Source organism: Fluviirhizobium alvei (assembly GCF_030551875.1).
In the GTDB taxonomy this organism is placed as follows: Bacteria; Pseudomonadota; Alphaproteobacteria; order Rhizobiales; family Rhizobiaceae; genus Rhizobium_E; species Rhizobium_E alvei.
In genome coordinates this window covers 1-56,352 of the sequence record NZ_JAUOZU010000016.1, presented here as the reverse complement: position 1 = coordinate 56,352, position 56,352 = coordinate 1, and the positions used below count along the sequence as shown (strand labels likewise).

The following is a 56,352-nucleotide window of genomic DNA, read 5'->3' as shown; positions in this document are numbered from 1 at the left end:
CGACTCGGTCGAGGACATGAAGATCCTGTTCGATGGCATACCGCTTGAAAATATCTCGGTCTCGATGACCATGAATGGAGCGGTCATCCCCATCCTCGCCAATTTCATCGTTACCGGCGAGGAACAGGGCGTGTCGCGCGACAAGCTTTCCGGCACCATCCAGAACGACATCCTCAAGGAGTTCATGGTCCGCAACACCTATATCTATCCGCCGGAACCCTCGATGCGGATCATTGCGGATATCATCGAATATACCGCCAAGGAGATGCCGAAGTTCAACTCCATCTCGATCTCTGGCTACCACATGCAGGAAGCCGGCGCGACGCTGGTGCAGGAACTCGCCTTCACGCTGGCCGATGGCCGTGAATATGTTCGCGCTGCCCTGAAGAAGGGCCTCAATGTCGATGAGTTCGCCGGCCGTCTGTCCTTCTTCTTCGCCATCGGCATGAACTTCTTCATGGAAGCCGCCAAGCTGCGCGCTGCGCGCCTGCTCTGGACCCGCATCATGAAGGAGTTCGAGCCCAAGAAGGCCTCGTCGCTGATGCTGCGCACCCATTGCCAGACGTCGGGCGTGTCGCTGCAGGAGCAGGATCCCTATAACAACGTCATCCGCACCGCCTATGAAGCACTGTCGGCCGCACTCGGCGGCACGCAATCGCTCCACACCAATGCGCTCGATGAAGCGATCGCGCTACCGACCGAATTCTCGGCCCGTGTTGCCCGCAACACCCAGTTGATCCTGCAGAACGAAACCGGCGTTACCAAGGTCGTCGATCCGCTCGCCGGCTCGTACTATGTCGAAAGCCTCACCAACGAGCTGGCCGAGAAGGCCTGGGCGCTGATCGAAGAGGTCGAGGCGATGGGCGGCATGACCAAGGCGGTCGATGCCGGCCTGCCCAAGCAATTGATCGAGGAAGCCGCGACCCGCCGTCAGGCGGCAGTCGACAAGGGCGAGGAGGTCATCGTCGGCGTCAACAAGTTCCGCCTCGAAAACGAAGAGCCGATCGACATTCTCGAGATCGACAATTCCGCCGTTCGTGCCTCCCAGATCAAGCGGATTGCCGAGACCCGCCGTGCCCGTGATCCCAAGGCTGTCGAAAAGGCGCTCGCACGCCTGACAGAAGTGGCGCGCACCGGCGAAGGCAACATTCTTGAAGCCGCCGTCGATTGTGCACGCGAGCGGGCCACGGTCGGCGAAATCTCGGATGCGATGCGGTCGGTGTTCGGCGATCATGCCGCCGTCCCCAAGGTGGTCAAGAACATCTACGGCAAGGCCTATGAGGGTGATCCGGAACTGGGCATCCTCGCCGACCGTCTGAAGTCCTACAAGGAAGCCAAGGGTGCTGCGCCGCGCATCCTCGTCGCCAAGCTTGGACAGGATGGCCATGATCGCGGCGCCAAGGTCATCGCGTCGGCTTTCGGCGATATCGGCTTCGAGGTGGTCGCCGGACCGCTGTTCCAGACGCCTGAGGAAGCAGCCGATCTTGCGGTTGCAGAAAAGGTTCAGGTCGTCGGCATGTCATCGCTGGCGGCCGGCCACAAGACGCTGGCGCCGCAACTGGTCGCGGCACTCAAGGCGCGCGGAGCGGATCATATCATCGTCGTGGTTGGCGGCGTCATCCCGCGCCAGGATTACGATTATCTGCTCGAACATGGCGTGTCGGCTGTCTTCGGGCCGGGAACCAATGTCATGGAGGCGGCACGTGCCGTTCTCGATCTCGCCGAAGGAAGGCTGCGCAATGACTGAGAAGAAGATGCTCGGCCGCGTCAATCACATCGCGCTTGCGGTTCCGAATCTCGCCGAAGCCTCGGAGCGTTATCGTGTCAGCCTCGGTGCTGATGTCTCCGCCCCGCAGGCACTGCCGGAACATGGCGTGACGGTGGTGTTCGTGCAGTTCGACAATACCAAGATCGAACTGCTCGAGCCGCTGGGGGAGAAATCCACCATAGCCGGCTTCCTCGCCAAGAATCCGGATGGCGGCATGCACCATGTCTGTTACGAAGTGACCGACATTCTTGCCGCCCGCGATCATCTCAAGGCTGCCGGCGCCCGCGTTCTGGGTGATGGCAACCCGAAGATCGGCGCCCATGGCAACCCGGTGCTGTTCCTGCATCCGAAGGATTTCTACGGCACCCTGATCGAGCTCGAAGAGGTCAAGTGATCAGCGGCGAGCGCGACGAAAGCCGGTATAGCTGCCACGTTAATCTCGGAAGCGGAATCGCCATCTCAGATTGCCGATAATCCCTTTTTGCTTGCACACGTACGGGGTTATGCATAGCTTGCATGCGTCAAGTGAGGAGGCATAAGCAAAATGGGTGCATGGGGAATTCGGGCATTCGACAATGACGATGCGGAGGATTGGCTCCAGGACCTTCTGGAAAGCCCGGATGTTGGCAGCATAGAAGCGGCTTTTGCGGATGTCATAGACGCAGAAGACTATCTGGAAGCACCCCAAGGCGAGGTTGCGATTGCCGCAGCGGAGGTTGTCGCCGCATTGCAGGGAAGACCGGACGCGAACAGCGCTCGGGAGGAAATCGCTGACCTCGCGTTTCGGCCGCAGCCGTCTCTCATCACAATGGCGCAAGAAGCGCTCGACAGGGTTCTTTCGGAGCCATCGGAACTGCTGGAGCTTTGGCAGGACAGTGACGATTACGACGCCTGGCGTCAATCCGTTCTTGAACTCAAGGCCCGCGTTTCAGGGTAATCCATGACCCTGAAACACCGGCAGCCGACGTTGGCTCGCCTCAGGCTAACGATGAGGACCGTGAAGGGAACTGATAGCGGCCTTTACGCCTCGTAGCTCGGCGTGGCACTGCCTCTTGAATTATCGGCAGTCGTAAATCCTCAGCGGCGGGCGCCGAGGATCCATTTCCAGAGCGTGCCGCCGAACAGCCGGTTGCCGATCACGAAATAGGCGATGATCAGGGCGAAGACCACCAGGGCAGGCCATCCATTCAACTGAAAGCCATCCTCCGTCAGCCCACCGGTCATGGCACCGACGAGATAGCCGAACGCGAAAAAGGCGGTCAGGAAATCGAGAATCGCCGCGAGCACGATGCGCCAGGTCGCGGGTGTTTTTGGCGCGTTGCCAGGATCGTTGTTTGCCATGGACCTAACCTCATTGAAGTTTTGCTTCTAACGTGATGGGTCCATGACAGGCAAGACCCGAGAGCGAATACAGGCGCTCAGGCAAAAAACTGGCTGACCGCCTCTATCTCCTCGGGCAGGATTTCATGGCCGCCCTTGTGCCATTTGGTCGTCACTACAGCTCCCTGCGCGTCGAAATAGCCATCGAGCGCGCAGGTGAAGCCCGGCGGGCAAATGGGGTCGTGCTCGCCCGCCGTCATCAGGATCCGTTTGCCGGCGAGGGCCGGATTGTCGTTCGGCTGGAACGGGATCAGCGGATGCAGGAGGGCGGCGCGATCGAAGAGCGCTCCATGGGCAAACATCACGCTTGCAAGAATGTTAGCCCCATTGGAATAGCCGAGGCCCCAGACCTCCGTGGCCCCATGCTCTGCCTTCTTGGCCTTCACGAAAGCGGCCATCTTTTCGGTCGCACGTGCAAGGTCTGCCATGTCATAGACGCCTTCACCGGTGCGGCGGAAGAAGCGGGCGGCGCCACGTTCGGAGACGTCGCCGCGTGGTGCCACGATCGTCGCTTCCGGCAGGAGCGAAGCTGCAAATCCGAGGAACTGGTTTTCGTCGCCACCGGTTCCGTGAAAGACGAAGACCAGCGGCTGGCCGGGTTTCCCCGGCCTTTCCTTGGTGATGTAGTCGCCCATGATCAATCCTCCAGCTTCGGCAGATGTTCCGCCAGGATCGGACGTAGATGCTTGTGCTGTTGCGGCAGCATCAGGCTTTCACCGAGATGGGCCCGTTCCTCGTCGCGGTCAAAGCCCGGTTCGTTGGTGGCGATCTCGAACAGCACACCGCCCGGCGTCCGGAAATAGATCGCCCAGAAATAATCGCGGTCGATCACGGGTGTGACCTGATAGCCGGTATCCATCAGCGCCTTGCGGACTTCGAGCTGCTTTTCGCGGTTTTCGACGGCAAAGGCGACATGGTGAACCGAGCCGGCGCCCTGCAGGCCACGGGCGATGTTGGGCATCGTTTCGAGATCGATGACGCTGGCATCATTGCCACCCGGCACGGCAAGCCGTGTAACCCCGTCGCTCTTGTCGACCGTCTCATACCCCATGAACTTCAGGAGCTCCGATGTCGCACCTTCATCGCGCAGACGAAGTGCCACCGAGTGGAAACCGCGAATGGCGTGGTCGCCATCCACTCCGTTGGACGTCCAGGGGGTGCGGCTGTCGTTTGCCACCTCGACCAGCGAAAAACCATCGCCGTCTGGACCTGCGAAATGCAGGCGCTTCTGTCCGAAGCTTTCATCCCGCTGCAATCCATCGACGCTGTTTTTCGTCAGCCGGTCGGCCCAATAGCCGAGAGAGCCCTGCGGCACGGAAAAGACGGTGGTTCCGACTTCGCCCGTTCCAGCCCGACCGGGGCCGATATTGGGGAAGGGGAAGTAGGTCATCACGGTGCCGGGAGTGCCGGCCTCGTCGCCGTAATAGAGGTGATAGACATCCGGCGCATCAAAATTGACCGTCTGCTTGACGCGGCGCAGTCCGAGCACCTTGGTGAAGAAGGCATTGTTCTGGCGCGCATTCGCAGCCATCGATGTTACGTGATGCAGGCCCTTGATCTGGTTCAGCATGGCAATTCCTTTCTCCTCACTAGGGGAGGTTTCTTGCCAGCTAATATGCGCTCAGATGCCGGAGAATTCAGCCCCCGGCCATCGCAACGGATTGTTTCGGATAATTGAACGAAGTCTGGCCTGTTGTTTATTACTTCACTATTTCGATGCCGGTCTGCGGAACAGGGTCGGTCGTCCATAGAGCGGTGTGATGCGGTTGAGCGCGTCGCGGTAGAGTTCGCGCGAAACTGTCATCGTGTAACCGTTGGCATGCAGCATCATCTCTTCATTTTCCATGATGGCGACATGGCCTTTCCAGAAAACGAGATCGCCACGGCCAAGGTCTCGTTCCTCGATCTCGCTGCCGATCGAGGCGGCCTGCATGTCGGAATCCCTGAGGACCGAGATGCCCGACATCATCATCGCCAATTGCACGAGGCCGGAACAATCGATGCCGAAACCGCTGCGCCCGCCCCAGAGATAGGGTGTTTCGATGAATCGGGTGGCGATTTCGACATAATCACCCGCCAAAGGCGCGCCGATAGCACCGGCATGCCTGGCGATGATGAAACCGCCGTCAGCGAGCTTGAGATAGCGGGTTCCGCGTGTTTCGGCCTCGCCGGTCACGACGAGGCGGCTCCCCATGGACAGGGACCGAATTGGTGGTTTGCGCAATTCGGCCTCCGGATAGACGAAGGTTCGAACCGCCGTGACCCAATGGGTTGCCGGCGTCAATCCGTGGAAAACAGCATCGTCGGGGAGATAGCCGACATAGGTGTCGATGGTTGACTGGACCCATGCCCAGCCGTTTGCGCGTTCGAAAACCTTGACGGGTTCGCCAAACAGTAACTCCGTATCGATGCCGGACGATGCGTCCGGTCTAGGACGCAAAGGTACCGTGGGAAGGGCGATAACGGCATCTGTTCCGTCGCAATAGGCACCCGCTTCGACCTTGTCCTGCAGGCTGCGGTCGGCGAGGTCGGGGCGAAAAGCGTTCAGTCTACGATCAAGCATGGTGAGTTAGAGCGGCAGGCCGCGTCCCCTTTCGATGATGAGGTCGCCGAACTTCTGCAGATAGAGCGCTCCGGCGACGGTGCGCTTGATGATGACATTGCGGCGATCGAGATCATCGCGAACCCGATCGACGAGCCCCAGTTCGCCCATCGTATCGAGCGCGCGGGTGATCACCGGCTTGGTTACGTTCAGCGTCGCAGCAAGGCCGCGCACCGTGTGTGGCGGCGGCATCAGATAGATATGCAGGAGTATGGCAATTTGACGGATCGTGAGATCGGAATCGCCCGATTTCACCTGGTCGAGGCAGACGCCGTGCCATAGGCCGAGTGCCTGGGATGCATTCAGCTCTACGCCCATCACCAGCCTCCAGCCTATTGTTACGCAACCGTTCCATTCTCACCGATCGTCGAAACGGTTGCAAGAGCCATTGCGGATGCCTACCGCACCGATTTCCGCTCGAGCATGTCGAACAGGGCACGGATGGCCTGGGCTTCGCCGCCGACAGTCGCATGCGGCTTTTCGCTCGAGGACCAGCCATAGATGTCGAAATGGGCCCAGGATCGCGTCTTGCGCACGAAGCGCTTGAGAAACAGCGCTGCTGTGATGGCACCGGCCATGCCGCCCGACGGCGCATTGGTCAGATCGGCGATCTTGGCGTTGATGTCCTTCTCGTAACCCTTGTAGAGCGGCATCCTCCAGAGCGGATCATCCACCTCGAGGCTCGCATCCATCAGCGCATGGGCAAGATCCTCATCGTCGGTGAAGAATGGAGGCAGATCGGGCCCGAGCGCGACGCGGGCCGCGCCGGTGAGCGTTGCCATGTCGATCAGAAGGTCGGGCTCCTCCTCGTCGGCCAGCGACAGTGCATCGGCAAGGATCAGGCGACCCTCGGCATCGGTATTGTCGATCTGGACCGTCAGCCCGGCCCGGCTCCTGTAGATGTCACCGGGGCGGAAGGCGTTGCCGGAAATGGCATTTTCCACCACCGGCACCAGAACCGTCAGATCGATCTTAAGCTTTGCATCCATGATCATCAGGGCCAGGCCCATGACGTTGGCCGCACCGCCCATATCCTTCTTCATCAGTAGCATGGACGAGGAGGGCTTGATATCGAGCCCGCCGGTGTCGAAGCAGACGCCCTTACCCACCAGCGTTACCTTGCGATGGCCCTTCTTGCCCCAGCGCATCTTGAGAAGGCGTGGCGCCTGTTCGGCCGCGCGGCCGACAGCATGAATGAGCGGGAAGTTCTGCTGCAACAGATCATCGCCGCGAACTACGGAAACCTCGGCCTTGTAATGGGCGGCAAGTTCACGGAAGGCCCCTTCCAGGGCGTCCGGTCCCATATCGTTGGCCGGCGTATTGATAAGGTCCCGTGCCAGGAAAACGCCGGCGAGCTGACGCTTGATCCGCGCCGCATCGGCATCTGCCGGAATCATCAATGTCGCGGGCGCCGAAGAGGGCGATTTGTATTTCTCGAACCGATAGCTTCCAAGGCCGTAGCCGAGAAGGAGACGATTTGCCGTCAGGGGAGCGGTTTCGATGTGCCATTCGCCGGCTGGAAGCAGGCGCGCAAGCTTGCCTGTCAGATAGGGCGTATCGGACGGATTCTTGCCAAGCCCGAACAGCGCACCAGCAAGGTGGCCATCATTTGACGGGATCAGCAAAAGTGAACCGGCATCCGCCCGGTAGCCCGCCTTTTGCGCCCAATCATGGGCAACCGGATCGACCATGCCCGTTTCGATATGCGCCGGCGTCACGGCGAAAATCGGCAATGTCTTGCCACCCCGGCTGTTGAATGGCGATGGTCTTTCGATGAACTGGTAGGGTACCATGCTATTTCCTGAGCGAACGGACCGGCTGCTGGTCGAAATTAACAATCTGTTAGGGTTAACAGACTATTGCTGGAGCGAGGGTTGCGGCGACGACAAATCCTCCATTTTCCGCCGCAGAGGTCTAGCAGGAGATCGCACAATGGTTCGGTTCGGGAGCAGTCCGGTTGTCTCCACCATCGGCAAGGCAAGTGTGATTCTTGTCCTCGCACTCGCTCTCGGCGCCTGTTCCTCTGTCAGCCGCGAAAAGACGGCATCGATCCCCCGTCTCGGCAAACCCGTCGAAATGATGAATGCCGGTGAGCTTTCCGCCGCCGCCCGCCGAATTGGCGAGGATTACGCCCGTAATCCCAAGGATCGCCAGGCTGGTCTCAACTATGCGACCCTGTTGCGCATGACCGGCAAGAACGAGCAGGCACTCGCCGTCATGCGCCAGATGGCAATCCTTTATCCGCAGGACCGCGAAGTGCTCGCGTCCTACGGCAAATCGCTGGCGGGTGCCGGCGAACTGGAGCAGGCGCTCGCCACCATCGCCCGTGCCCAGACGCCCGACCGTCCGGACTGGAAGCTGAAATCGGCCGAAGGTGCCATCCTTGACCAGCTCGGTCGCCCCGAAGAAGCGCGTGCCGCCTATCGCGATGCGCTCGATGCCAATCCGAACGAACCTTCGGTTCTGTCCAATCTCGGCATGTCCTATCTTCTGACGCGAGATCTCAAATCGGCGGAAACCTATCTTCGTACCGCGATCAGCCAGCCTGGAGCAGACAGCCGTATTCGCCAGAACCTGGCCCTCGTCGTCGGTCTTCAGGGGCGCTTCCAGGAAGCAGAAAACATCGCGCGCCAGGAACTGACCGCCCAGCAGGCGGAAGCCAACATTGCCTATCTCAAAGGCATGCTGGCGCAGGAAAACTCCTGGAAGAAGCTCGCGAACGAAGACAACAACACCAATTGAAGCAATTCAAGCTTCCGTCGTTTTCCTGAAGGCCAGCCAGGTCCAAGTCACGCCGGCGCGCCGGTTGGCCTCCTGCAGAGACTGGGCCTCAACCCTCGTCGCAAGCGCAAGTCCTGCCTGATCGGCCTGCCCGATCGTTTCCTCAACATCGATTGCGATTACCGGACGCGACAGGGCGCCGGGACCATGCCGGAGCGGCAGGATCAAGGTTCCTTGCTGTCCGAGAAGCGTCGAAAGCCGTGCCATGGCGAGCGGACGGCTTTTGAGGTCCAGATGTTGCCAGACGCCGATCAATAGCATGCAATCAAATGATCTTTGGGGCGACAGCTGGCTGAGTTCGGGCAGGCGATCGTCGATCCATTCGATCGACAGAGCCGAATGGATTGCGATCCCGGCGTTTCGAAGTCGCGCGACCGGCTCCACGGCTGTAACCTGATGACCCTTGCGAGCGAGCCAGGCGGCGTCCCGACCGGTTCCGGCACCGATATCGGCAATCAGGGAAGGGCGATCCGGCAGAAACGCCAGCACTGGCGCGAAGAGTTCTGCGCAATCGATCTGTTCGGACTGTTCGATCCAGTCGGCGCCAACCTCTTCGTAGCCCGCCAGAACGCGAGCCGAAAAATCCTGGTCCGTTCGATCGTCCATAGGCTCTCGCTGTTCGTCAGAACTTGTCGGACACCTGGATGCCGGCCGGTCCGAGAATGACCGCAATGAGAACCGGAAGAAAGAACAGAATCATCGGGACGGTCAGTTTGGGCGGAAGCGCTGCGGCCTTCTTTTCCGCCTCGTTCATGCGCTGGTCACGGCTTTCCTGCGCCAGAACGCGCAGCGCCTGGGCGATCGGCGTGCCGTACCGCTCGGCCTGGATCAGGGCCTGGGTCACCGCCTGTACGGAATCGATCTGCGTTCGCTTGGCGAGATTTTCAAATGCGGCTCTGCGTTCCTGCAGGAAGGATAGTTCGGCATTTGTCAGCACCAGTTCTTCCGCGAGCTCCGCCGAATTCTGCGTCATTTCGTCGGCGACCCGCTTGATCGCGGCTTCGATCGAGACACCGGACTCGACGCAGATCAGCATCAGGTCGAGCGCATCGGGCCAAGCTCGCCGGATCGAATGCTGTCGCTTGGACATGCGGTTCGAAATGAAGATGTTCGGGGCATAGAAACCGATATAGGCGATGGCGAGAACCGCAAACAGGCGCACCATCAGCGTCTGGTCGGCAAGATAGCCAAGGAAGAAGATGTAAAAGGCTGCAACGGCCATAAAGAGAAATGGCAGGAAGAAGCGCGCGAAAAGAAATGTGTTCAGCGCATTCTGCGAGCGATAACCGGCGGCCCTGAGCTTGTCGACGGTTCCGGCATCCACAAGTGCTTCGCGGAGGTTCAGCCGCTCGACGATCTGGCGGATATTCGTGTTGTTCTGCTGGCGCAGCGATGCGCGCTGAAGCGAGGTTTCCGAGTTCAGGCGGGCGCGTTCGCGACCACGGATCTGTTCGCGCTCGGTGGTGACGTTGCGCATGCGCTTGTCCAGGCCGCCCTTTTCGAAATAGGGCAGGACGAGCACATAGATCGTGGCGAAGACGGAAATGGCGACAAGGGCGGCCAGGACGACCTTTGGATCTGTGAGCGTCGTGACAAGATCGCCGTTCATCGTTTCAGCCTCTCAGATGTCGAAGTTGATCATGTTGCGCATCACGAGAATGCCGATCGACATCCAGATGGCCGACGCACCCATGATGAGATGGCCGCGCGGATCGGTGAACAGGATCAGCATATAGGCCGGCGATGTTAGATAGACGAGGAAGGCGACGATAAAGGGCAGGGCGCCGATAATGACGGCGGAAGCCTTCGCTTCCATCGAGAGGGCGTTCACCTTGGCCTTCATCTTGCGGCGGTCGCGAAGAACGCGCGAAAGGTTGTTAAGCGCTTCGGAGAGGTTACCGCCCGCCTGCGCCTGGATGGCGATGACGATGGCGAAGAAGTTCACTTCCGGCAGGGGGATGTTGAGGTAGATGCGGGCGATCGCCTCGGGCACGGAAAGGCCCATCTGCTGTGCTTCCACCACCCGCCGGAACTCCGTCCGGACGGGATCCTTGGCTTCCGAGGCAATCAGCCGGATCGCGTCGTTGAGCGGCAGACCGGATTTGATCGAGCGAACCATGACGTCGAGCGCATTCGGCAGTTCCTCGATGAATTTCTTCTGGCGGCGCTTCACCATGAAATTCACGAAGAAGCGCGGCAGTCCCGCCCCGACGACAAAGGAAACGCCTAGCAGCAACAAAAGTGGTGCACCGGAGATCAGAAGGACGACCGCAGTGGCCAGACCGAGACCGGCACTGACCATGTAGAATTGCGATAGGGTGAAGCCCAGGCCGGTCTGGTCGATCCGGGCCTGCAATGTCATGGACTTCTTCTTGTTGTCTTCCTTCTGTTTCCGCTCGAGTTCTTTAAGCGAATCCTGGACGCTCTTGCGCCGCTTGGTCATTTCGGCCAGCCGGTCGCGCGAAGCCTTGATCTTCTGTCGGTCCGTCTCAGCCGTCTTGACCTTGTTGACGCGGCTTTCCGCTTTCTTGTCGGCCTCGATCCGCGAAAAGAGGATGCCATAGGTCACTGCACCTGCCGAGATGGCGGCGAGTGCGATGATGGCGATCACATTCAGGTCAAGTCCGAACATTCAGGTTCCGTCGCCGGCCGAAGCCGACCCTTTCGTCAACGGGATTTGTTTTCCATCTCGTCGAGGGCCGCGGCCAGCCGCTTGTCCTCGCCGAAATAGCGTGCCTTGTCCCAGAAATGTGGCTTTCCGATCCCCGTCGATTTGTGGCGGCCGATCAGCTTTCCATTCACATCTTCACCTTCGATCTCGTAGCGAATGAGATCCTGGGTGATGATCACATCGCCTTCCATGCCCACAACCTCGGTGATGTGGGTGATGCGGCGTGAACCGTCGCGCAGGCGGGCTGCCTGGATGATGATATCGACCGAACCGGCGATGATCTCGCGCACGGTCTTTGCCGGAAGCGTAAAGCCACCCATCGCGATCATCGATTCGATACGGTTCAGGCATTCGCGCGGGCTGTTGGAGTGGATGGTGCCCATCGAGCCATCGTGACCGGTGTTCATAGCCTGCAGAAGGTCGAACACTTCCGGTCCGCGCACTTCGCCGACGATGATGCGTTCCGGTCGCATGCGGAGGCAGTTCTTGACCAGTTCACGCATGGTGATCTCGCCTTCGCCCTCGATGTTCGGCGGGCGGGTTTCGAGACGCACGACATGCGGCTGCTGCAGCTGCAGTTCGGCGGAGTCTTCGCAGGTGATGACGCGTTCGGTACCGTCGATATAGGCTGTGAGGCAGTTCAGCAGCGTCGTCTTACCCGAGCCGGTACCGCCTGAGATGATCACGTTGCAGCGGACGCGCCCGATCACCTGCAGGATTGTGGCCCCTTCCGGCGTGATGGCGCCGAAACGGACGAGCTGATCGAGCGTCAGCTTGTCTTTCTTGAACTTGCGGATGGTGAGTGCGGCGCCATCGATCGCCAGCGGCGGTGCGATGACGTTGACGCGGCTACCGTCGGGCAGGCGCGCATCGCAGATGGGAGAGGATTCATCGACGCGGCGGCCGACCTGGGAAACGATGCGCTGGCAGATCGAGAGCAATTGCGCATTGTCGCGAAACCGGATCTCGCTTTCTTCGATCTTGCCATTCACTTCGATGAAGGTCTGGCCGGCGCCGTTGACCATGATATCGGCAATGTCGTCGCGTGCCAGAAGCGGCTCCAGCGGACCATAGCCAAGCACGTCGTTGCAGATGTCGTCGAGCAGTTCTTCCTGCTCGGAAATCGACATCGCATAATTCTTGATCGAAATGATGTCGTTGACGATGTCGCGAATTTCCTCGCGCGCACTTTCGATCTCGAGCTTGGCGAGCTGCGAAAGATCGATCGTGTCGATCAGGGCCGAGAAGACCTGGCTTTTCGTCGTGTAGTAGTCGTCAGAGCGGGCGGCGCGTCGGCGCGCAGCCGGTTGCTGCAGCGGAGTTCGACTGGGCTGATTGTCTCGTATCGGCTCCTGTAGAACCGGAACGGGACTGGGCGACGGGATCGGTTGCTGCACAGGCGCCGTCGGTGGCGGCGCCACGTCCACGACGGAACCGCCTCCCTTGCCAAAGCCTTCATTACCGCGTCTGCCAAACATGTTGTTCTGACCTGTTTACTGTTACTTCTTCTTCGAAAGCTTGCCGAGGATTGCCGACAGCCCACCGGATTTTGCTTTTTTCACCGCCACGCGGCCCGTCACGATATGGGCGATCTGGCTCATCACTTCTGCCGCTGCGGACTTGCCATCCATTTCGCCGATCATGCGGCCCGAATTGGCCGCGGAGCCGAACAGCTGGCTGTCGAACGGGATGATGGCGATTGGCTCGGCGTCGAGAGGTTCGCAGAAATCCGCCGGAAGGATCTCCGGCCGTTTCGGCATTCCCACCTGGTTGAGCACGAGATGGGGCATCTTGTCGTTCGGCCGCAATTTGCGCAGCTGGTCGAACAGGTTCTTGGTGTTGCGAAGATTGGCCAGATCGGGTGCTGCCGTGATCACCACTTCATCGACGCTTGCCAGCACCGAGCGGGTCCAGTCGTTCCAGACATGCGGAACATCGAGAACGCTGATCGGCGATGTCCGATGCAGGGTATCGAGCAGAAGCTGGAAGGCCTGGCCATCGAAATCGTAGGTTCTGTCGAGAAGGGAGGGCGCTGCAAGAAGGCTCAGATGGGCCGAGCATTTGGTCAGCAGGCGATCGAGAAAGACTTCGTCCAGCCGGTCTGGCGAATAGACGGCTTCGGCAATGCCCTGCGCGGGGTCCTGATCGAAATCGATATTGGCCGTTCCGAACGGCAGATCGAGATCCGCCAGCACGGTTTCCGAAGAGAACAGGTTCGAAATGCCCCAGGCGATATTGTGGGCGATCGTCGACGATCCGACGCCGCCCTTGGCGCCGATGAAGGCGATGGACCGCCCGAGCGGTTCCGCTTCCGGGTCGACAAAGATCGACGCGATGGCCGTAATGATATCCCCAAGCGATACCGGCGCCACCAGATATTCCGAAACGCCATTGCGGATCAGATCGCGGTAGAGCTGGATGTCGTTCTTGCGGCCGATGATGACCACCTTTGTGGACGGATCACAGACTTCGGCCAGCGGCGCCAGCTCGTCCATCAAGGAGCGGGTATCGGGAGCCGATTCGAGCAGGATGAGATTGGGCGTCGGCGCCGAGGCGAACATGGTGACCGCGGCCGGAATCCCGCCCTGGTTGACCCGGAAGGAGACCTTGCCCATGCGGCGGTCCTGCGCCAGCTTTTCCATGAGCGAGTACATGTTCTCGGTCGCGCAGAAGGCGTGAACGGAAATTCGAGGCAACGGGCGCAGATGATCGAGTTCGCCCGGCCGCCCCGGAGCTTCGGCGATCGGCTGGTCTTCTCCGGTATTGATGCGGTATTCGACAGCGCTCATGGTCGTCTTTCCAATTAACTCTGCATGCGTTTGGTCGGTTCTCTAAACCGATCAGGCGCCGCCATCCTCACGATAGACGCTGATGACGGTGGCCCGGCGTTGTGCGTCGATCGGCGTCATCCCGCGCGGGCCGACCAGGTCGGCCGGATTGGCGATCTGAGCCGCAAGGTTTTGCTGGGTCGCGCAACCGAAGTTTTCCCAGTTCTTGTTCTCAACGGCAGTTGGACCCACGAGGTCGGAGGGCCATTGTCCGCAATCGTCGGTCACGGCCGTTACCGCGACAAACCGCAACTGAATGGGCGAGGATGCTTCGCTGTTGCGCGGCGCATAACTGCTTTGAACGATCCGGCTCGCCTGGATGCCCGCCTTCTGCAGGATGCCTTGAATGTCCTTGCGGACCCGATAGGTGGCGCCGGAGTTGGCGGCATTCTGCGGCACCAGCACCTGGATGGTGCCGGAAGACAGCGAACTGTAGTCCTGGGCGAAACCGCGGATCAGATCGCGGGTTGCCGGTGTCAGGCTCATGTCGCCGGCGGCGATCGGCACATCGAGATTATGTTCCACCTCGGCCAGCGTGATCGGGTGACGGGTGCGATAGTCATCCGGGATCGATGCTGTCGTCTGCCGATCAGGGCGGACGGTGCCGCAGGATGCAAGCGTGAGCGCCGCCATGGACATCACGGCAATGGCAGCAATGGATGCAAAGCGGCTGTTACGGCTGCGGCAAAGGGGCGAGATGTTCATCCGGTTGGTATCCATTGTCTGTCCCTTTACTTGTAGATGAAGCCAACGGCGCCATTGTATTGACCCGGGTTCTTCGCATTTTCACGCCGGCCGTAGATCTTGTTGACGCGGTTGAGGAAGAAGGTCGCGACATCGCTTTCGGGATTGAAATTGTCGTCAGGGCGGGCGAGCTTTGACCGCTCGACCGGACGGACCAGGTAGGGGGTCGCAATGATCACCAGTTCGGTTTCGTTGCGCTGGAAATCCTTCGAGCGGAAGAGTGAGCCGAGGATCGGCACCCGCGCAAGCGCGGGAATGCCGGAGCTCGCTTGCCGGACCTCATCGCGTACCAGACCTGCGATCACGATCGAGCCGCCGGAAGGCAATTCGACAGTGGTGCTGGCCTCGCGCTTGCGAATGCCGAGATAGGTTATGGCCGGCGTCGACTTGGTACCGCCCGAAACGTAGGAGCCTTCGAAGGTCGGTTCCGAAACATTGGTCTCGATGTTCAGCGAAATGCGTCCCGGCGAAAGCACGATCGGCTTGAAGTTCAGCTCGATCCCATATTCGACGCTTTCGGACTCGCGGGTGATGCCGTCCTCGGAGATTTCCTGGTTCGACACGAGACGGAATTCGCCCCCCACCTTGAACTTTGCCTGTTCGCCGGAAATGGCGGTCAGGCTCGGTTCGGCGAGTGTCCGCATGACGCCGGCCTGCTCCATGGCGTTGACATAGGTCGAGATATCGAATTTGCCGAGCGTGCCGGAGAGAGCGTTGCCGGTGACCCAGTTGTTTGATCCGCCAAGATTGGTCGGGTTGGTGAAGGAGATCGCGCCGCTGGCGCCCTTGATCGAGCCGCTGAAGCCCAGCTGCTTCAACACCTGCCGGCTGACTTCGGCAACCGTTACCTTCAACGTCACCTGGTCTTCTGCCTCGATCGTCAGCATGTTGACGATCTGCGATGTTTGGCGATCTTCGTTGAAGAGGGCGACCGATGCATCCCCGGTTGCTGTCGTCGAAGTCGCGGACACATTCCGGGTGGTCGCTTCACCGCCCTTGACGAAAATCTCGGCGAGTTTTTCTGCCTGCGAGGCATCCTGCGGCGTCCTGACCGAACCCGACAGGACGATATTGTCCGAGATGATTTCCACCTTGATGTCGGATTCGGGAATGAACCGCTTCAACTGTGCTTCGAGATTGGAGATATCACGTTCGATCTCGAGATCGATGCTGACCAGTTCCTCGCCGCCCGGGCCGAATATGAAGACGTTGGTCTGTCCGACGGCCTTGCCGAACAGGTAAAGCCGTCGCGACGTGCGCGTCACGGCATCGGCAATTTCCGGATTGGCAACGAGAATATCGTGGGCGTCCTCCGGAAGATCGAGAACGATCGCTTTGCTCAGGCCGAGCTTGAGCTTCTTGGAAACACCCGGGCCGACCTGCGAGATCTTGATGATCGAAGCATTGGCTGCCTCGGCCGCCGGTACTGACCAGCCATATTCACCGGTTCCCGGTACGCCGGCAAGTGCAAGCGCGGAACCAAGGATCAGCCGGGCAGGGACAAGAAAGGAACTTTTCGAAATCATCGGACTTGTCCTCGGTCAATGTTGGTCTTGTGTGGCGGCGCCGGGATCATTCAGCTTCTGGATGACGCCGGATTTGATCACCTGGATCGATGTTCCGCTGTCGCCCGACAGGAGATGGTCGGCGACGAGGGAATCGGATTCCTGCGCATCGGCGACCGAGCGCAGAGCCAGCGTCAGCCGGTCCGCCATCTGCTGGGCAACGGCGATGACCTTGGCCTGATCCGGGTTGAGTTCGAGGGTTGCGGTCGTTCCGACAACCGTCTTGGCGCCTTCTTCCCGCTCCTGGATCTCCTGATCGATCGCAAGCACACGAATGTTGCTGAGAATGGTTTCCGTCACATAGGTGCCGTCTTCATCCTTCTTCACCATGATCACGTCGACGCGATCGTTCGGCAGGATGAAGCCGCCGGCGCTGGTGGAGACCGAAATTTCGGTGGCCACGGCGCGCTTTCCAGCCGGCAACAGGGATGACAGCACCGCGTTGTTGCCATCGGCGATCTTTTCAGGGCGAATGGGTTCGCCTTCGAAGATCGGCAGGCGCACGATCGCATCCTTGAGTTCGGTGAGGGCCTCGGGACGTGTCGACTTTGTGATGAAACCTTCGGAAATGCTGCCTTCAGGCCAGCTCTTCCAGATCATGGCCTCGTCGGTGAGTTTCGAACCGACCGGCAGGTTCGCGCTTGCGACCAGCACATCGACAACCGGTTCTTTCTGGACAACGGTCTCGGCCTGCAACTGGACGACCCGTTCCTCGCCGGTCAGGTTCATCGCCATGAAGGCGGCCCCTGCTGCCGCAACCAGTGCGACTGTGAGAATGATAAGGCGGGCGGGTTTCATGGGTCATCCTGCGCTGAAAGGAATTTCACGCTGCAGAATGGTCAGGAATTGGTGTAATTATGGTTAACGCAGTGCTTACGTTTATAGTTAATTCAACATAAACATACCCGGGTCAGCCCAGACATCGGGTCACTTGCGGCTTCAGTGCCCGAGTACGAAAGCCATCAACGGCGATTCCGGAAAGGCCATGAAAGCAGCAGCACCGATAGCGATTCCGTAGGGGATCTTCTTGGCATGCATCATGGTTGCAGGAATGCGAAGTCCGGACGCCAGGATCATGTTGTTGTTGGCACGAAGCGCGAGCACAACCAGGCTTAAAAGACCGCCGAACACCGAAACGTAAACGATATAGTGCATCAGCGAAGCGTTCATGCCGAACCAGACAGCGCTTGCAGTCAGGATCTTGGCATCGCCTCCGCCCATGATGTGAAGGGCAAAAAGAGCAAAGCAGACAGCAAAGACCGCGAGCCCAGCTCCGAGATGCAAGAGGATGTCATAGGGAGCAACGCCAGCAAACGGGGCAATGCACAGAAAAGAACCGATCAGGATGATCGACAGCCTGTTGGGGATCGTCATGGTCAACAGGTCGCTGAAGGCAGCCATGGCCATGCACAGGGGAAACACAACGAGGATTGCCGCTTCGATCATGATTTTAATCCAAACGCTCTGATCATGCTTGTCCACCGCATGGGTGTCCGACCGGGCAACAGGGTGGAGGCGGTCCGCCGGTCGTTGGTTCAGTTCAGATTCAACTGTCCAGCCAGGCCGTTGAACTGATTATCAAGCGCGTTACCGAGAGTGCCAGCGCCCGTCAGCATCGCAACCGCGATGAGTGCGGTGATGAGACCATATTCGACGGCTGTAGCACCGGACTTGTCTTTGAGAAGGCGGGCGACAACTGAAGCCATGCAAGTCTCCATCGGTTTGAGGCGCGTTCAATCGACCTCGGGGGATGTGTCGCTTTTAACAAAGCTCCGTTGAATGTTGTTTAACGTGGCTGGTTAATTGCGCATGAACCTTGTTGTCCGAACCGGCCGGGATTGTCCTGTAGAGATCCATCAGGCGCATGAGCGGACGATCAAACGCATAATGGCCCGCCGGATGGCGGGCCACTATGGCGAAGTGCATAACTCAGGATCAGCCGGTGTAGTTCAGCTTGCCAGAGAGAGCGTTGAACTGGTTGTCCAGAGCGTTGCCGAGGGCGCCGGCACCGGTGATCAATGCAACAGAGATAAGAGCGGCGATGAGGCCATATTCGATAGCCGTGGCGCCAGACTCATCCTTCATGAAACGTGCGAAAATTGCGGACATCGTTGTCTCCTTGTAAAACTGGTTCAGCACTTCCGCCAACTGTTTCCCGTTGATCGGATGAGCACAGATTACATGGGGGTACTTGCGACCTCCTTAAGGATTTCGGTTACTAAAACATGAATCGCTCGGAAGTTCTGGCTTGGTGAAAGATCTGTTTATCGGAAACATCAAAATAGAAATGTCATTTGATAAATATATGAAAGTAAAGAGTGAAGCGGAGGCGAAAGCCGGTCCGGGTAGGGTTTTTATGATCGCGATGACCCTGTTTGCCTAGTCAAAACGCGCGCCCATCGGGCCAGATGGTCGTTTCTGCCGCCCCTATTTGTAAGGGGTGTTTAATAAGGGGATCTCGGTTTTGGACATGAATGCAGAAAATTTGGCGGGCTTAAAGCTTCCTTCACCAATCCCGTCCATCCTTTGTTGAGGTAAACGATCCGGAAACTTGGCATGCGTTGTCTATCGTCATCGAGAACGGCTGTGCGAAAGCTCAAACTGGCCACATTGGCGATCATGGTCGCTGCGTCCATGAGTTCCGTCACGCGTGCTGAAGACGGCATGCTGCGCGTCTATATCAATCACGCCAAGATCCTGAAACTGGATCGGCCGGTATCCAAGGTGATCGTCGGCAATGCAAAGGTTGCCGATGCGACGGTCGCTGATGCGAAAACCATCGTTCTGACCGGCAAAGCCTTTGGAACCACCAATCTCGTGCTGCTCGATGTCGAAGGAAATGCGCTTCTCGACGAGCGTATCCTGGTCTCCATCGATGAAGGCAACACCGTGCGTATGTATAAGCAGACATCGCGTACGGTTCTTTCCTGCACGCCTTCCTGTGAAGAGCACCAGGCGCTCGAAAGCTCTACAGAGTAATCCCGCGCGCGAAACGCTTTTCGATGACCGTAGGGAAGGCATGCCTTTCCTGAAGATGAACCGATTGGTTCAAATTCGCTCGTTTTCAGGAACCTCGATTTAACAGCCAGCCATTAGATTTCTCTGACATACCATCTGGTAGGACTGAGAGATGAATTGGCGGCGACGACAATCGACCCATGCGTTCAGCGGCCTGATCAAAGGCTTTCGGAGGAATCGTGAGGGGGCTGCGGCCCTCGAATTTGCGATTCTTGCTGTTCCGTTCCTCATGCTCACCTTTGCCACCTTCGAAACCTTTTTCGCATTCGCCGGCGAACAGGTGCTGGCAAATGCGGTGGAAACCATGTCGCGCAAGATCCGGACCGGAGAAATCACATTCGCGCAGGGCAAGGCGACCGATATGACCGAGGTGGAGTTCCGCGAAGCTTTTTGCGAGGAAATCGCCGTCTTCAACATGTGCTCCGACAGTGAAGCCGCATCGCCGGACAAACTGCATATCGATGTCCGTCAGTTCTCCTCATTTGGCGATATGCCGCGGCAGATCCCGAAGGTCTCGACGGCCGATTATGCGGATCTTGATACGACGGGCTTCGGCTTTTCCCCGGGTGGACCGAACTCGATCAACATGGTTCGGGCCTTTTATCGCTGGCAGATCATCACGGATATCATTCGCCCCTATGTGACCACCATTCGTCCGGAGGGGGATCCTCTGCCAACTGATTATCTGATGGTGTCAACAGCAGCGATCCAGAACGAGGAATATGAATGAGTATCCGTCGCCTCTCGTCTGTGACTCATGCTCTGGGATGGTTCAAGGCTCGCAATCGGGCCGCTCGAAAGGTGTCAGCCCGCCTCAAGGGCGACAGGACAGGCGCTGCGGCCATAGAATTTGCCATCATCGCGCCCATCCTCATCGGCATCTATATCAGCGCCTATGAGGTCACGGCAGGCTACTCGACGGCCCGCAACGTTCTGAAAGCGGCCGGCACGGTTGCCGATGTCGTCACACGACAGCCAACCGTCAGCAAGACATTCCTTTCGCAGATGTTCGATGCGGCCGAAGCGACGATTGCGCCGCACAGTGCGACCGGCATGACGATGAAGGTGAGCGGCATCACAATCGACAGCGCCGGCAATGCCCGGGTCCTCTGGTCGTGGAACCAGGATGGTGGCGTGCCCTATTCCGCAGGGTCGACGGCACCGGTTCCCGATGACATGCAGTCACCATCATCGTTTTTGGTGCGGGCGGAGATCAGTCTTCCGCACACGATGCTCCTGTTTCTCGGATCGGAATCCGAAACCCGATCCGTCACGATCCGACGGGAATTCTATTACCGGCAACGTCTCGGAGCCGAGATTCTCTGCTCCGACTGTTCCTGACGCCAGCCGATCTCCCAATCCGATTGCAAAAATCCTGACATCGTTTTAGTCAGGATCAGCACAAATCGTCGGGGCCCTGGCCAATCTGCCGCCCGACCGGGGAGGTTGGTATGGCGCGCGCAATGTTGTTTGTTCTCGACAGTTTCGGTATCGGCAACGCGCCGGATGCCGAGCGTTACGGGGATCTAGGGTCGGATACGCTCGGCCATATTGCCGAGTTCTGCGCGAGTGGCGCCGGCGACCGCGAGGGATTGCGCCAAGGACCGCTCCATCTGCCTAACCTGACGTCGCTCGGTCTGGTCGATGCGCATCTGCTGGCATCCGGCTATGTGCCGGCCGGCATGCAGAAACCCGACAAGACGGTTGGCGCATACGCTGCTGCCTGCGAAACTTCGCGTGGCAAGGATACGCCATCCGGCCATTGGGAAATCGCCGGTACCCCTGTCATGTTCGACTGGGGATATTTCCCCGAGGGTGAAACCGCCTTTGCGTCCGATCTTGTGGCTACAATCGTTGCGGAATGCCAGCTGCCCGGCATTCTCGGCAATTGTCATGCGTCCGGAACCGAAATCATCGCGCGTTTCGGCGAGGAGCATATGCGGACCGGCAAGCCGATCTGCTACACTTCTTCGGACTCGGTCTTTCAGATCGCGGCCCATGAGAGGACGTTCGGCCTCGAGCGGTTGATTGCCATGTGCGAGACGGTGCGCAAGATCCTCGATCCGCTCAACATCGGTCGCGTCATTGCCAGACCCTTCATCGGCGAAAGCCGTGATACGTTCGAACGGACCGGAAATCGCCGCGATTTTTCGGTCCTGCCGCCCGAACCCACATTGCTCGACCGGCTGGTGGCGGCCGGGCGCAAGGTCCATGCCGTTGGCAAGATCGGTGATATCTTCGCCCATCAGGGCATTTCGACACTGACCAAGGCCAACGGCAATATGGCGCTTTTCGATGCCACGCTCGCCACCATGGACAAGGCGGAAGAGGGCGATCTCGTTTTCACGAATTTCGTCGATTTCGACATGCTCTATGGCCATCGCCGTGATGTCCCGGGTTACGCTGCCGCACTTGAAGCTTTTGACCGGCGTCTGCCGGAAATCGCCCGGCGCATGCGACCGCACGATCTAGTGATCCTGACAGCCGATCATGGCTGCGATCCCACCTGGCGCGGGACCGATCACACACGCGAAAAGGTTCCCGTTCTCGCTTTCGGCCCGACGACGCCGGCCGGCTCGCACGGCATTCTGGAGAGCTTCTCCGATATCGGCGAAACCATTGCCAAACATCTCGGGATCGAGCCGGGCAAGTATGGAAAGTCGTTCCTATGACGCAGCATCTGAAGAAGGCCGAACTGCATTGTCATATCGAGGGCGCGGCAGCGCCGCAGCTGGTGCTGGCGCAGGCGCGCAAGTACAACGAACCGACGGAAAGCTTCATCCGGGATGGGTCCTACATCTGGAACGACTTCACGACCTTTCTCCACGCCTATGATTCCGCCTCCAAACTCTTCCGTACCGAGGAGGATTTCGCGCTGCTGGCGGAAACGTACCTGACGGAGCTTGCCGAAGCAGGAACCATATTCTCGGAACTGTTCGTGTCGCCCGATCATGGTGAAGCATCAGGCCTTGGTGCCGAAGCCTATATCCGAGGACTTGGTGCCGGCATGGAGCGCGCCCGCCAACGGTTCGGCATCGAAAGCCGGATGACAGTCATCGGCGTTCGCCATCTTGGGGCCGAGCGTGTCATCGCTGCCGCCGAGTTTGCCGCACGGCGGCCCCATCCGCTGATCAGCGGTTTCAACATGGCGGGCGACGAACGCATGTTCCATGTGCGGGATTTCGTCCCCGCCTTCGATATCGCGCGCGATGCCGGTCTCGGGATTACCATTCATGCCGGCGAGCTTTGCGGCGCCTATTCGGTGCGCGATGCGCTGGATTATGTGAAGCCAAGCCGGATCGGGCATGGGGTTCGCGCCGTCGAGGATATGGCACTGGTGGAGCGGATCCGCGATGAGGGGGTGGTTCTGGAAGTCTGTCCGGGATCGAACATCGCGCTTTCTGTCTTTCCGAGCTTCAAGGCGCATCCGCTGCGGCTGTTCGTCGACATGGGTCTGAAGGTGACGCTGAATTCCGATGATCCACCATTCTTTCATTCCTCGCTGGCCCGCGAATATGAAATCGCATCGACCGAGATGGGATTTTCCGATCAGGAGATCAACCAGATGACGCGGACCGCCATCGAGGCGGCCTTTGTGGACGAAGAAACCCGAAATCGGCTTCTTCAGCGGCTTTGAGCGCGAAAACTGGGGCAAAAACCGTTCGGCTCTTGCGGCTGGGATTGCGGCGTGAAAAGAAGAATTTCGGCAAACTTTCGGGAAGGCACCTCCATGGACGGCGTAACGGTCATCAATCATCCGCTCGTGCAGCACAAGCTGACCATCATGCGCAAGAAGGAGACCTCTACGGCTGGCTTTCGTCGCCTGCTGCGCGAGATCTCGACGCTTCTGTGTTACGAGGTGACCCGCGATCTCGAGCTCACATTCGAAGAGATCGAGACCCCGCTCGAGACGATGAACGCCCCTATTCTCGAAGGCAAGAAGCTCGTTTTTGCCTCGATCTTGCGCGCCGGAAACGGTTTGCTGGAAGGCATGCTCGATCTCGTGCCCTCGGCACGCGTCTCCCATATCGGTGTCTATCGCGATCATGAGACGCTGAAGCCGGTCGAATATTATTTCAAGGCGCCCGAGGATATCAACGAGCGTCTGGTGATCGTGGTCGATCCGATGCTGGCAACGGGCAATTCGTCGATCGCGGCCATCGACAAGCTCAAGGAGCGTGGTGCGACCAACATCCGTTTCCTCTGCCTTTTGGCCGCACCCGAGGGTATCCGCAATTTCCACGCGTCGCACCCGGACATTCCCGTCTATACCGCTTCGATCGACAGCCATCTCAACGAGAAAGGCTATATCGTGCCGGGTCTCGGCGATGCCGGTGACCGCATGTACGGCACAAAATAAACGATCATAAACCGTTAACCGAATGTCCAGATAAACGGCGACGACCCTGGTCTGTCGCCGTTTCGTTTACCATTGCATCAGCGCCTTCGAATAGAATGGCGAGATGTTATCGAATGGGAACGAAGAACCATGATTGGACGCGCGCTGCTCATCTGGTCGTCAGCAATTGTGATTGCCGTCAATGTGCCGACCATCATCGGGCTGCCCAAAAAGCAGGAACCGACTGCGGCCATGCAGGCACATGTGACCGATGCGTCGGCACCGGTCGAGCGTTCCTATGTCGTCAAGGCCAACGCGGAAGGACATTTCGAGGGTCGGTTCCGGCTCAATGGCAAGCCGATCGCCGCCATCGTCGATACCGGTGCCACCTTCGTAACCCTGAATGAAACGGCGGCGCGCAACCTCGGTTACGGTGGAAATGAACTGCGTTTCCGCTACGATGTCACGACAGCCAATGGCAAGGTCAAGGCCGCGCGTATCACGCTGAAATCGGTCGAGATCGGCACCGTACAGGTACGCAATGTCGATGCTCTCGTCATTCGCGACAAGTCGCTCAAGGCCACGCTGATAGGCATGAGCTTCATGAAGAAACTGGGTTCCTACCGAGCCGACAATGATGAGCTGAAGCTCATCAACTGATCCGCTCGAGCACCACAGGGCGCCGCTTCTGCGGCCCATCGGCAAGCGTTGCCGCAGAAATAAAATCCGCAATGGCCCGCTCGGCCGCCGCGTCGTCGGCGGCATGAACCATCGCGAGCGGCTCGCCCTTTTCCACTCTCGAAGAGATCGGATGGATGGCGCTGAAGCCGGTCCGGTGATCGATATGGTCATCGGGGCGTAATCTCCCGCCACCCAGACCGATCACCGCCAGCCCGATCGCGCGCGTCGCATAGGCTGAAACGAAACCGGCCTTCGGCGCCGGAACCGGACGGATGACCGGCGCCTTCGGCAGATAGTCACGCCATTGATCGAGGAAATCCTCTGGCCCGCCAAGCGCCGTCACCATGCGGCCGAAAAGCGCCCGCGCTTCGCCTGAATCGAGTGCGGCGTTGGCTTTGGCCAGAGCGCTTTCTGTATCGGCAGCAAGCCCGGCATTCACGAGCATATCGGCTGCAAGCGCCATGACCGCCTCATGGGCCCGCGTTCCATTCATCTCGCCTTCCAGAAACGCCATCGCATGCGCGATTTCCAGCGCATTGCCGGCGCAATCGGCCAAGGGCTCGTTCATGTCGGTAATCAGGGCGGAGGTTTTTACACCGGCACCGTTGGCGACATCCACGATCGAGCGTGCAAGCGTGCGGGCTTCCTCCATGCTCTGCATGAAGGCGCCATTGCCAACCTTGATGTCCATCGTCAGCGACTGAAGCCCGCCGGCCAGCTTTTTCGACAGGATCGAGCCGGTGATCAGCGGCACGGATTCGACAGTCGCCGTCACGTCGCGGATCGCATAGAGACGCTTGTCGGCAGGCGCGATCTCGCCGGTCTGGCCGATGATGGCGCAGCCGATTGTCTTGACCGTGTCGTGAAAGAGCTGAGGCGAAGGGTAGGGGTTGTAGCCGGGAATGGATTCGAGCTTGTCCAGCGTGCCGCCGGTATGGCCGAGGCCACGGCCGGAAATCATCGGCACGGCCAATCCGCAGGCGGCAACAATGGGCGCCAGCATCAATGAGACATTGTCGCCGACGCCACCGGTCGAATGCTTGTCGCCCACCGGGCGCGCAACATCTGACCAGCTCATCACGGTGCCGGAATCGCGCATGGCGAGGGTCAGCGCCACGGTTTCCTCCCGGCTCATGCCGCGAAAATAGACAGCCATCGCAAAGGCCGCGACCTGGCCCTCGGTGATGCGGTTGTCCGAAAGGCCTTTGACGAAATCCGCGATATCGGAAGCCGAAAGCGTTTCCCCGTTCCGCTTGGCGCGGATGATTTCCTGCGGGATCATATGTCCTCCAGACGGATCAAAGCCCGTCGGCAATCATGGCAGTCAGAATCTCGGCCAGACGTCGGCCGCCGATCGGCGCCATTTCCTTGGTTTCCTCATGGCTCAGTTCACCGCCTGTCATGCCGGCGCCGTAGTTGGTGACGACCGAAGCGGCGGCCACACGCATGTCGAGGAACCGCGCCAGAATGACTTCCGGCACTGTGGACATGCCGACGGCATCGGCACCCAGAATGCGGGCCATGCGGATTTCGGCAGGTGTCTCGAAGCTGGGGCCTGAGAACCACATGTAAACGCCCGATGCGAGCGGGATACCGAGCTTGTCTGCAGCCTTTTGCATGCGGTCGGCCAGATCGACATCATAGGCCTGCGTCATGCCAACGAAACGGCGGTCGCTCTCTTCGCCGATCAGCGGGTTGTAGCCGGAATAGTTGATATGGTCGGAAATGCGCATCACCGAGCCCGGCGGCAGGTCTTCGCGCAGCGAGCCGGCCGAGTTGGTGAGGATCAGGTTTTCGATGCCGAGCGCTTTCAGCGTCTCGATCGGGCCGCGCATCACGGCTGCATCGCCCTTCTCGTAATAATGGACGCGGCCCGACAGCATGATGACCGGTCGGCCGGATAGAAGCCCGGTTACGACCTCGCCGGCATGGCCCGACACCGAGCCGACCGGAAACCCCGGCAGGTCTGCAAAGGCGATCCGTTTGGCATTCTCGATCCCGGCGACAAGGGTTCCGAGGCCAGAACCGAGAATGATAGCGGTCTTCGGCTGTAGATCGCCGAGATTGGCGCGAATGATGTCGACGGCACTCATCCCAGCACCTCGGTTTCAAACGAGAAGGGAAGCAGTTCGTCCATGGTCATCGTCTTCTTCACGCCGACTTCATCGCAGAGATGGATCAGCGTCGTCTTGTCCGCGAACTCGGAAATCTTCTGCCGGCAGCCACCGCACGGCGGGCAGAGTGCAAGCTTTTCGGCAATCACGGCCATCTCCACGATCTTGCGACCGCCGCCCATGATCATCGCACCGATCGCGGTCGGCTCGGCGCACCAGCCCTGCGGGAAGGAGAGGTTCTCGATGTTGGCGCCGAGATAGACCTTGCCGTCATCGGCGAGGATGGCGGCGCCGACCGGAAACTTGGAATAGGGCGAGTAGCTCTTTTCCATTGCGGTGCGTGCCGCATCGAACAGCATGTCGGTGACAGCCATCTTACCGCTCCTTCACGTAAGGATTGCCCGAAGCCCGTGGCGGGGTGGCCTTGCCGATGAAGCCGGCGAGCAGCACCACGGTCAGGATGTAGGGCAGGGCCTGCCACAGCTGAACCGGGATCGATCCGACCAGCGGAACCGTCTTGCCCTGCATGGCAATCGAAAGCGAATCGAGAAGCCCGAACAGCAGGCAGGTGAAGAGAATGTTCTTCGGTCGCCAGTTGGCGAAGACGAGTGCCGCCAGCGCAATGAAGCCCTTGCCTGCCGACATGCCCTTGGTGAATCCGGCGCTGACAGCCATCGAGAGGAAGGCACCCGCCAGACCGGCCATGACGCCGCCGAGCAGAACCGCCATATAGCGCATCCGGACCACCGAAATACCGGCTGTATCGACGGCGCCGGGATTTTCGCCGACCGCGCGCAGTCGGAGACCGAACCTTGTGCGGTAGAGGATCCACCAGCTGATCGGAATCATCGCATAGGCGAAATAGGTCAGAAGAAAATGGCCGGAGAGCAGCTGCGAATAGATCTGGCCGATCACCGGTACGTCACGAAGCGCGTCGGCAAAGGGCAGGGTGATCGGGTTGAGCTTGGCATCGGCAGGAAGGGAAGGCGTGCGCCCGGCCATATTGAACCAGGCATTGCCGATGATCACCGTCGCGCCGGCTGCGATGAAATTGATCGCGGTGCCCGAGACGATCTGGTTGCCACGCTGCGAGATCGAGGCATAGCCATGCACGCCGGAGAACAGGAGCGACGCCACGATGGCAGCCACGACGCCCAGTGTGGCATTGCCGGTAACGGCAGCCCCGGACGCGCCGGCAAAGGCCGCAGCAAGCAGCTTGCCTTCAAGCCCGATATCCACGACGCCCGATCGTTCGGCAAAGAGACCGGCGAGTGCTGTGAGGATCAGCGGCACCGACATGCGGATGGTCGATTGCAGGATGGAAATGATCCAGTCGATGTTTTCCATGGCTCAGGCTCCTGCGGCTTCGGTTTCTGTCGCTTCGGCCCTTGCCCGCGCGAACAAGGCCGTGATGGCGGGCCGGAACATGTGCTCAAGAGCGCCTGCAAACAGGATGACCAGACCCTGGATCACCACGATCATGTCACGCGAGATATTGGGCATGTCGAAAGCGATCTCGGCGCCGCCCTGATAGAGCATGCCGAACAGGATCGAGGCGAGCACGATGCCGATCGGATGCGAGCGGCCCATCAGCGCCACGGCAATGCCGACGAAACCGGCACCGGCAACAAAATCTTGCTGGATACGGAACTGGTCACCCATGATCGAGTTGATGGCCAGCATGCCGGAGAGCCCACCGGAGATCAGCATCGAAACGATGATGATCTTCTTCTCGGAAATGCCGGCAAAGCGCGCAGCGCCGGCCGAATTGCCGAGTGTGCGCATTTCATAGCCGAGCCGTGTCCGCCAGATCAGAACCCAGACGAGGAACGATACGGCAAGCGCCAACAGGAAGGACATGTTGAACGGTGCGGCACGGATGTTGAGGCCGAACATTGCCAGCAACCAGTCGAGCTTCGGCAATTGCCCGCCTTCGGCAAACGTGCGCGATTGCAGGGCCATCGAGCCGACCGGTTTGTAGACATTGAGAAGAAGCCACAGCATCAACTGGTTGGCGAGATAGTTGAACATGATCGTCGTGATGACGATGTGGCTGCCGCGATAGGCTTGCAGCCAGGCGGGAACAAGCGCCCAGAGCGCGCCGGTAATCGCGCTGCCGGCAATGGCAAGCGGAAAGACGATGTACCAGGGCAGGCTGTTGTCGAAAGCCAGGCAGGCCGCCGCAACGCCGATGCCGCCAATATAGGCCTGGCCTTCGACGCCGATGTTGAACAGGCCAGCGTGAAAGGCGACGGCCACGGCAAGGCCGGCAAAAATGAAATTGGTGGCATAAAACAGCGTATAGCCGATGCCTTCACCCGAACCGAATGCGCCCGACACCATGAGATAGGCAGCCCGCAACGGGTTTTCCCCGGCGAACACGACCACCAGCCCTGCCACGAGAAAGGCAATCACGAGGTTGACCAGCGGCACCAGGCCATATTCCGCCCAGGCGGGCAGTTTTACGAATGGCGCGCTCATTCGGCTGCCTCCTTCTTGTCTTCGACACCGGCCATGAGCAGGCCCAGTTCCCCTTCCGGCGTATCAGGCGAACGTTCGCCGACGATGCGTCCGGCAAACATCACCAGAACACGGTCCGATAGCGAACGGATTTCATCGAGCTCGACAGAGACGAGCAGGATCGCCTTGCCCTGGTCGCGCATCTGGATGATGCGCTTGTGAATGAATTCGATGGCACCGACATCGACGCCGCGGGTCGGCTGACCGATGATGAGAACGGAGGGATCCTGTTCCATCTCGCGCGCCAGCACGATTTTCTGTTGGTTGCCCCCGGAAAAATTCGCCGTTTTCAGCCGCGGATTGGGCGGGCGGATGTCATATTGCTCGATCTTCTTCTGCGCATCGGCGCGGATGGCGTTGATGTCGAGCAGCCAGCCCTTGGTATATTCGGGATCGTTGTGATAGCCGAGAATGGCATTCTCGCTTTCCTCGAACTTCAGCACGAGGCCGGTATGGTGGCGGTCTTCCGGCACATGGGCGAGGCCGCGCTTGCGCAGTTTGGCCGGGCTCGCCTTGCCGGTCACATCGACAGGCTCGCCGTTCAAGGTCACCGTTCCACCGGCGGCGCGACGCATGCCGGCTATGGCTTCCAGAAGCTCCGACTGGCCGTTGCCTGCGACGCCTGCGACGCCAACGATCTCGCCGGCGCGCACGTCGAACGAGACATTGTCGACCATCGTCACGCCACGGCCATCCTTGACCGTGAGGTTGCGAACCGAAAGCTTGACGTCGCCCGGATGGGACTCGCCTTTCGGCACATGCAGCAGCACGTGACGGCCCACCATCAGCTCGGCCAGCTCTTCGACATTGGTCTTTGAAGTCGTGCGGGTGGCGACGATCTCGCCGCGTCGCATCACCGACACTTCGTCGGTGACGGCCATGATCTCGCGCAGCTTGTGGGTGATGAGCAGGATCGTCTTTCCCTGGTTCTTCAACTGACCGAGAATGCGGAACAGATGATCCGCTTCCGCCGGGGTCAGAACGCCCGTCGGCTCGTCAAGAATGAGGATCTCGGCACCGCGATAGAGCGCCTTCAGAATCTCGACGCGCTGCTGGATGCCGACGGGAAGCTCCTCGATCACCGCATCGGGATCGACTTCCATCTCATATTCGTCTTCGAGGCGCTTGAGGGCCTGGCGGGCGGTGACGATGCCCTTGTTGAGGATTTCGCTTTCCTCGGCGCCCAGCATCACATTCTCGAGAACCGTGAAATTTTCGACCAGCATGAAATGCTGGTGCACCATGCCGATGCCCGAGGCGATGGCGGTCGAGGGCGACTTGATGTCGATCTTCTTTCCATCGATCAGGATTTCGCCCTTGTCGGCCTGGTAGAAACCGTAAAGGATCGACATGAGCGTGGATTTGCCAGCGCCGTTTTCACCAATGATCCCGTGGATTGTTCCCTTGCGGATCTTGATGTCGATGTTCTTGTTGGCATGCACCGGACCGAATTTCTTGTCGATGCCTTTGAGTTCGATTGCGAATTCGCTCATGACCACCCATATCGTAGCCCGCCGGCGACACTGCCGGTCGATCGGAAAAACCAGTCTTCAAGGTTCCGGACAGCTTGTCCAGCGCCTTTTGACCTAACAGGAGGGAAAGGCATGCGTCCCGAAGGCGATCCCTTGAGCGAGCGAATCACAAGTCTAGAAGAGGCCGCCGCACATCAGGCGCGAACCATCGAGGATCTGTCCTCGCAGCTTGCCGATCAGTGGAAGATCATCGATCAGCTGCAGTTGCGATTGACCCAGCTCACCGAACGATTCCAGTCGCTCGAAGATGTCGCTTTCGAAGCGGCTCCAGTGACACGTCCCCCGCATTACTGACACCGTCATTCCCGTCCCGGTAAAAAAAGACCCGTCCGCGAACTGCGGACGGGTCTTTTCATGCGCGATGGCTCAATAGGGGCACTTCTCGTCCGACATATAGTCGTGAACGGTCACGGCGCCGGAAATGATGTCGGCCTTCGCCTTTTCGACAGCTGCCAGCATGTCGGCAGACACGAGCGGTTTGTTGTTGTCGTCCATGGCGACGCCAACGCCTTCTTCCTTCAGGCCGAGCACCTGGATGTCAGCAACGAACTTGTCGTTCTTGACGTCGTTGAAAGCATTGTAGACGGCCACATCGACGCGCTTGAGCATCGAGGTGAGAACCTTGCCCGGCTGCAGGCCGTTCTGGTTGGAATCGACGCCGATGCCGAGCTTGCCGGCTTCTGCGGCTGCCTGGAGCACACCCACGCCCGTACCGCCGGCCGCATGATAGACAACGTCCGCGCCCTGGCTGATCTGCGACTTGGCGATTTCACCACCCTTGACCGGGTCGTTCCAGGCCGACGGATCCGAGCCGGTATAGGCTTCAAGAACCTTGGCATCCGGCTTCACCGACTTCACGCCGCCGAAATAGCCGCATGCGAACTTGTGGATGAGCGGGATATCCATGCCGCCAACGAAGCCGACGGTGTTGGACTTGGCGGCGATCGCGGCCATGACGCCGGCGAGGTAGGAGCCTTCCTGTTCCTTGAAGACGATCGACTTCACGTTCGGCTTGCCAGCGACGACCATGTCGATGATGGCAAACTTGGTGTCCGGATATTCGGCGGCTACCTTCTCGACGGCAGCAGCCCAGGAGAAGCCTGCCACGACGATCGGGTTGTTGCCGTCACCGGCGAACTTGCGCAGCGCCTGCTCGCGCTGGGCGTCATTGGCGATTTCGAATTCGCGGAAGGCGATGCCGGTGTCGGTGGTGAACTTCGTCGCGCCGTTGAAGGCAGCTTCATTGAACGACTTGTCGAACTTGCCGCCAAGGTCATAGATGATCGCTGGCTTGACATCAGCAGCCAGAGCGGAAACCGCCATGGAAGCCGTTGCCATGAGTGTCAGAAGAATCTTTTTCATTTTTATAGCCCTGTTTTGCGAACAAAATTGATCAGCCGATACCCGCGCCTATCCGCGAACCTCAACCCTCAGACGGTCTCATGCCTCCCGAGACCAGCCGAAGGCATCCTTGCATGGCTTCAGCAAAAATTCACCAAAAATTTTTCGCTTGGTAAAAAAAACTCATTGCACGGAAATTTTCTATCCCGTGCAATGAGTTATCAAAAGTTAAAATGTTAACATCTGTCGCTTCAGATGGCGCAGGAAACCCCGGTTCCGCGCAACCCGCAATAACCGCCCGGATTTTTGGCGAGATATTGCTGATGGGCCTCGTCGGCGAAATAGAAGGGTCCGGCCATCGCAATTTCGGTGGTGATCCGGGCATTCTTGCCGGCAGCCTTGAGGCTTTCCTGGTAATGATCCCGCATCGCGGTTGCTTCCTTGAGTTGCTCCTCATCATAGGCATAGATCGCCGAACGGTAGGTGGTGCCGATATCGTTGCCCTGGCGCATGCCTTGCGTCGGGTCATGCTCCTCGAAGAAATTCTTGAGCAGCGCCTTCAGGCTGATCACCTTCGGATCATAGACCACGAGTACCACCTCGGCATGGCCGGTTAGGCCGGTGGTCGTCTCCTGGTAGGTCGGGTTGGGCGTGTGGCCGCCGGCATAGCCGACGGCAGTCACCCAGACGCCATCGAGCTTCCAGAACATTCGTTCGGCACCCCAGAAGCAGCCCATGCCGAGCAGAATGCTCTGCATGCCCTCGGGATAGGGTCCTTTCAACGGGTGGCCATTGACGAAATGATGGCGCGATGTCGGTATTTCGCTCTCCCGTCCGGGCAAGGCATGTTCCGGAGCCGGGATCGTCATCTTGTTGTTGAACATGTCGATCAGGAACATTGTTTATCCTTTCAAGGTTGCGGGTGTCAGGCGGCGAAGCGACCGGCTACGGGCTCGCGCTTATAGGCGAGAATCCACAGGAGCAGCGACACCAGCAGAAACACTATCACACCGGGCTGCAAAAACAGCCAGTTGGTGAGGAACGCCCAGCTGCCGTTCGGGAGGTTCTGCTCCGTATAGTGCTGAAGCGACGGCAGGATGCCGGGATTGATGGCAAACAGCGTCGAACTGAGCGTCGTCAGCTGCAGATTTTCGCCTGCCACCGACTGAATCGAGTCAATAACGCCGACCATCACCGCCGCGGCAAGAAATAAAAGACTCATAAGCCGCAATAGAAAACGCATCGAACTCCTCCGTCGGCGTCTATCTCGCTTCGGTCCGGCCATGCGAGAAAGAAAAATCCGTTCCAGCATTCCTTCTATGCTTTCGACCGCTGTTCGATTTCCAGTTTTTTCCCGAATTCGGACAGATGCCGAGACAGATAGCGCCCGAATGTGGCGGTTTCAATGCCTCGTTGAAGATGCCTGTAAAAAAGGACATCAAATTTCTGTCATGTGAGGGTTGATCCTGCGGCAAACCTCGGTATATATCGCGCCCGGAAGCAGCCTTCGAATGTTCGCGCATTTCTGACAGGCAACACTTTCAAAGGACAGGTGGCCGAGTGGTTGAAGGCGCACGCCTGGAACGCGTGTGTACGTGAAAGCGTACCGAGGGTTCGAATCCCTCTCTGTCCGCCATTTTCTTTCCGACCGGATTGATGTTTCATATTAATCGCCTTCCGTACGTCCAGCTTTTCTCGATGCTTGGACGATTTCTGTTCGTTTTTCATCACGAATAGAGTTCATCACAAAGTCCAGTGTCATGCACGCTGCCGCGCGGGACCGGTCTGGCCCAATTTTGGCAAATCACCTTTAATGGTTAGCGAGTTGGCAAAGGAACTGTTGCGGCTGTTCGCTTGTCGTGATAGTTAGCAATATGACTAAGCATCAAGCTGATCTATCACTGCTGTTCCACGCGCTTTCCGACCCCACGCGCCGGTCGATCCTGACGCGGCTGGCGGAAGGGCCGGCGCGCGTCACCGATCTTTCGGAGCCGACCGGTTACAGTCTGCCAACGGTCATGCGCCATCTGGCGGTGCTCGAGGAGGCCGGCCTGATTGCAAGTGCCAAGGATGGGCGGGTGCGAACCTGTGCCATCGTTCCCGAAGCCTTCAAGCCTGTCCGGACCTGGCTCGATGAGCAACGCCTGATCTGGGAGCGGAGACTGGACCGGTTCGAAGCGATGGCGCTGAAGGCCATGAAGGAGAAAGACGAATGACGAGGCAAGATAAAGCAGAAACACCCATCAGCCGCTTCGCTACGCTCACTTTTGAGCGGGCACTTCCCGTGTCGCGTGGCGTTGCCTGGCAGACATGGACCGCGCCGGCCGCGCGTGCGATCTGGGCTGCTCCTACGCCTTCGGTAGTCGTCGAGTTTCTCGAGGCCGACACGCGCGTTGGCGGGCGTGAGATCTCCCTCTGCAAAGTGGATGGTCAGGATGACATCCGCTGCGAATGCGGCTGGCTGGAGATCGATCCGGAAGTGCGGAGCGTCAACTACGAGGGTCTTTCGTCCAAGGGCGAGCAGATGTCGACCGCACTGGTCACGGCGGATTTTGCCGGCGATGCCGATAGCAGCCACCTGGCGGTGACGGTGCAACTCTCGGCGCGTTCGGATGACCTGGAGGCAGGCTACCGGCAGGGGTTCGAGGCCGGGCTCGCCCATCTTGCCGCTGTTGCCGCGCGCACCATGGTTCTGCAACGGATCATCAAGGTGCCGCGGTCCATTGTCTGGAAGACCTGGATCGATCCGGAGATCCTGCCGCAATGGTGGGGTCCGAACGGCTTTTCCTGCCGCACCAAGCGGATCGACCTTCGGTCCGGCGGCGAATGGGTGTTCGACATGATCGCGCCCGATGGCACCGTATTTCCGAACCATCACCAATATTCCGAAATCCGTCCCGAAGACCGCATCGCCTATGCTTTGCTCTGGGGAGAAAACGGCCCGAAACATGCAGATGCCTGGGCCTCTTTCGAGGATTGCGACGGCGGCACGAAGGTGACGCTCGGCATGGTTTTCAGTTCCGAGGCCGAGTTCCGCGAGGCAAAGGGATTCGGCGCTGTCGAACTGGGCATGCAGACGCTCGGCAAGCTGGAGCGAATGGCGCAGTCCCGCTAACTCGAGAGCGAAGAACCGGTCTCAGGCGCTTGCCTGCATCGTCATGATGCCGGCGTCATTGGTCAGCCAGAGTTCGAGCCCATCTTCCTGGCCACGCACATGGCAATGGACCCTGCCACCGGCAAAGAGCGGATGAACCGAGCGGAAAGCGAAGCGTGCGGGCAGGGCGCCGTTCCGCCGGTCAGCGGCGAGTTTCAGCAGCAGCGTTGCCTGTAGTGGGCCATGAAAGATCAGGCCGGGATAATGCTCGACGCCGGTTGTGTATGGGTAATCATAGTGGATCCGGTGACCGTTGAAGGTAATGGCCGAATAGCGGAACAGCAGCACCGGATCCGCAACGATGATGCGCTTGTCTTCGCCCTCGTCCTGCCGCGCCGCCGGCAAGGGTGCCGAACCGGAAGCCTCCGCCTTGCGATAGACGATATCCTGGCGCTCCGAGAGCGCGACCCCGCGCTCAGTCTCGTAGCGATGGCGGACGGTGACGAAGATCATCGCTCCGCTGCGACCGGATTTCAGCACCACATCCTCGATGGTGGAATGCCGGGCCACCTTGTCGCCAACATGGAAATCGCCGCTGAAAGCAAGTTCTCCACCCGCCCACATGCGGCGGGGAAAGGGAACCGGTGGCAGGAAGCCGCCACGGGCGGGATGTCCGTCAGGCCCGATGCCGCGCATCGGGACGATATCGGGCGCCAGGCACCAGTGGATGCCGACCGGCGCAAGTTCACCCTCCGTGCGTTCATTCTCCTCGTCCAGCACAGCATCGAGGCTTTGAGCCAGTCTGGGCGTGATCAGATCCTCGACCGTGCGCTGACGTCCGATCCAGGTCTTAAGATGCTCGAGATCGACATCGTCCATGCCCGCCTCCATCAACTGGTCTCCCTCAATAGGAGCGCGGCATGCCCAGCACATGCTCGGCAATGAAGCTCAGGATCAGATTGGTGGAAATCGGGGCCACCTGGTAGAGCCGTGTCTCGCGGAACTTGCGCTCGACATCATATTCCTCGGCAAATCCGAAGCCGCCATGGGTCTGGACACAGGCCTCTGCCGCAGCCCAGGAGGCTTCGGCCGCGAGCATCTTGGCAATATTGGCCTCTTCGCCGCAGTTTTCACCCTCTTCATAAAGCCGGGCGGCTTCCTTCACCATCAGGTCGGCTGCCCGCATCTGGGCATGCGCCCTGGCGATCGGAAACTGCACGCCCTGGTTCTGGCCGATCGGGCGGCCGAAGATGACCCGGTCGCGCGAATAGTCAGCCGCCTTCTTGATGAACCATTTCGCATCACCGACGCATTCTGCAGCGATTAGGATCCGTTCGGCATTCATGCCGGAAAGAATATAGCGGAACCCCTTGCCCTCTTCGCCGATCAGGTTTTCGGCCGGAACCCGCACATTGTCGAAAAACACTTCGGTCGTCGCATGGTTCATCATGGTGCGGATCGGGCGGATCGTCATGCCGGATCTCTTCGCCTCCTGCATGTCCAGGATGAAGACCGAAAGGCCATCCGTCTTCTTGGCGACCTCATCTTTCGGGGTCGTGCGGGCAAGCAGCAGCATAAGGTCGGAATGCTCGGCCCGCGATGTCCAGATCTTCTGGCCGTTGACGATATAATGGTCGCCGTCGCGGCGGGCGAAGGTCTTGAGCGAGGTCGTGTCGGTTCCGCTCGACGGCTCGGTGACGCCGAAAGCCTGCAATCTCAGTTCGCCACTGGCGATCCGGGGCAGATAGCGTTGTTTCTGATCATCGTTGCCGTGACGAAGGATGGCGCCCATGATGTACATCTGGGCATGGCAGGCGCCGCCGTTGCAGCCGGATCGCTGGATTTCCTCCAGAATCGCCGCGGCCGCAGACAATGGCAGGCCGGCTCCGCCGAATGCCTCGGGAATGAGAGCGGACAGGTAACCGGCTTCCGTCAGCGCCTGGACGAATTCCTCGGGATAGGCACTGTCGCGCTCGAGCCGTTGCCAGTAATCGCCCGGAAAACCGGCGCAGAGTTTGGCAACCTCCTGGCGGATCTCGGCATAGTCTTCTCTGGCCACGGCTCTCTCACTCCTGTCGAATTATCGGTCGGAGTCTAGGGCGCGCGAACTATAACCACAAATACAGTTTGATTGGCGCTCTCATAGGAAAAAGCGATAGCATCAAACGGATAGGATACTGAAATCGTTTATGTTCGCAACCGATGGCAGGGCTTCGAGCTGCATGAACAATGACGATGCCCCATTGCCCAGCACAGGTGTTGCGAGCGTCATGAACTTGGCCTCCACGGCGCTTCGGTCCGGGAACGTGTCCGGTTCGCCGGAAGGATCGGCAATCCGCTCCTCGATCACGCCACTTGGCGTACTCACGGAAATGATGGCGCCGAACGGATGGCGCAAGCCTTCGAGCCGCTCATCGCGCTCGACCACCACGCGCGATGCGATGGCTTCCACATCGGGATTGCCGAGAAGCGCATAATCGTCCCAGCCGAAACTGCCCTTGTAGAGCGCGATGGCGGCGGCAAAGGGCATGGAGAACTGCCCTTCGACCACGCTGCGCGGGCGCCTTTTTTCCTCAAGCGGGGCACCGGTGAGAACGATGCCGTTCTGGTGCAAGCCCACGCGTACCGACTGGATGTCCTGCGCCGTCCAGCCGTGAAGGCGCCGAAGCCTAAGAAGCCCGTCAACGGCTGCATGGGTGTAGCGGCAGGCCGGATAGGGCTTTATCCCGATCTTCATTGTCTCATAGGTCTGGCCAAGTTCCCTGGTTGCGAGTTCCGGCCTGGCATTGTCCGTGTAACCCACGAGAAACCCGTGCTTGCCTTCGATTGCATCGGCTGCGCCAATGAATTCCTCCTTGGCGAGAGTGGCGGCGATCAGCCCGTTCATGGCGGCAGCACCCACCTGATAGCGCTTGTTCCAGGCGCCGTTGACGAGAAACTGCAGAGACCCCGCCGCCTGGCTGGCGGCCACCCCGAAGGCCGAAGCCAGCCCTGCCGCGTCAAGCCCCAGGAGTTTTCCAGCGGCAGCCGCAGCACCGAACGTTCCCGCCGTCGCCGTCGGGTGGAAGCCGCGCGCATAGTGTGCGGTGGGATCGAGTGCATTGCCGAGCCGGCAGCAGACTTCGTAACCGGCCACGATTGCCGCAAGAAGCTCCTTGCCGGAAGCGCCGACCATTTCCGCCGCCGCAAAAGCCGCCGGCACGACAGGCGCGCTCGGATGCAGCGAACTGTCGGCGTGCGTGTCGTCAAAATCCAGCGAATGGCCGAGGGCACCGTTGAGAAGGGCGGCCGTTGCCGGCGAATAGCGCCTCCCAAGACCGAAGACCGAAGATTGGCCGGGTCCATCCATGCCGAGACGTTTCAGCATGCCGAGCAGCGACGGTGTCGAATCCGCCTCCTTGCTGGCGCGCACGATGCTGCCAATGAGATCGATCGCCAGATGGCTTGCCCGTTCCGGAACCTCCGCGGGAAGGTCCGAATAGTCGAGTTCGGCGACATAGCGCGCCAGGCTGTTGGTAATGCCGGTCATGTTCTATCCGTTCGTCAGGCGGGTTTGGCGTTCGAGGATCTGGCGGGCACGGGCAAGAACCGGTGCGTCGATCATAATCCCGTTAATAGCACTGGCAGCGCCGTCGAGGTTGGTTGCGACCACTTTTTCGGCCCAGGAGATCTCTTCGGCAGATGGAGAAAAGCCCCGCCTGGCGGCAATCACCTGCGCCGGGTGAATGAGAAGCTTGGCGCCGAAGCCGAGTTTCATTGCATAGCGGGCGTCCTGTTCGACGGCTTCGTCATCCTTGATCGACAATGTGACGCCATCGATCGGCTGCGGTTGAGAGGCCAGTCTGGCCGCAAGAACGATCCGGCTGCGCGCGAGAAGCAGCGCGTCCCGATGATGGGCGCATCCGAGATCGGCAGCATAGTCGACGGAGCCGAAGGCGATCCGATCGCAGGCCGTCGCGATTTCGTCGACAGAGGATAGACCTGCCGCCGTCTCGACGAGCGCGATCAGCAATTTTCCGGCAAGGCGCTGGCGAAGGGCGGCGAGGGTGGATGCGCTCTCGGCCTTGGGCAGGATGATGCCGGAAACGGCAAGCCGCTCTACGGCAGCAAGGTCGTCGTCGTGCCACCGGGTGGTGGTGCCGTTGATGCGAATGAAAACCGGTCTGCCGGCGTTCCGCAACGCATCGTCATGAGATGTCAGTGCCGCGCGGGCAGGCGCCTTTTGATCGGCGGCGACGGCATCCTCAAGATCGATGATGATCGCGTCGGCACCCGAGGCCGCTGCCTTGGCAAAACGCTCGGGCCGGTCGGCTGGAACGAAGAGGAAGAGTGACGCAAGCTCCGGCGAAGACGTCATGGAAGGGATTCCTGCTGAATTCGTCTCATTATCCGGACGCAAGTCCAGTCCGGCCAATAGTTTTTTGCTGCCAGCACCATATCCCTCGCTTATGGCTTTCTCCTGCAAGCCAGAACATTCCGCTATATCCTCCCCATTACACTGTTATTTGAAGTGATGGCAGAAATCGGACATGGTCGAATGGGCCGCGATCAGAACGGCCAAGAGGAAACGCAAAAAATCCGGCGGAAGACATGAATAGAGATCTGGAAGGCTTGCTCGTCGTTTCCGTCGAACAGGCCGTTGCTGCCCCCTATCTGTCCGGCAAACTCGCCGAAGCGGGTGCCCGCGTGATCAAGATCGAGCGGCCCGAAGGCGATTTTGCCCGCGAGTACGATCATCTCGTTCATGGCGAGAGCGCTTATTTCGTCTGGCTCAATCGCGGCAAGCAATCCGTTTGCCTCGACCTCAAGCAGGAGGCCGATCGCGATATCCTGATGAACATGATCGGCAAGGCCGACATCTTCATCCAGAACCTCGCGCCGGGTGCCGTCGAGCGATTGGGTTTCGGGCCCGACCTCCTGCGCAGCCGGTTCCCGCGTCTGATTACCTGCTCGATCTCCGGCTATGGCGATGAAGGGCCCCTCAGGGAGCTCAAGGCCTATGATCTCTTGGTGCAGGCTGAAAGCGGTCTTTCGGCCATTACGGGCAACGAACATGGTTCGGCCCGCGTTGGCGTGTCGGTCTGCGATATCGCAGCCGGCATGACCGCAACCCAGGCCGTGTTGCAGGCGCTCTACGCTCGTTCGGTGAACGGCAAGGGCCGTCATATCGCCGTGTCGCTTTATCACGCCCTGTCCGACTGGATGAATGTGCCCTACCTGCAATATGTCTATGGCGGCAAGGTTCCGGCACGCAGTGGCCTCAGCCATCCCACCATCGCCCCCTATGGCGCCTATGTCTGCGCGGATGGTCGTTCGGTCCTGTTCTCAATCCAGAACGAACGCGAATGGGTGAGGCTATGCACCGATGCGCTCGGACGTCCGGATCTGGCAGCGGATCCTCGTTTCGGTTCGAACAGTGCCCGCGTGACGAATCGTGAGGCGCTTGATGCTGAAATCACGCCGATTTTCGCTTCCCATTCGCGCGATGAAATGACGGAGAGGCTGTATGCGGCCAAGATCGCCTATGGTCGGGTCAGCACGCTGGAGGATGTCGCGAGCCACCCGCAGAACCGCTATGTGACCGTCGAGACACCGACCGGGCCGGTGCGGCTGCTTGGTCCCGGTGCGCTTGTCGATGGGCATTTGCCCGAATTCGGACCGGTGCCTGCGCTGGGTGCCGATAGCGAGCCATTGAAACGCGAGTTCAGCGAGCGGACCTGAAGGGCGCCGGCTATTCACCCCTGCCTTGACAGGGCTCATCCTCCGCACGTTATAGTAAAAAGCGAAACATCGTCTTGAAGCTATAAAAATAAGTGGGAGGGTTGGGCATGGATCTGCGCCAGCTGCGCTATTTTGTTGCCATCGTCGAACAGGGTTCCTTTTCCAAGGCCGCTGCGACCCTGAATGTCGCGCAGCCGGCACTCAGCCTGCATGTGCGCAACATGGAAGCCGATCTCGGCACGCCGCTTCTTTTCCGCAGTCCCCAGGGCGTGGTAGCAACCGAAGCCGGTGAAATTCTCCTGCGCAATGCGCGCATCATCATCGATCAGTTCGCGATCGTCCAGGAGGAGATCCGTGGCCACGAGGCAGAGCCGGCCGGCGAAGTCAGGCTGGGTCTGCCGGGCACGATCAGCCAGATTCTCTCCGTTCCGCTCATCATTGCCGCGCGGGCGCGCTTTCCGAAGATCAAGCTTCGCATTGCCGAGGCCATGAGCGGATTCATCACGGAATGGATCCGGGAAAACCGCGTCGACATTGCCGTTCTCTACATTCCGGTCGAAGACAAGGTTCTGAAATCCTATCCGGTCCTGACCGAGGAGCTTTGCCTGCTCGGGCCATCCTCTCCGATGGCCGACGTGAAAACGCCGGGATTTGGCCCGCTCACGCTCAAGAATGTGGCGCCGCTTCCGCTCATCCTGCCAAGCTACAGCCATGGTCTGCGGGAACTGCTCGAACGCGAAGCTGCATTGAACAAACTCGAGCTCAACACCGTGATCGACGTTGATTCCTATGGCAGCATCAAGGAGTTGGTCGAAAAAGGTCTCGGCTACTCGATCCTCCCCTTCAACGCGATCGCACGCGAGGTCCAGGAAGGGCGGTTGCGGTCCTGGCGCATCACCAAACCTGAGCTCAGCCGTGATGTCCACCTGGTTCGGGCCACCGATCGACCGATGACAAATGCTGTGGCGACTATCGAGGCGCTTTGCCGTGAAACCCTTCTCGAACTCGCGGCGACCGGACAGTGGAGCGGCGCAAAAGCACCCGAGCAGCCCCCTGTGAAATCCGCCAAAAAGCCATAACAAACCCATATAGCGCATAACGCAATTTGATAATTTAACTTATACGCCACGCTGGCTATAGTCCTCAGCAACTGCCGAGATTTTCACCACTTCCGAAGATGAAGGGTCGACAATCTGGCAGTGGAAGTTGCTGTTCTTCTAATGAACGGCAACCCCGGGAGGAGGACAATCCGGTGAATGCACCCAGTCTGTTTCGCTATCTGAATCAGGAGAAAATCGTCTTCATTCTGACGGTGCTTCTGTTCGTGGCCTTTGCCGTGACGCTCAACAATTTCCTGTCGAGCGCCAATCTTCTTTCGCTGGTGCGCAGTGTGGCCGTTCTGGGCGTTCTGGGTCTCGGCATGCTGATTGTCGTCCTGGGTCGCGGTATCGATCTTTCGCTTGTGGCAGTCATGGCCATATCGGTCGCCTGGGCCATGCAGCTCATCCATCAGGGTGTGCCCGTCTCCGGTGCTTTGACCATGGGCCTGTTGTTTGCGGTCGGGATCGCGCTTTGCACCGGAATTCTGGTGGCCTATGCGGAAATTCCACCGCTTTTCGCGACGCTGGCCATGTCGACCTTCGTCTATGGCTTTGGCCGCGCCCATCTCATCACCGGAACCGACGTCGTCTACATGCCGAAGACGATGGGCTGGATTGTGACATTCGGCCAGGGAAAGCTGTTCGGCATTCCGATGCCGATCGTGGTTGCCGCGGCCATGGCGCTGATCGTCTATCTGTTCCTGCGCTACACCAAGCTCGGCAACTTCATCTATGCGATTGGCGACAACCTTGCCGCATCGCGCATCGGCGGCATTGCGGTGAGGCCAATGCTGGTGCTGCAATATGTGCTCTCGGGCGCGATCGCCTTCGTTGCCGGCATCATTACGGCCACGTCGGTGGAGGCGATGAACACCCGCATCGTCAATTCAAACATGATCTACGACGTCATCCTGGTGGTGGTCCTGGGCGGCGTCGGCCTGTCCGGCGGGCGCGGCAATGTCCGCAACGTCATCGTCGGTACCCTGCTGATCGGCGTTCTGATGAACGGAATGACCATCATGGACATCCAGTACACCGTCCAGAATGTCATCAAGAGCCTGATCCTGCTTTTGGCCGTTGTGGTCGACTCGATCGTCAACCCGCGTGACGAGCAGACGGGACAGCAGGGCGACATCTAGACATCGATAAAACCAGCATTTCAGGAGGAGGAACCAGAATGCGTAACTTTGCTTTGAAGACACTGGCAGCGACAGCGCTCGCTGCCCTGACGATCGGCGCGACGTCCGTGCGTGCCGACGACATGAATGATCCCTATCGCGAGCCGGCCCTGTCGGCGCTCGCCGGCAAGAAGATCGCCTATCTGCCGATTTCGATCGGCTTCGACCTGGCACAGGCCTGGGGTGGGGTCGTCAAGACCGAAGCCGAGCGTTACGGCATGACGTTCACGTCGCAGGATCCGAACTGGAACACCGATGCGATGGCTCAGGGCATGACCGCCCTCATTGCCGAACATCCCGATGTCATCGTCACGCAAAATCCCGACATGCAGTCTCTGGCACGCCTGTTGAAGCAGGCCAATGCCGAAGGCATCGTGGTCGTGCAGCTGAACATGCAGGGCGCAGTTCAGACCGATGCCTTTGTCGGACCGGATTTCATCGCCATGGGCGAGCAGGCCGCCAACATGATGCTGGACAAGTGCGGCAAGGATACCCAGACCTCGCACAAGGTTGCGATCGTGCAGGGTGTGCTCACCGGCGGCGTCAGCTATTACCAGGTCCAGGGCATGATGAAGGTGTTCAACGAACATCCGGAAATCCAGATCGTCTCGAGCCAGGCGGCCGACTGGGATGCCTCCAAGGCGCGCGCAATCACCGAAACGACGCTCCAGCAGCATCCCGATCTCTGCGGCGTCATCGACGTCTGGGATGGTCAGGGCATCGGCACGGGTGCGGCGATCAAGCAGGCCGGCAAACAGGGCCAGGTCTATTTCTTGACCTCGGGCGGTGGCGCACAGAGCATGTGCGATGGGCTCGCCGATGGCACCTATTCCGCAGTCATCAACTACAATGCTCCCGGCATGGGCCGTGATGCCTGGACTGCGATCATGATCGCACTTCAGAACAACCAGGGCGCCGGCGCCATCAAGACGCAGATCTATTCGCCGACCCGCGTCATGACCAAGGACGATGTCCAGGCCGGTACCTGCTGGGATCCGCAGCAATACGCCAAGATCCTCCGTTGATCGCAAAGACATGGCCGGATCTGTTCCGGCCATGTCCATTCATCCGGTTCATTGATACGATTGCAGCAGGAGGCGCGCCTTGGCGTCGGCATCAACATTCACGAAGCTGAGATATCGCTTCATTCCAGATCATGTGATCGGGGAAATCCTGTCCAAGAAATGGATCGACAACGCGATTCCCTTCCTGGTCCTGATCGCCGTCATTGTGGTCTTCGGCGCCCTCATTCCCAATTTTTATACGACCGGGAACCTTTCGATCACCGCCCGCCAGCTCGGTGAATTCGCGCTGGTCTGCATTGCCATGATGCTGGTCATCGTTGTCGGCGGCATCGATCTTTCGGTCGGCTCGAATTTCGCGCTCGGCAATTTCATGACGCTTGCCCTGCTCAATCTTGCCGGCTGGTCGGTCTGGGCAACGGTTCCTGCCGTCATTTTGATTTGTGGCTCGGTCGGCCTCCTCAATGGCGTGCTGATTGGCTATCTCCGGCTGAGAGCCTTTCTGACGACGCTGGTGACACTCATCATCGTGCGCGCGGTCGTCGATATGCTGCTCTTGCAATATGCGCAGGCCATGTCCATGAGCTTCTATCAGTCCAGTGTCTGGGATCTGATGGGGCTGGGTGGCTTTTTCGGCATCCCCTTCTCCTTCTGCGTGCTTCTGGTGGTCGCAATCATCGGCCACATTCTGTTGACGCGCTCGCGGCCCGGCTGGCGCCTGATGGCGATCGGCGGTTCGCGTCGTTCGGCCCACAATATCGGCCTGTCGGTTCGCGGCACCGTCTGCGCGGCCTATACGATCTCGGGCATGCTGTGCGGCCTGGCGGGTGTACTCTATGCGGCGCGCCTGTCCGGCGCCGGCACCGATACCGGCATGGGTTTGGAAATCTCGGCACTGACGGCAGCGGTTCTCGGCGGCAACAGCCTCGGTGGCGGACGTGGCTCGATCGTCAAGGCTCTCATCGGCGCCGTGATCGTTCTCGTCATGACCAACGGCGTGCTCCGGCTGGGATTGAATTCCGGTTCCGGTCCGATGGTTCTGGGCCTGACCCTGATCGCCGCCGTTTTCATCGATGTGCGCTGGCTCAAGAACCGCGACAAGCTGCTCAACAAGGTCTATGTCTCACCGACCTATGTCGAGTTGCCGCAACCGGTTTCGACGTCTGCCGGTGCAGCCACAGCCTTCGCCCTCAATGATCGGCTCAAGGATGTCGAGATCATTGGCCTTGCCGATGTGGAATCGCCGGAAGATGTGATTCTCGATGATGAAGATTATCTCTACTGTGGCACCCGCCATGGTGATATCGTTCGCTTCGCGCCACCCGACTACAAGACGCATGAAGTCTTTGCCCATATCGGCGGCTCACCGCTCGGCATGAGCTGGGACAAGGACCGCAACCTGCTCGTCTGCGTCGGCGGCATGGGTCTCTACAAGATCGATCGCAACCGCAATGTCAGCAAGGTCACCGACGAGACCAATCGCTCGGCCTTCTCGGTGGTCGATGATTCCCGGCTTCGGCTCGCCGATGACCTCGATATTGCGCCGGATGGCCGTATCTTCTTCTCCGAAGCCACCATCCGCTACGAAATGCACGATTGGCCGGTCGATGCGCTGGAGAGCCGGGGGAACGGTCGCATCATCTGCTACGATCCGAAAAGCGGCAAGACGCAAACGGCGCTGCGCAATCTGATCTTCCCGAACGGCATCTGCACCGCCCAGGATGGCCAGTCCATTCTCTTTGCCGAAAGCTGGGCCTGCCGCATCAGCCGCTTCTATATCAGCGGGCCGAAGGCGGGCCAGGTCGAGCGCGTCCTCGATCGGCTGCCCGGTTATCCGGATAACATCAACCGCGCGTCCGATGGCACCTACTGGGCCGCGATCATGGGCATGCGTTCGCCGGCTTTGGATGTGGCGCTCCGCATGCCCGGCTTCCGCAAGCGAATGGCCCGCCGCATCGCTCCCGACCAGTGGCTCTATCCCAACCTCAATATCGGTTGCGTGATACGGTTCAACGACAGGGGCGAAGTCTTGGAATCGCTTTGGGATCAGGGTGCCAAGAACCATCCGATGATCACCTCGATGCGCGAACACAAGGGCTATCTCTATCTCGGCGGCATCACCAACAATCGCATCGGCCGCATCAGGCTGCCGGATCGTAATGATCGCTGGTCGAGCTATCAGAACTATTGGGGGGCAGTGTAATGACCAATGTCCTTCGCAATTGGGTCGACCGCTTCCTGGGACGGGGCGAGGCCGCGGTAACTGTGCCGCCGCTCGATGGTGCGCTGAAGCCCAACAACCTTCTCGAAGAGGCCGGTATTGGCCTCGCGATTCCGGCCCCGGACAATCTGGTCATCGCCGGTGGGCGCTTGATCTTCTCTAGCGGAACAATGCTGCTAAGCCAGCCGTTCAGCGCGGGAGCCGGCGAAAAACTGGCGGATCTGAACGGCCCGATTACGGCGATCGCAGCAGGCGAGAACGGATTGCTGGCAATCGCTGCCGCCGGAACGATCACGTTTCGCAAGGCGGATGCCGAGAAGGCTTCCGGTCTGTCGGCAGGTCCGCAGTCCTGGACCGGGGTCACCGCAATGGCCTTCGCGCCGGATGGTTCGCTCGTCATAGCCATCGGCTCGTCGAAGAATGGCGTCGATGACTGGCAGCGCGATCTGCTCGATGGTGAACAGGCCGGTTCAGTCTGGCGGCTTGACCCGAAGAGCGGAGCCGCGACGCAGATAGTGGCGCGGCTCGCCTATCCGAACGGAGTAGCGCTTGAGCCGAATGGCAATATCATCGTCAGCGAGGCCTGGAAGAAGCGGCTGCTGCGGCTTTCGCCCTCGGGGCAGGCGCTCGGCCAGGTCATGGAAGATCTACCCGGCTATCCGGCTCGCTTGAGCCGGTCGGATCGCGGTGAATACTGGCTGGCCATCTTTGCGCCGCGCAGCCCCCTGATCGAATTCGTTTTGCGCGAGCCGGCCTATCGCAAGGCGATGATGGCCGAAGTCGACAAGGAATTCTGGATCGCGCCCGCGTTGCGCAGCGGTTATTCCTATCATGAGCCCATGCAGGGTGGGGCGCTCAAACAGATGGGTATTCTGAAGCCCTGGGCCCCGACGCGTTCCTATGGGCTGGTCGTGGAACTGGCTGCCGATTTCACGCCGCTTCGCAGCTTCCACAGCCGGGCGGGCGGCACCCGTCACGGCGTCACGTCAGCGGTGGAGGCCGAAGGCAGGCTTTGGGCGAGCGCAAAGGGTGGCGACGAACTCGTCGCCACCGACCTCGGAACGGAGGGGAAGTGAGATGAAGCCCATCCTCGAATTGAAGAACGTCACCAAGGCATTCCACGGGGTCGCCGCCATCCGCAATGTCAGTTTCACGCTGATGCCGGGCGAGGTCCATTCGCTGCTCGGCGAGAATGGGGCCGGAAAATCGACGCTGACCAAGATCATGGCCGGTGTGTATGAGCCGACCGAGGGCGAGGTCGCGTTCAATGGTGAGCCGATGACGTTCGGCAGCCCGGCCGATGCCCTGACGAAGGGCATTGCCATGGTGTTCCAGGAAACCAGTCTGGTCCCCTCGCTTACGGTGGCGCAGAACATCTATCTCGGCAAGGAAAAGTTCCTCAATCGCCTGCGTGGCATCTACATCGCCGCCCAACAATTCCTGCAGTCGCTGAGTTTCGGCGTTGATCCGACCATGTATGTCTCCCAGCTCGGGGCAGCCCAGAAGCAGATGGTCGAGATTGCGCGCGCAGTGCACCACAAGGCGAAGGTCATCATTTTCGACGAGCCGACCGCCACGCTGACGCCCGAAGAGAAGCACCATTTCTTCGCGCTCGTGAGCCGCCTGAAACGCGAAGGCGTCTCGATCATCTTCATCAGCCATGCGCTGGAAGAGGCTCTCGCCATTTCCGACCGCATCACCATCCTGCGTGACGGCCAGCATGTCATGACGGACGATGCGAAGAATTTCGACCGCGACAAGATCATTGCCGCCATGGTCGGCCGATCGCTTTCGGCCGAGCTTTACAATCGCGACCTGACCCGCAAGGCACGACCCTATGGGCCCAAGGTCCTGTCGGTGCAGAACCTGTCGATGGGCAAGATGGTGCGCAACACGTCCTTCTCCATCTATGCCGGCCAGATCACCGGTATTTTCGGTCTGATCGGTTCAGGTCGTACCGAGACGGCCAAGATCATCTCGGGCGTGGTGAAACGCGATTTCTTCCATGGCGGTGAAGTGCGTCTCGAAGGCCGGTCTGTTCGCTATCGCGTCCCCCGTCCGGCGGTGAAGGACGGGATCGTCTATGTCACTGAAGACCGCAAGATCGAAGGTTTCTTCGAAACAAAGTCGATTGCCGAGAATATCTACATGAACCTGCTGTCGTCAGACCGAAACAGGGGCGTTGTGATTTCGCATTCGGAAATGATGGATCTCGCCAAGAGCTGGACCGAAAAGCTCAATATCCGAGCCATTGACGCCAATGCCCGCGTGATCGAGCTTTCGGGCGGCAATCAGCAGAAGGTCGTGATCGCCAAGGCGCTGGTTCAGGCGCCGAAGCTCGTCATTTTCGACGAGCCGACACGCGGCGTCGATGTCGGCGCCATTGCCGAGTTGCATCATGTGATCAACCAGTTGGCCGATGCCGGCCTCGCCGTGGTGGTGATCTCATCCTACCTGCCCGAAATCCTCAATCTCGCCGACCGTATTCTGGTGTCGCGACAGGGGCGGGTGGTCGAGGAGTTCTCGACCGAGGAAGCCACCGAAGAAAAGATCATGTACGCCGCTGTTCATTGAGAGCGGTTCAATGGCGCCAACGCCGTGGGAATGAGGAAGACAAGCATGAAGATCAGAGCCGCCGTCCTTGAGGAAATCGGTGTCGAGCGCCCTTACGCGCGCACCCGGCCTCTGAAGATCGAGGAGGTCGATCTCGATGGACCCGGGTCGGGCGAGGTCCTGGTCAAGATGGCAGTCGCAGGTCTCTGCCATTCCGATCTCTCCGTCATCGATGGAAACCGGCCGCGTCCGGTGCCGATGGTTCTCGGCCATGAGGCGTCCGGCATTGTCGAGGCTGTTGGTGCAGGTGTCGACGATCTGAAGCCGGGCGACCATGTCGTCTTCGTCTTCATGCCGAGCTGTGGCCATTGTTCGCCCTGTTCGGAAGGCCGGCCGGCTCTCTGCGAACCGGGTGCCGTCTCCAATGGGGCCGGTGAATTGCTCGGTGGCGTCAATCGCTTGCACTACAAGGGCAAGAAGGCCTTCCATCATGTCGGCGTCTCGTCCTTTGCGGATCATGCCGTCGTGTCGCGGCGGTCCCTGGTCAAGATCGACAAGGAAGTCCCGCTCGATATCGCTGGGTTAATCGGCTGCGCCGTGCTCACGGGGGCCGGCGCCGTCTTCAACACGGGCGATGTCAAGCCAGGCGGATCGACCGCAGTGGTCGGACTGGGCGGTGTTGGCCTTGCCGCCCTGCTCGGGGCCGTTGCCGCCGGCGCCGAAACGATCGTTGCCGTCGATCGGCTGGAGTCCAAGCTTGAATTCGCCCGCGAACTTGGGGCGACGCATACCTTCAACTCGGATGATCCCGACGTCGTCGCCAAAGTCCGCGAAGCCACGAGGGGAGGCGTTCAGGCAGCCCTCGAGTTTGCCGGATCGGTCAAGGCACTCGAATTCAGCTATGCGATCACCCGGCGTGGTGGCACCACCATTACAGCCGGATTGCCGCACCCCAAGGCCATGCTGTCGCTTCCCGCCGTCTCGCTGGTTGCCGAAGAGAGAACGCTCAAGGGCAGCTATATCGGCTCTGGCGTGCCCTCGCGTGATATCACGCGGTTTCTCGGCCTCTACAAGCGCGGCAAACTGCCAGTCGACCGCCTTCTGACGCATCGATTGAAACTCGACGATATCAACGAAGGGTTCGACCGTCTGGCTGACGGATCGGCGGTCCGACAGATCATCGAGTTCGATTGATATTTGACGTTACATCCGCGTGGATCGTGGAAGCGGTTTCGCATGCCTACAGGGTGAGATCATGAAGAGAGTTCAGGACATCAAGGAATATCGCTGCTTCATCGGTGGCGAATGGGTCACGGCGCGCTCCGGCGAGCTGTTCGACTCTGTTGATCCGTTCACCGCCAAGGTCTGGGCGCGTATCCCAAAATGTGACGCGAACGATGTCGACCGGGCTGTTGAGGCAGCGCGCCGTGCTTTTGACAGCGGCGATTGGCCGGCACTCAATGCCACCCAGCGCGGGCATCTTCTGCGCCGTCTTGGCGATCTCATTGCCCGCGATGTCGACCTGCTTGCTGCCACCGAAGTCCAGGACAATGGCAAGCTGATTGCCGAGATGCGGGGACAGGTCGCCTACATTCCGCAATGGTTCTATTATTTCGCCGGCATGGCGGACAAGGTCGAAGGCGCGGTTCCGCCGATCGACAAGCCCGATATGTTCACCTACACGCGCCATGAGCCCCTCGGTGTCGTTGCTGCCATCACGCCGTGGAATTCGCCGCTTCTCCTCCTGGTCTGGAAGATGGCCCCGGCCCTGGCGGCCGGCTGTACCATGGTGATCAAGCCGTCCGAATTCACCTCCGCCTCGACGCTGGAACTGATGCGCCTGGTTGAGGAAGCGGGCTTCCCCAAGGGCGTCGTCAACGTCGTCACCGGTTTCGGGCAGGATGTCGGTGAAGCGATCTCGACGCATCCGGGCATCGACAAGATCGCCTTTACCGGCGGCGAATTGTCCGGCCGCCGGATTGCCCAGCAATCGGCGTCCAATTTTAAGCGGCTGACGCTTGAACTGGGTGGTAAATCGGCGCAACTGGTATTTCCCGATGCCAACATCGAGAATGCGGTCAAGGGCGTCGTCTCGGGCATCTTTGCCGCTACCGGCCAGACCTGCATCGCCGGTTCGCGGTTGCTCGTTCATGAGGCGATCCATGATCAGTTTGTCGAAAAGTTTCTGGAGCTTGCGCGATCGGCGCGCATGGGCGATCCGATGGATATGACAACCCAGGTTGGCCCGGTCACCACGCAACCGCAATATCAGCGGGTCCTGTCGATGATCGAGATGGCCAAGGCTGAAGGGGCAACCGTCGCCCTTGGCGGCAAGCCGGCCGACCGTCCCGAATGCGGAGATGGCTGGTTCGTGGAGCCGACCGTTCTCTCCGATGTCAACAATCGGATGCGCATCGCCCAGGAGGAGGTCTTTGGCCCCGTTCTGTCCGTCATCAAGTTCAGCGATGACGAGGAGGCATATGCGCTCGCAAATGACACGCCCTACGGGCTCGCGGCCGGGGTGTGGACAGCAGACATGGCGCGTGCCTTTACCGCTGCCAGGCGGTTGCGGGCTGGAATGATCTGGACCAACACCTATCGTGCAGTCTCTTATATGATGCCGTTCGGTGGCGTTAAGAATTCCGGCATGGGCCGCGAAAGCGGACAGGATGCGATCTACGATTTCCTGGAAACCAAGAGTGTCTGGCTCGCCTTCAACAAGGATGTGCCGAACCCGTTCGTTCTGCGGTAACTGTCAGATCCAGTTTTGCTTTCAATGCGGTTGCGGTGTGCTGCGTGTGAAAGCGAAGTTAAGTTTTTGGATTGTCTGGAATGACGGTGAAACGCCTTTATTTTCAACGGATTCAGCTGAAGAAAAAGCGGATCACGACCACAATTTCGCCATCTAAAGCCAAAACTTGCAGTGGTGGATTAATCATTGATAAACCATTTCTTGGTGAATTCGTATTCATCTGATCAACAAGAATAACGCTGAGATGAAACGTTTCACCGACACAGTCAGGTGACCTGTCAGCGACAGATTCAGAATGATTTTCACCGAAACGCTGTGGTTGCTCCGGTTCTCGGAATAGCGCTGCAATTCATCTAGATATCGCCTTCCTCCCGTGCCTCTGCGACTGGCTCCGGGCGAACGACGATGCACGTTTCAAAAAAACTCGCTGTTGGCAATGAGCGCTGACGGCACCCAGTCAGGCAGTTTGCGGTCGTTGAGACGATCGCGACGATGAGCGCGTGCGCCTTCACCATCGGTCTGCTGGGTAAACGGGTTCGGCAATTCATATTCGCAACGGTTCAGACAACCATTCGTAAGCGGGGACAAGCATCATGGCAAATCAGAGACTGAAAGTCGGCTATGACACCGAACTGACCATCAGGCATGCTCAAGAGGTCAAGCAACAGCTCGCCGCGACAATGGTTGAAGGCGGCCTTGAGCTGGACATCAACCCCGACGCCGCCGTCGATCTCAGCTTCGTCCAGCTATTGGCCTCTGCCCGCCAGCATGCACTCAAGACCGGATGCGATTTCTCACTGACACAACCGGCAAGCCCGAAACTCCGCGATATCCTCAAACGCGGTGGCTTTATCGAGGGTGCGATGCCGGGTGAATCGAAGTTCTGGTTTCATACGGAGAATGTACAATGAGCGCCAATATCCTGACCGTCGATGATTCAGCAAGCATCCGTCTGACGACGCGGGTGACCCTTACCACGGCCGGTTACAACGTCACCGAAGCAGTGGATGGCATGGATGGTCTGAACAAGCTCAAGGACGGTCAGTTCGATCTGGTCATCACCGATCTCAACATGCCCAATATGGACGGGCTGACGATGATCCGCGAGCTGCGCAAGCTGCCGGCGTTCACGGGCGTTCCCGTCATCTTCCTCACCACGGAGTCGGATGGCGAACTTCGCCAGCAGGCAAAGGCCGCCGGCGCAACGGGTTGGCTCACCAAACCGTTCGATCCTGAAAACCTCGTCAAGATTGCCAGAAAGGTACTCGGTCGATGAGCAATCCCGATCCCATTTCCGTTTTCCGCACCGAGGCTGCCGAATGCCTCGAACTGATCGAAGCGGGTCTTCTCGATTTGACCCGGGATCTCTCTGACCGCGCGCAGGTGGATGCGGTGTTCCGCGGCCTGCATACGCTCAAAGGCTCCGGCGCCATGTTCGGCTTCGATGCGCTCGCGGCTTTCACCCATCATTGCGAAACGGCTTTTGATCGCGTCCGCAAGGGGGATGTGCCTGCGACGCAGGAACTCGTGTCCGCAGTGCTTGCGGCACAGGATCATATGAGAGCGCTTCTCGATTCGCCGAACGGCAATCATGACGATGCGAGCGCATCCTTGCTCGATGCCCTTCATCGCGCCGTCAATGGCAGCAGCGCTGCGGCTGCGGCCGCAAACGGTCCGGCGCTGAAGGAGTTTCGCCTCCGCTTCAGCCTGCCGGCCAATTCGATGGTCAACGGCACCAACCCGCTGGCTCTTCTTGATGAGTTGCGTGACCTTGGCGATTGCCGGATCACCGCGGACGCCGCCTCCATTCCCGCCTTCGAGACACTCGATCCGACCGAGATCCATCTGACTTGGAATGCAACCCTGAAGACGGAGCATGGTCGGACGGAAATCGAGGATGTCTTCATATTCGTCATGGACGAAATGAAGCTCGACATCACCGAAATTGTTACCGAGACACCGGCCGCCCTTGTCGCGCCGCCCGTACCGAAGCCCGCAAACGCGAGCGATCCGGCCCAGGTTGCCGATGCCAAGCAGGGCAAGAACGCGCAGAACGAGAATGTTCGCGTACCGGCCGAACGCCTCGACGAACTGATGGACCGGGTTGGCGAACTGGTGATTGCCCAGTCCCGCCTCTACCAATTGGCCACATCGAGCATCGATATCGGCTTGCGCGCAGTTTCCGAGGATATCGAACGTCTGTCCGGTGAATTGCGTGATACGACCATGGTCCTGCGGATGGTGCCGATCAACCAGCTTTTCGGCCGGTTCCGGCGACTGGTTCACGATCTTGCCCGCGAAACCGGCAAGCAGATTGAACTTGTCACAGAGGGCGAAAGCACCGAAGTTGACAAGGGTGTCATCGAACGTCTGACTGATCCTCTTGTCCATCTGGTGCGCAACTCATGCGATCACGGGCTCGAAACGCCTGAGGAACGGCTGGCAAATGGCAAACCTGCCGCAGGCCGGGTAACCCTTTCGGCTCATCAGTCTGGCGGCGAAGTGACGATCACGATCCGCGATGACGGACGCGGGATCAATCGCGAACGTGTCCGTGCCAAGGCCGAGGCCAATGGCCTGGTCGCACCGGGTGCCCAGTTGAGCGATCAGGAACTGTTGCAGCTCATCTTCCAGCCCGGCTTCTCCACCGCCCAGCAGGTCACCAATCTTTCCGGCCGCGGTGTCGGTATGGATGTTGTCAAGAAATCGGTCGAGGCATTGCGCGGCTCGATCAATGTGACAAGCCAGCCGGGCGAAGGGTCGATCATCTCGCTCTCCATTCCGCTGACGCTCGCCATCATCGATGGTCTGCTCGTGCGGGTGGGAACCGGCTGCTATGTCATCCCGCTCTCGGCGGTTGAAGAATGCCTTGAGCTTTCGGTCGAGCAAGACATGCGGTCGCGCGGTCGCAGCTTCATTTCCCTTCGCGACAGCCTGGTACCGTTCCTTCGACTGCGGGATCTCTTCCGCACAGGAACGCCGCCCGATCCGCATCAGAAGGTCGTGGTGATTTCCACCGGCGATGAACGCGTGGGTCTCGTCGTCGACCAGATCATCGGCGACCATCAGACCGTGATCAAATCCATGTCCAAGCTCCATCATGATGTCGTCACCTTCTCAGGGGCGACGATCCTTGGGGACGGGTCCGTGGCACTCATCCTCGATGTGTCGCACCTCGTCCATGTTGGTCAGAACCAGGAGGCGCAGTTGCGAGCAGCCGGATGACAATCGTACATAACAAACAGCAGTTCGATAGGCTCTGGAATGGAGCCGAAGAAGTGGCGGTCCTGACTTTCGGTCTTTCAGGAGAAACATTCGCCATCGAGGCGGTGGTGGTGCAGGAAATCCTCGATCTCCTGCCCGAGACCAAGGTGCCGGCCGCCAGACCGTTCGTCGGCAGCGTGATCAATTTCCGCGGCAAGGTCATTCCCCTTGCGGATATGCGCCTCGCCTTCGGATTGGAGGCATCGGAAGCTACGATCGACAGCCGTATCGTGGTCCTTGAGCTTGAGATTGAAGGGGAGGAGACCCTCGTCGGCATCCGGACAGATCGGGTTTACGAAGTGACCACACTTCAACGGACCGCAAGCGAGCCGCCGCCCAGCGTCGGTATGCGGTGGCGACCCGATTATCTCGATTGCCTGGTCAAGCGTGGCGGTGAGTTCATCATCGTCCCTAACCTTGACGCAATTTTCACCGCATCGGGCGACCAAACCATCGCCTTGGCATCTTAAGGATCCTGACTATGAACCTGACGATCAAAACCAAACTGGCGATTTCCTTCATCATCATGATTGCGCTTCTGGTAGGCAGTGCCGTTTACGGCATTGTCAGCCTCGGAACGATCAATGATGCCATGGCTGCCATGACACGTGGACCGGTGGCCCGACTTGAGCTTGTCCAACGCATCAAGATTGAGGCGCTGCAGACGATCCGCCAGCAGAAGAACATGCTGGTCGCCACGACGCCGGCAGAAGTCGATGCCGCCCGTACCAAAGGCGATGCCGCCCGCAGCGTGATTGCCTCGACGCTCGAAAGCGCACTGGCCATTGCCTCCGAACAAGGTCGGCCCCGGTGGCTGAAAATTCAGGAACTGGTTGAAAAGGCTAATGCTTCCGACGACAAGATTCGCGGTTTGATTGCAGGCGGCATGGTTGATCAGGCCAACCGCATTTCGGTCACCGATGCCCGCGCCGCCGTCAATGAGCTTGACGATGCGGTCAGTGAACTGATCGACCTTTCCAAACAGCAGCTGAATGATGCGAATGCCGAGACGGATGTAATCTACGAATCCACCCGCGCCATCATGATCGGTGTCGCAGTCGGTGCGACTTTGATTGCAGTTGCCGCGGCCATCTGGATTTCGTTGACCATCAGCCGCGGCCTTGGCCGTGCCACGACAGCCGTCCGCGACGTTGCCGAAGGTGATCTGACCAAGTTCGCCGACATTTCGAGCCGCGATGAAATCGGCGAACTGCTGGGCAATGTCAATCAGATGATCGAGCGTCTGCGTGGCGTTGTCGCCGATGCGCTTTCTGCCTCGGTCAATGTCTCCTCGGGCAGCCAGGAACTGTCGGCAAGCTCCGAACAGCTGTCGCAGGGTGCGACGGAACAGGCCTCCTCGGCTGAAGAAGCGTCCGCTTCGATGGAAGAGATGGCCGCCAACATCAAGCAGAATGCCGATAACGCTGCCCAGACCGAAAAGATCGCTCGCCAGTCGGCCAAGGACGCGGAAGTCTCCGGCGAGGCCGTCGGTCGTGCCGTCGGTGCGATGCGCACGATTGCCGAGAAGATCTCGATCGTGCAGGAAATCGCCCGCCAGACCGA

58 protein-coding genes and 1 tRNA gene (1 of these 59 only partly in view) are annotated in these 56,352 nt (G+C 59.5%); 29 read left to right on the top strand and 30 right to left on the bottom strand.

The window, feature by feature from the left end; translation table 11 throughout:
• The 3 genes from scpA to Q4481_RS19910 all read left to right on the top strand — a co-directional run.
• On the top strand, positions 1–1,747 hold the 3' portion of the coding sequence (gene scpA, locus Q4481_RS19920) for a methylmalonyl-CoA mutase (RefSeq protein WP_304378149.1). It extends 392 nt beyond the left edge of the window; the window shows 1,747 of its 2,139 coding nt (coding positions 393–2,139); its start codon lies beyond the left edge, outside the window; its stop codon occupies positions 1,745–1,747.
• A gap of 7 nt (positions 1,748–1,754) precedes the next feature.
• Positions 1,755–2,162, top strand: coding sequence for a methylmalonyl-CoA epimerase (mce, locus tag Q4481_RS19915; protein WP_304378233.1), 408 nt, complete (start codon positions 1,755–1,757; stop codon positions 2,160–2,162).
• Positions 2,163–2,312: 150 nt separating this feature from the next.
• Positions 2,313–2,705, top strand: a complete 393-nt coding sequence (locus Q4481_RS19910) for a DUF4259 domain-containing protein (protein WP_304378148.1) — start codon at positions 2,313–2,315, stop codon at positions 2,703–2,705.
• A 140-nt stretch (positions 2,706–2,845) separates the two neighbouring features.
• On the opposite strand, the gene Q4481_RS19905 is transcribed toward Q4481_RS19910, so the two are convergent.
• The 6 genes from Q4481_RS19905 to Q4481_RS19880 all read right to left on the bottom strand — a co-directional run bounded on the left by Q4481_RS19905 (position 2,846) and on the right by Q4481_RS19880 (position 7,543).
• Positions 2,846–3,109 (bottom strand): hypothetical protein, encoded by a 264-nt coding sequence (locus Q4481_RS19905; protein WP_304378147.1) that lies wholly within the window; start codon positions 3,107–3,109, stop codon positions 2,846–2,848.
• Positions 3,110–3,186: 77 nt separating this feature from the next.
• Entirely contained in the window at positions 3,187–3,783 is a 597-nt protein-coding gene (locus Q4481_RS19900; RefSeq protein ID WP_304378146.1) for an alpha/beta hydrolase, read from the bottom strand.
• Positions 3,784–3,785: 2 nt separating this feature from the next.
• The gene (locus tag Q4481_RS19895; RefSeq protein ID WP_304378145.1) at positions 3,786–4,718 is read right to left on the bottom strand and encodes a VOC family protein; all 933 of its coding nucleotides are present in this window, start codon (positions 4,716–4,718) and stop codon (positions 3,786–3,788) included.
• 138 nt (positions 4,719–4,856) lie between these two features.
• Positions 4,857–5,711 carry a C40 family peptidase gene (locus Q4481_RS19890; protein ID WP_304378144.1) on the bottom strand — a complete coding sequence of 285 codons (855 nt, stop codon included), beginning with the start codon at positions 5,709–5,711 and terminating at the stop codon, positions 4,857–4,859.
• Positions 5,712–5,717: 6 nt separating this feature from the next.
• A complete protein-coding gene (locus Q4481_RS19885; protein ID WP_304378143.1) occupies positions 5,718–6,068 on the bottom strand; it encodes a MarR family transcriptional regulator in 351 nt (116 codons plus the stop codon).
• A gap of 80 nt (positions 6,069–6,148) precedes the next feature.
• Positions 6,149–7,543 carry a leucyl aminopeptidase family protein gene (locus Q4481_RS19880; protein ID WP_304378142.1) on the bottom strand — a complete coding sequence of 465 codons (1,395 nt, stop codon included), beginning with the start codon at positions 7,541–7,543 and terminating at the stop codon, positions 6,149–6,151.
• A 139-nt stretch (positions 7,544–7,682) separates the two neighbouring features.
• Here Q4481_RS19880 and Q4481_RS19875 point away from each other — a divergent pair, with 139 nt between their 5' ends.
• On the top strand, positions 7,683–8,492 hold the full coding sequence (locus Q4481_RS19875) for a tetratricopeptide repeat protein (protein ID WP_304378141.1): 810 nt from the start codon (positions 7,683–7,685) through the stop codon (positions 8,490–8,492).
• Positions 8,493–8,498: 6 nt separating this feature from the next.
• On the opposite strand, the gene Q4481_RS19870 is transcribed toward Q4481_RS19875, so the two are convergent.
• The 11 genes from Q4481_RS19870 to Q4481_RS19820 form a co-directional block, all read right to left on the bottom strand.
• Positions 8,499–9,137: a class I SAM-dependent methyltransferase gene (locus Q4481_RS19870; RefSeq protein ID WP_304378140.1), complete on the bottom strand. Its 639-nt coding sequence runs from the start codon at positions 9,135–9,137 to the stop codon at positions 8,499–8,501.
• Between the two features lie 16 nt (positions 9,138–9,153).
• Complete coding sequence (locus tag Q4481_RS19865) at positions 9,154–10,140, bottom strand: type II secretion system F family protein (protein WP_304378139.1); 987 nt, start codon at positions 10,138–10,140, stop codon at positions 9,154–9,156.
• Between the two features lie 12 nt (positions 10,141–10,152).
• Complete coding sequence (locus tag Q4481_RS19860; protein WP_304378138.1) at positions 10,153–11,163, bottom strand: type II secretion system F family protein; 1,011 nt, start codon at positions 11,161–11,163, stop codon at positions 10,153–10,155.
• A 35-nt stretch (positions 11,164–11,198) separates the two neighbouring features.
• On the bottom strand, positions 11,199–12,680 hold the full coding sequence (locus Q4481_RS19855) for a TadA family conjugal transfer-associated ATPase (RefSeq protein ID WP_304378137.1): 1,482 nt from the start codon (positions 12,678–12,680) through the stop codon (positions 11,199–11,201).
• Between the two features lie 21 nt (positions 12,681–12,701).
• Positions 12,702–13,991 carry a CpaE/TadZ family protein gene (locus Q4481_RS19850; RefSeq protein ID WP_304378136.1) on the bottom strand — a complete coding sequence of 430 codons (1,290 nt, stop codon included), beginning with the start codon at positions 13,989–13,991 and terminating at the stop codon, positions 12,702–12,704.
• A 51-nt stretch (positions 13,992–14,042) separates the two neighbouring features.
• Positions 14,043–14,750: a CpaD family pilus assembly protein gene (locus Q4481_RS19845; RefSeq protein WP_304378135.1), complete on the bottom strand. Its 708-nt coding sequence runs from the start codon at positions 14,748–14,750 to the stop codon at positions 14,043–14,045.
• 11 nt (positions 14,751–14,761) lie between these two features.
• A complete protein-coding gene (locus tag Q4481_RS19840; RefSeq protein WP_304378134.1) occupies positions 14,762–16,300 on the bottom strand; it encodes a type II and III secretion system protein family protein in 1,539 nt (512 codons plus the stop codon).
• A gap of 15 nt (positions 16,301–16,315) precedes the next feature.
• Positions 16,316–17,137: a Flp pilus assembly protein CpaB gene (gene cpaB / locus Q4481_RS19835; RefSeq protein WP_304378133.1), complete on the bottom strand. Its 822-nt coding sequence runs from the start codon at positions 17,135–17,137 to the stop codon at positions 16,316–16,318.
• Positions 17,138–17,278: 141 nt separating this feature from the next.
• Positions 17,279–17,785, bottom strand: coding sequence for an A24 family peptidase (locus Q4481_RS19830; protein ID WP_304378132.1), 507 nt, complete (start codon positions 17,783–17,785; stop codon positions 17,279–17,281).
• A gap of 89 nt (positions 17,786–17,874) precedes the next feature.
• Entirely contained in the window at positions 17,875–18,045 is a 171-nt protein-coding gene (locus Q4481_RS19825; protein WP_304378131.1) for a Flp family type IVb pilin, read from the bottom strand.
• Between the two features lie 229 nt (positions 18,046–18,274).
• Complete coding sequence (locus Q4481_RS19820) at positions 18,275–18,448, bottom strand: Flp family type IVb pilin (RefSeq protein WP_304378130.1); 174 nt, start codon at positions 18,446–18,448, stop codon at positions 18,275–18,277.
• Between the two features lie 510 nt (positions 18,449–18,958).
• Here Q4481_RS19820 and Q4481_RS19815 point away from each other — a divergent pair.
• The 7 genes from Q4481_RS19815 to Q4481_RS19785 all read left to right on the top strand — a co-directional run bounded on the left by Q4481_RS19815 (position 18,959) and on the right by Q4481_RS19785 (position 24,356).
• Positions 18,959–19,318 (top strand): pilus assembly protein N-terminal domain-containing protein, encoded by a 360-nt coding sequence (locus tag Q4481_RS19815; protein ID WP_304378232.1) that lies wholly within the window; start codon positions 18,959–18,961, stop codon positions 19,316–19,318.
• 151 nt (positions 19,319–19,469) lie between these two features.
• Positions 19,470–20,087 (top strand): TadE/TadG family type IV pilus assembly protein, encoded by a 618-nt coding sequence (locus Q4481_RS19810; protein ID WP_304378129.1) that lies wholly within the window; start codon positions 19,470–19,472, stop codon positions 20,085–20,087.
• Entirely contained in the window at positions 20,084–20,698 is a 615-nt protein-coding gene (locus Q4481_RS19805) for a pilus assembly protein (protein WP_304378128.1), read from the top strand. The genes Q4481_RS19810 and Q4481_RS19805 overlap by 4 nt, the downstream gene beginning before the upstream one ends.
• Before the next feature lie 110 nt (positions 20,699–20,808).
• Positions 20,809–22,029: a phosphopentomutase gene (locus tag Q4481_RS19800; RefSeq protein ID WP_304378127.1), complete on the top strand. Its 1,221-nt coding sequence runs from the start codon at positions 20,809–20,811 to the stop codon at positions 22,027–22,029.
• The gene (locus tag Q4481_RS19795; protein WP_304378126.1) at positions 22,026–22,994 is read left to right on the top strand and encodes an adenosine deaminase; all 969 of its coding nucleotides are present in this window, start codon (positions 22,026–22,028) and stop codon (positions 22,992–22,994) included. Before Q4481_RS19800 ends, Q4481_RS19795 begins: the two co-directional genes overlap by 4 nt.
• Positions 22,995–23,087: 93 nt before the next feature.
• Positions 23,088–23,717, top strand: a complete 630-nt coding sequence (gene upp, locus Q4481_RS19790) for a uracil phosphoribosyltransferase (RefSeq protein ID WP_304378231.1) — start codon at positions 23,088–23,090, stop codon at positions 23,715–23,717.
• Positions 23,718–23,846: 129 nt separating this feature from the next.
• A complete protein-coding gene (locus tag Q4481_RS19785; RefSeq protein ID WP_304378125.1) occupies positions 23,847–24,356 on the top strand; it encodes a TIGR02281 family clan AA aspartic protease in 510 nt (169 codons plus the stop codon).
• Here Q4481_RS19785 and deoA read toward each other — a convergent pair.
• From deoA to Q4481_RS19755, 6 genes are read right to left on the bottom strand one after another with little or no spacing between them, the layout of a single operon-like run.
• Positions 24,349–25,659 carry a thymidine phosphorylase gene (gene deoA, locus Q4481_RS19780; RefSeq protein WP_304378124.1) on the bottom strand — a complete coding sequence of 437 codons (1,311 nt, stop codon included), beginning with the start codon at positions 25,657–25,659 and terminating at the stop codon, positions 24,349–24,351. The two genes, Q4481_RS19785 and deoA, sit on opposite strands and share 8 nt — an antisense overlap.
• 16 nt (positions 25,660–25,675) lie before the next feature.
• Positions 25,676–26,470 carry a purine-nucleoside phosphorylase gene (locus tag Q4481_RS19775; protein ID WP_304378123.1) on the bottom strand — a complete coding sequence of 265 codons (795 nt, stop codon included), beginning with the start codon at positions 26,468–26,470 and terminating at the stop codon, positions 25,676–25,678.
• On the bottom strand, positions 26,467–26,865 hold the full coding sequence (locus Q4481_RS19770) for a cytidine deaminase (RefSeq protein ID WP_304378122.1): 399 nt from the start codon (positions 26,863–26,865) through the stop codon (positions 26,467–26,469). Before Q4481_RS19770 ends, Q4481_RS19775 begins: the two co-directional genes overlap by 4 nt.
• A 1-nt stretch (position 26,866) precedes the next feature.
• A complete protein-coding gene (locus Q4481_RS19765; RefSeq protein WP_304378121.1) occupies positions 26,867–27,838 on the bottom strand; it encodes an ABC transporter permease in 972 nt (323 codons plus the stop codon).
• A 3-nt stretch (positions 27,839–27,841) separates the two neighbouring features.
• Positions 27,842–28,972 carry an ABC transporter permease gene (locus tag Q4481_RS19760; RefSeq protein WP_304378120.1) on the bottom strand — a complete coding sequence of 377 codons (1,131 nt, stop codon included), beginning with the start codon at positions 28,970–28,972 and terminating at the stop codon, positions 27,842–27,844.
• The gene (locus Q4481_RS19755; RefSeq protein WP_304378119.1) at positions 28,969–30,504 is read right to left on the bottom strand and encodes an ABC transporter ATP-binding protein; all 1,536 of its coding nucleotides are present in this window, start codon (positions 30,502–30,504) and stop codon (positions 28,969–28,971) included. Before Q4481_RS19755 ends, Q4481_RS19760 begins: the two co-directional genes overlap by 4 nt.
• A 111-nt stretch (positions 30,505–30,615) precedes the next feature.
• Here Q4481_RS19755 and Q4481_RS19750 point away from each other — a divergent pair, with 111 nt between their 5' ends.
• Positions 30,616–30,837, top strand: coding sequence for a SlyX family protein (locus Q4481_RS19750; protein ID WP_304378118.1), 222 nt, complete (start codon positions 30,616–30,618; stop codon positions 30,835–30,837).
• A gap of 72 nt (positions 30,838–30,909) precedes the next feature.
• Here Q4481_RS19750 and Q4481_RS19745 read toward each other — a convergent pair whose 3' ends face one another.
• The 3 genes from Q4481_RS19745 to Q4481_RS19735 all read right to left on the bottom strand — a co-directional run bounded on the left by Q4481_RS19745 (position 30,910) and on the right by Q4481_RS19735 (position 33,127).
• Positions 30,910–31,905 (bottom strand): BMP family lipoprotein, encoded by a 996-nt coding sequence (locus Q4481_RS19745; RefSeq protein ID WP_304378117.1) that lies wholly within the window; start codon positions 31,903–31,905, stop codon positions 30,910–30,912.
• 230 nt (positions 31,906–32,135) lie between these two features.
• Complete coding sequence (msrA, locus tag Q4481_RS19740; RefSeq protein ID WP_304378116.1) at positions 32,136–32,783, bottom strand: peptide-methionine (S)-S-oxide reductase MsrA; 648 nt, start codon at positions 32,781–32,783, stop codon at positions 32,136–32,138.
• Between the two features lie 26 nt (positions 32,784–32,809).
• Positions 32,810–33,127 carry a hypothetical protein gene (locus Q4481_RS19735; RefSeq protein WP_304378115.1) on the bottom strand — a complete coding sequence of 106 codons (318 nt, stop codon included), beginning with the start codon at positions 33,125–33,127 and terminating at the stop codon, positions 32,810–32,812.
• A 303-nt stretch (positions 33,128–33,430) separates the two neighbouring features.
• Between Q4481_RS19735 and Q4481_RS19730 the strand changes: the two genes are divergently transcribed.
• From Q4481_RS19730 to Q4481_RS19720, 3 genes are all read left to right on the top strand, one after another.
• Positions 33,431–33,520 (top strand) — tRNA-Ser (locus tag Q4481_RS19730).
• A gap of 238 nt (positions 33,521–33,758) precedes the next feature.
• Positions 33,759–34,100, top strand: coding sequence for an ArsR/SmtB family transcription factor (locus tag Q4481_RS19725; RefSeq protein ID WP_304378114.1), 342 nt, complete (start codon positions 33,759–33,761; stop codon positions 34,098–34,100).
• Positions 34,097–34,999 (top strand): SRPBCC family protein, encoded by a 903-nt coding sequence (locus Q4481_RS19720; protein WP_304378113.1) that lies wholly within the window; start codon positions 34,097–34,099, stop codon positions 34,997–34,999. Before Q4481_RS19725 ends, Q4481_RS19720 begins: the two co-directional genes overlap by 4 nt.
• Positions 35,000–35,020: 21 nt before the next feature.
• Here Q4481_RS19720 and Q4481_RS19715 read toward each other — a convergent pair whose 3' ends face one another.
• From Q4481_RS19715 to Q4481_RS19700, 4 genes are all read right to left on the bottom strand, one after another.
• Positions 35,021–35,857, bottom strand: a complete 837-nt coding sequence (locus Q4481_RS19715; protein ID WP_304378112.1) for an HTD2 family dehydratase — start codon at positions 35,855–35,857, stop codon at positions 35,021–35,023.
• A 25-nt stretch (positions 35,858–35,882) separates the two neighbouring features.
• Positions 35,883–37,037, bottom strand: coding sequence for an acyl-CoA dehydrogenase family protein (locus tag Q4481_RS19710; RefSeq protein ID WP_304378111.1), 1,155 nt, complete (start codon positions 37,035–37,037; stop codon positions 35,883–35,885).
• A 102-nt stretch (positions 37,038–37,139) separates the two neighbouring features.
• On the bottom strand, positions 37,140–38,507 hold the full coding sequence (locus Q4481_RS19705; protein WP_304378110.1) for an MmgE/PrpD family protein: 1,368 nt from the start codon (positions 38,505–38,507) through the stop codon (positions 37,140–37,142).
• A gap of 3 nt (positions 38,508–38,510) precedes the next feature.
• Entirely contained in the window at positions 38,511–39,335 is an 825-nt protein-coding gene (locus Q4481_RS19700) for an HpcH/HpaI aldolase/citrate lyase family protein (RefSeq protein ID WP_304378109.1), read from the bottom strand.
• A gap of 233 nt (positions 39,336–39,568) precedes the next feature.
• On the opposite strand from Q4481_RS19700, the gene Q4481_RS19695 reads away from it, so the two are divergent.
• The 14 genes from Q4481_RS19695 to Q4481_RS19630 all read left to right on the top strand — a co-directional run.
• Positions 39,569–40,699 (top strand): CaiB/BaiF CoA transferase family protein, encoded by a 1,131-nt coding sequence (locus Q4481_RS19695; RefSeq protein ID WP_304378108.1) that lies wholly within the window; start codon positions 39,569–39,571, stop codon positions 40,697–40,699.
• 107 nt (positions 40,700–40,806) lie between these two features.
• Positions 40,807–41,778, top strand: coding sequence for a LysR substrate-binding domain-containing protein (locus Q4481_RS19690; protein ID WP_304378107.1), 972 nt, complete (start codon positions 40,807–40,809; stop codon positions 41,776–41,778).
• Between the two features lie 173 nt (positions 41,779–41,951).
• Positions 41,952–42,938, top strand: coding sequence for an ABC transporter permease (locus Q4481_RS19685; protein ID WP_304378106.1), 987 nt, complete (start codon positions 41,952–41,954; stop codon positions 42,936–42,938).
• A gap of 38 nt (positions 42,939–42,976) precedes the next feature.
• A complete protein-coding gene (locus Q4481_RS19680) occupies positions 42,977–44,002 on the top strand; it encodes a sugar ABC transporter substrate-binding protein (RefSeq protein ID WP_304378105.1) in 1,026 nt (341 codons plus the stop codon).
• Positions 44,003–44,081: 79 nt separating this feature from the next.
• Complete coding sequence (locus Q4481_RS19675; protein WP_304378104.1) at positions 44,082–46,202, top strand: ABC transporter permease; 2,121 nt, start codon at positions 44,082–44,084, stop codon at positions 46,200–46,202.
• Entirely contained in the window at positions 46,202–47,296 is a 1,095-nt protein-coding gene (locus tag Q4481_RS19670) for an NHL repeat-containing protein (protein ID WP_304378103.1), read from the top strand. Before Q4481_RS19675 ends, Q4481_RS19670 begins: the two co-directional genes overlap by 1 nt.
• Position 47,297: 1 nt before the next feature.
• Positions 47,298–48,794 carry a sugar ABC transporter ATP-binding protein gene (locus Q4481_RS19665; protein WP_304378102.1) on the top strand — a complete coding sequence of 499 codons (1,497 nt, stop codon included), beginning with the start codon at positions 47,298–47,300 and terminating at the stop codon, positions 48,792–48,794.
• A 45-nt stretch (positions 48,795–48,839) separates the two neighbouring features.
• Positions 48,840–49,967: a zinc-dependent alcohol dehydrogenase family protein gene (locus Q4481_RS19660; protein ID WP_304378101.1), complete on the top strand. Its 1,128-nt coding sequence runs from the start codon at positions 48,840–48,842 to the stop codon at positions 49,965–49,967.
• A 79-nt stretch (positions 49,968–50,046) separates the two neighbouring features.
• Positions 50,047–51,525, top strand: coding sequence for an aldehyde dehydrogenase (locus tag Q4481_RS19655; RefSeq protein WP_304378230.1), 1,479 nt, complete (start codon positions 50,047–50,049; stop codon positions 51,523–51,525).
• Between the two features lie 593 nt (positions 51,526–52,118).
• A complete protein-coding gene (locus tag Q4481_RS19650; protein ID WP_304378100.1) occupies positions 52,119–52,436 on the top strand; it encodes an STAS domain-containing protein in 318 nt (105 codons plus the stop codon).
• A complete protein-coding gene (locus Q4481_RS19645; protein WP_304378099.1) occupies positions 52,433–52,801 on the top strand; it encodes a response regulator in 369 nt (122 codons plus the stop codon). Before Q4481_RS19650 ends, Q4481_RS19645 begins: the two co-directional genes overlap by 4 nt.
• Positions 52,798–54,750, top strand: coding sequence for a chemotaxis protein CheA (locus tag Q4481_RS19640; protein WP_304378098.1), 1,953 nt, complete (start codon positions 52,798–52,800; stop codon positions 54,748–54,750). Before Q4481_RS19645 ends, Q4481_RS19640 begins: the two co-directional genes overlap by 4 nt.
• Positions 54,747–55,259: a chemotaxis protein CheW gene (locus Q4481_RS19635; protein ID WP_304378097.1), complete on the top strand. Its 513-nt coding sequence runs from the start codon at positions 54,747–54,749 to the stop codon at positions 55,257–55,259. The genes Q4481_RS19640 and Q4481_RS19635 overlap by 4 nt, the downstream gene beginning before the upstream one ends.
• Before the next feature lie 11 nt (positions 55,260–55,270).
• Positions 55,271–56,352, top strand: a 1,082-nt coding sequence (locus Q4481_RS19630; protein WP_304378096.1) for a methyl-accepting chemotaxis protein, incomplete at its 3' end; no start/stop codon positions are given.

Bases quoted from the DNA above. Each gene is read 5' to 3' on its own strand.
- Q4481_RS19700 (WP_304378109.1), bottom strand. From the start codon at position 39,335: ATGACGTCTTCGCCGGAGCTTGCGTCACTCTTCCTCTTCGTTCCAGCC.
- Q4481_RS19815 (WP_304378232.1), top strand. From the start codon at position 18,959: ATGGTCGCTGCGTCCATGAGTTCCGTCACGCGTGCTGAAGACGGCATG.
- Q4481_RS19695 (WP_304378108.1), top strand. From the start codon at position 39,569: ATGAATAGAGATCTGGAAGGCTTGCTCGTCGTTTCCGTCGAACAGGCC.
- Q4481_RS19840 (WP_304378134.1), bottom strand. From the start codon at position 16,300: ATGATTTCGAAAAGTTCCTTTCTTGTCCCTGCCCGGCTGATCCTTGGT.
- cpaB (WP_304378133.1), bottom strand. From the start codon at position 17,137: ATGAAACCCGCCCGCCTTATCATTCTCACAGTCGCACTGGTTGCGGCA.
- Q4481_RS19760 (WP_304378120.1), bottom strand. From the start codon at position 28,972: ATGAGCGCGCCATTCGTAAAACTGCCCGCCTGGGCGGAATATGGCCTG.
- Q4481_RS19725 (WP_304378114.1), top strand. From the start codon at position 33,759: ATGACTAAGCATCAAGCTGATCTATCACTGCTGTTCCACGCGCTTTCC.
- Q4481_RS19845 (WP_304378135.1), bottom strand. From the start codon at position 14,750: ATGGATACCAACCGGATGAACATCTCGCCCCTTTGCCGCAGCCGTAAC.
- Q4481_RS19875 (WP_304378141.1), top strand. From the start codon at position 7,683: ATGGTTCGGTTCGGGAGCAGTCCGGTTGTCTCCACCATCGGCAAGGCA.
- Q4481_RS19770 (WP_304378122.1), bottom strand. From the start codon at position 26,865: ATGGCTGTCACCGACATGCTGTTCGATGCGGCACGCACCGCAATGGAA.
- deoA (WP_304378124.1), bottom strand. From the start codon at position 25,659: ATGATCCCGCAGGAAATCATCCGCGCCAAGCGGAACGGGGAAACGCTT.
- Q4481_RS19820 (WP_304378130.1), bottom strand. From the start codon at position 18,448: ATGTCCGCAATTTTCGCACGTTTCATGAAGGATGAGTCTGGCGCCACG.
- Q4481_RS19755 (WP_304378119.1), bottom strand. From the start codon at position 30,504: ATGAGCGAATTCGCAATCGAACTCAAAGGCATCGACAAGAAATTCGGT.
- Q4481_RS19885 (WP_304378143.1), bottom strand. From the start codon at position 6,068: ATGGGCGTAGAGCTGAATGCATCCCAGGCACTCGGCCTATGGCACGGC.
- Q4481_RS19830 (WP_304378132.1), bottom strand. From the start codon at position 17,785: ATGATCGAAGCGGCAATCCTCGTTGTGTTTCCCCTGTGCATGGCCATG.
- Q4481_RS19850 (WP_304378136.1), bottom strand. From the start codon at position 13,991: ATGAGCGCTGTCGAATACCGCATCAATACCGGAGAAGACCAGCCGATC.
- Q4481_RS19650 (WP_304378100.1), top strand. From the start codon at position 52,119: ATGGCAAATCAGAGACTGAAAGTCGGCTATGACACCGAACTGACCATC.
- Q4481_RS19645 (WP_304378099.1), top strand. From the start codon at position 52,433: ATGAGCGCCAATATCCTGACCGTCGATGATTCAGCAAGCATCCGTCTG.
- Q4481_RS19785 (WP_304378125.1), top strand. From the start codon at position 23,847: ATGATTGGACGCGCGCTGCTCATCTGGTCGTCAGCAATTGTGATTGCC.
- Q4481_RS19860 (WP_304378138.1), bottom strand. From the start codon at position 11,163: ATGTTCGGACTTGACCTGAATGTGATCGCCATCATCGCACTCGCCGCC.
- Q4481_RS19750 (WP_304378118.1), top strand. From the start codon at position 30,616: ATGCGTCCCGAAGGCGATCCCTTGAGCGAGCGAATCACAAGTCTAGAA.
- Q4481_RS19665 (WP_304378102.1), top strand. From the start codon at position 47,298: ATGAAGCCCATCCTCGAATTGAAGAACGTCACCAAGGCATTCCACGGG.
- Q4481_RS19855 (WP_304378137.1), bottom strand. From the start codon at position 12,680: ATGTTTGGCAGACGCGGTAATGAAGGCTTTGGCAAGGGAGGCGGTTCC.
- Q4481_RS19765 (WP_304378121.1), bottom strand. From the start codon at position 27,838: ATGGAAAACATCGACTGGATCATTTCCATCCTGCAATCGACCATCCGC.
- Q4481_RS19660 (WP_304378101.1), top strand. From the start codon at position 48,840: ATGAAGATCAGAGCCGCCGTCCTTGAGGAAATCGGTGTCGAGCGCCCT.
- msrA (WP_304378116.1), bottom strand. From the start codon at position 32,783: ATGTTCCTGATCGACATGTTCAACAACAAGATGACGATCCCGGCTCCG.
- Q4481_RS19795 (WP_304378126.1), top strand. From the start codon at position 22,026: ATGACGCAGCATCTGAAGAAGGCCGAACTGCATTGTCATATCGAGGGC.
- Q4481_RS19720 (WP_304378113.1), top strand. From the start codon at position 34,097: ATGACGAGGCAAGATAAAGCAGAAACACCCATCAGCCGCTTCGCTACG.
- Q4481_RS19825 (WP_304378131.1), bottom strand. From the start codon at position 18,045: ATGGCTTCAGTTGTCGCCCGCCTTCTCAAAGACAAGTCCGGTGCTACA.
- Q4481_RS19880 (WP_304378142.1), bottom strand. From the start codon at position 7,543: ATGGTACCCTACCAGTTCATCGAAAGACCATCGCCATTCAACAGCCGG.
- Q4481_RS19635 (WP_304378097.1), top strand. From the start codon at position 54,747: ATGACAATCGTACATAACAAACAGCAGTTCGATAGGCTCTGGAATGGA.
- Q4481_RS19895 (WP_304378145.1), bottom strand. From the start codon at position 4,718: ATGCTGAACCAGATCAAGGGCCTGCATCACGTAACATCGATGGCTGCG.
- Q4481_RS19745 (WP_304378117.1), bottom strand. From the start codon at position 31,905: ATGAAAAAGATTCTTCTGACACTCATGGCAACGGCTTCCATGGCGGTT.
- Q4481_RS19690 (WP_304378107.1), top strand. From the start codon at position 40,807: ATGGATCTGCGCCAGCTGCGCTATTTTGTTGCCATCGTCGAACAGGGT.
- Q4481_RS19900 (WP_304378146.1), bottom strand. From the start codon at position 3,783: ATGGGCGACTACATCACCAAGGAAAGGCCGGGGAAACCCGGCCAGCCG.
- Q4481_RS19680 (WP_304378105.1), top strand. From the start codon at position 42,977: ATGCGTAACTTTGCTTTGAAGACACTGGCAGCGACAGCGCTCGCTGCC.
- Q4481_RS19640 (WP_304378098.1), top strand. From the start codon at position 52,798: ATGAGCAATCCCGATCCCATTTCCGTTTTCCGCACCGAGGCTGCCGAA.
- Q4481_RS19800 (WP_304378127.1), top strand. From the start codon at position 20,809: ATGGCGCGCGCAATGTTGTTTGTTCTCGACAGTTTCGGTATCGGCAAC.
- mce (WP_304378233.1), top strand. From the start codon at position 1,755: ATGCTCGGCCGCGTCAATCACATCGCGCTTGCGGTTCCGAATCTCGCC.
- Q4481_RS19805 (WP_304378128.1), top strand. From the start codon at position 20,084: ATGAGTATCCGTCGCCTCTCGTCTGTGACTCATGCTCTGGGATGGTTC.
- Q4481_RS19890 (WP_304378144.1), bottom strand. From the start codon at position 5,711: ATGCTTGATCGTAGACTGAACGCTTTTCGCCCCGACCTCGCCGACCGC.
- Q4481_RS19810 (WP_304378129.1), top strand. From the start codon at position 19,470: ATGAATTGGCGGCGACGACAATCGACCCATGCGTTCAGCGGCCTGATC.
- Q4481_RS19775 (WP_304378123.1), bottom strand. From the start codon at position 26,470: ATGAGTGCCGTCGACATCATTCGCGCCAATCTCGGCGATCTACAGCCG.
- Q4481_RS19905 (WP_304378147.1), bottom strand. From the start codon at position 3,109: ATGGCAAACAACGATCCTGGCAACGCGCCAAAAACACCCGCGACCTGG.
- upp (WP_304378231.1), top strand. From the start codon at position 23,088: ATGGACGGCGTAACGGTCATCAATCATCCGCTCGTGCAGCACAAGCTG.
- Q4481_RS19910 (WP_304378148.1), top strand. From the start codon at position 2,313: ATGGGTGCATGGGGAATTCGGGCATTCGACAATGACGATGCGGAGGAT.
- Q4481_RS19705 (WP_304378110.1), bottom strand. From the start codon at position 38,507: ATGACCGGCATTACCAACAGCCTGGCGCGCTATGTCGCCGAACTCGAC.
- Q4481_RS19735 (WP_304378115.1), bottom strand. From the start codon at position 33,127: ATGCGTTTTCTATTGCGGCTTATGAGTCTTTTATTTCTTGCCGCGGCG.
- Q4481_RS19715 (WP_304378112.1), bottom strand. From the start codon at position 35,857: ATGGACGATGTCGATCTCGAGCATCTTAAGACCTGGATCGGACGTCAG.
- Q4481_RS19870 (WP_304378140.1), bottom strand. From the start codon at position 9,137: ATGGACGATCGAACGGACCAGGATTTTTCGGCTCGCGTTCTGGCGGGC.
- Q4481_RS19670 (WP_304378103.1), top strand. From the start codon at position 46,202: ATGACCAATGTCCTTCGCAATTGGGTCGACCGCTTCCTGGGACGGGGC.
- Q4481_RS19865 (WP_304378139.1), bottom strand. From the start codon at position 10,140: ATGAACGGCGATCTTGTCACGACGCTCACAGATCCAAAGGTCGTCCTG.